Source organism: Gilvimarinus agarilyticus, from assembly GCF_000832015.1.
GTDB classification, from domain to species: Bacteria; Pseudomonadota; Gammaproteobacteria; order Pseudomonadales; family Cellvibrionaceae; genus Gilvimarinus; species Gilvimarinus agarilyticus.
Genome location: NZ_JXCJ01000001.1, coordinates 3,876,460 through 3,934,130 on the forward strand (window position 1 = coordinate 3,876,460; position 57,671 = coordinate 3,934,130).

43 protein-coding genes, 1 tRNA gene and 1 pseudogene (2 of these 45 only partly in view) are annotated in these 57,671 nt (G+C 53.3%); 19 read left to right on the top strand and 26 right to left on the bottom strand.

Features of this window, described 5'->3' with window-relative positions; genetic code table 11:
- On the bottom strand, positions 1-578 hold the 5' portion of the coding sequence (gene trhA / locus SD69_RS16700) for a PAQR family membrane homeostasis protein TrhA (protein WP_041524118.1). It extends 49 nt beyond the left edge of the window; 578 of the gene's 627 nt are visible here — the first part of the coding sequence; the start codon lies at positions 576-578; its stop codon lies beyond the left edge, outside the window.
- 225 nt (positions 579-803) lie between these two features.
- Positions 804-2,783 (bottom strand): TonB-dependent receptor, encoded by a 1,980-nt coding sequence (locus SD69_RS16705; protein ID WP_052481295.1) that lies wholly within the window; start codon positions 2,781-2,783, stop codon positions 804-806.
- 274 nt (positions 2,784-3,057) lie between these two features.
- On the opposite strand from SD69_RS16705, the gene SD69_RS16710 reads away from it, so the two are divergent.
- The 11 genes from SD69_RS16710 (at position 3,058) to SD69_RS16760 (ending at position 19,740) form a co-directional block, all read left to right on the top strand.
- The gene (locus SD69_RS16710) at positions 3,058-3,804 is read left to right on the top strand and encodes a response regulator transcription factor (protein WP_052481296.1); all 747 of its coding nucleotides are present in this window, start codon (positions 3,058-3,060) and stop codon (positions 3,802-3,804) included.
- 78 nt (positions 3,805-3,882) lie between these two features.
- Entirely contained in the window at positions 3,883-4,167 is a 285-nt protein-coding gene (locus SD69_RS16715; protein ID WP_232301256.1) for a DUF2218 domain-containing protein, read from the top strand.
- Positions 4,164-5,510 (top strand): MATE family efflux transporter, encoded by a 1,347-nt coding sequence (locus SD69_RS16720; protein ID WP_052481298.1) that lies wholly within the window; start codon positions 4,164-4,166, stop codon positions 5,508-5,510. Before SD69_RS16715 ends, SD69_RS16720 begins: the two co-directional genes overlap by 4 nt.
- A gap of 108 nt (positions 5,511-5,618) precedes the next feature.
- Positions 5,619-7,427, top strand: coding sequence for an IucA/IucC family protein (locus tag SD69_RS16725; protein ID WP_041524119.1), 1,809 nt, complete (start codon positions 5,619-5,621; stop codon positions 7,425-7,427).
- Complete coding sequence (locus SD69_RS16730) at positions 7,420-9,309, top strand: IucA/IucC family protein (protein WP_052481299.1); 1,890 nt, start codon at positions 7,420-7,422, stop codon at positions 9,307-9,309. Before SD69_RS16725 ends, SD69_RS16730 begins: the two co-directional genes overlap by 8 nt.
- Complete coding sequence (locus SD69_RS16735; RefSeq protein ID WP_052481300.1) at positions 9,290-10,582, top strand: AMP-binding protein; 1,293 nt, start codon at positions 9,290-9,292, stop codon at positions 10,580-10,582. The genes SD69_RS16730 and SD69_RS16735 overlap by 20 nt, the downstream gene beginning before the upstream one ends.
- Entirely contained in the window at positions 10,579-11,838 is a 1,260-nt protein-coding gene (locus tag SD69_RS16740) for a DUF6005 family protein (RefSeq protein WP_052481301.1), read from the top strand. The genes SD69_RS16735 and SD69_RS16740 overlap by 4 nt, the downstream gene beginning before the upstream one ends.
- Complete coding sequence (locus SD69_RS16745; RefSeq protein ID WP_198144121.1) at positions 11,835-12,668, top strand: sugar phosphate isomerase/epimerase family protein; 834 nt, start codon at positions 11,835-11,837, stop codon at positions 12,666-12,668. Before SD69_RS16740 ends, SD69_RS16745 begins: the two co-directional genes overlap by 4 nt.
- Positions 12,656-13,993, top strand: coding sequence for a DUF418 domain-containing protein (locus SD69_RS16750; protein WP_052481302.1), 1,338 nt, complete (start codon positions 12,656-12,658; stop codon positions 13,991-13,993). Before SD69_RS16745 ends, SD69_RS16750 begins: the two co-directional genes overlap by 13 nt.
- A 186-nt stretch (positions 13,994-14,179) precedes the next feature.
- Positions 14,180-15,484, top strand: a complete 1,305-nt coding sequence (locus tag SD69_RS19150) for a methyl-accepting chemotaxis protein (protein ID WP_041524120.1) — start codon at positions 14,180-14,182, stop codon at positions 15,482-15,484.
- 611 nt (positions 15,485-16,095) lie between these two features.
- On the top strand, positions 16,096-19,740 hold the full coding sequence (locus tag SD69_RS16760) for a discoidin domain-containing protein (protein WP_052481303.1): 3,645 nt from the start codon (positions 16,096-16,098) through the stop codon (positions 19,738-19,740).
- 50 nt (positions 19,741-19,790) lie between these two features.
- Here SD69_RS16760 and SD69_RS16765 read toward each other — a convergent pair whose 3' ends face one another.
- Positions 19,791-21,596: a hypothetical protein gene (locus SD69_RS16765; protein WP_041524121.1), complete on the bottom strand. Its 1,806-nt coding sequence runs from the start codon at positions 21,594-21,596 to the stop codon at positions 19,791-19,793.
- A 253-nt stretch (positions 21,597-21,849) separates the two neighbouring features.
- Between SD69_RS16765 and SD69_RS16770 the strand changes: the two genes are divergently transcribed.
- Positions 21,850-23,004 (top strand): MFS transporter, encoded by a 1,155-nt coding sequence (locus SD69_RS16770; protein WP_041524122.1) that lies wholly within the window; start codon positions 21,850-21,852, stop codon positions 23,002-23,004.
- A 14-nt stretch (positions 23,005-23,018) separates the two neighbouring features.
- Here SD69_RS16770 and SD69_RS16775 read toward each other — a convergent pair whose 3' ends face one another.
- Positions 23,019-23,294: a hypothetical protein gene (locus SD69_RS16775; RefSeq protein ID WP_041524123.1), complete on the bottom strand. Its 276-nt coding sequence runs from the start codon at positions 23,292-23,294 to the stop codon at positions 23,019-23,021.
- A 710-nt stretch (positions 23,295-24,004) separates the two neighbouring features.
- Here SD69_RS16775 and SD69_RS18270 point away from each other — a divergent pair.
- A complete protein-coding gene (locus tag SD69_RS18270; protein ID WP_052481304.1) occupies positions 24,005-25,846 on the top strand; it encodes a lytic polysaccharide monooxygenase in 1,842 nt (613 codons plus the stop codon).
- A gap of 58 nt (positions 25,847-25,904) precedes the next feature.
- Here SD69_RS18270 and SD69_RS16785 read toward each other — a convergent pair whose 3' ends face one another.
- The 7 genes from SD69_RS16785 to SD69_RS16815 form a co-directional block, all read right to left on the bottom strand.
- On the bottom strand, positions 25,905-27,278 hold the full coding sequence (locus SD69_RS16785) for an ADP-ribosylglycohydrolase family protein (RefSeq protein WP_041524124.1): 1,374 nt from the start codon (positions 27,276-27,278) through the stop codon (positions 25,905-25,907).
- A gap of 43 nt (positions 27,279-27,321) precedes the next feature.
- Positions 27,322-27,843 (bottom strand): RDD family protein, encoded by a 522-nt coding sequence (locus tag SD69_RS16790; RefSeq protein WP_052481305.1) that lies wholly within the window; start codon positions 27,841-27,843, stop codon positions 27,322-27,324.
- A gap of 227 nt (positions 27,844-28,070) precedes the next feature.
- Entirely contained in the window at positions 28,071-29,603 is a 1,533-nt protein-coding gene (locus SD69_RS16795) for an alpha-N-arabinofuranosidase (RefSeq protein ID WP_041524125.1), read from the bottom strand.
- Between the two features lie 135 nt (positions 29,604-29,738).
- A complete protein-coding gene (locus tag SD69_RS16800; protein WP_041524126.1) occupies positions 29,739-31,526 on the bottom strand; it encodes a family 43 glycosylhydrolase in 1,788 nt (595 codons plus the stop codon).
- A gap of 20 nt (positions 31,527-31,546) precedes the next feature.
- Entirely contained in the window at positions 31,547-33,463 is a 1,917-nt protein-coding gene (locus tag SD69_RS16805; protein ID WP_041524127.1) for a glycoside hydrolase family 97 protein, read from the bottom strand.
- Positions 33,464-33,515: 52 nt separating this feature from the next.
- Positions 33,516-34,586 carry an aldose epimerase family protein gene (locus tag SD69_RS16810; protein ID WP_041524128.1) on the bottom strand — a complete coding sequence of 357 codons (1,071 nt, stop codon included), beginning with the start codon at positions 34,584-34,586 and terminating at the stop codon, positions 33,516-33,518.
- Positions 34,587-34,623: 37 nt separating this feature from the next.
- Positions 34,624-35,628, bottom strand: coding sequence for a glycoside hydrolase family 43 protein (locus tag SD69_RS16815; RefSeq protein WP_041524129.1), 1,005 nt, complete (start codon positions 35,626-35,628; stop codon positions 34,624-34,626).
- 165 nt (positions 35,629-35,793) lie between these two features.
- Here SD69_RS16815 and SD69_RS16820 point away from each other — a divergent pair, with 165 nt between their 5' ends.
- Entirely contained in the window at positions 35,794-36,837 is a 1,044-nt protein-coding gene (locus SD69_RS16820; RefSeq protein ID WP_041524130.1) for an arabinan endo-1,5-alpha-L-arabinosidase, read from the top strand.
- Positions 36,838-36,969: 132 nt separating this feature from the next.
- Positions 36,970-37,254 carry a hypothetical protein gene (locus SD69_RS16825; protein WP_041524131.1) on the top strand — a complete coding sequence of 95 codons (285 nt, stop codon included), beginning with the start codon at positions 36,970-36,972 and terminating at the stop codon, positions 37,252-37,254.
- A 31-nt stretch (positions 37,255-37,285) separates the two neighbouring features.
- On the opposite strand, the gene SD69_RS16830 is transcribed toward SD69_RS16825, so the two are convergent.
- From SD69_RS16830 to SD69_RS16840, 3 genes are all read right to left on the bottom strand, one after another.
- A complete protein-coding gene (locus SD69_RS16830; protein ID WP_041524132.1) occupies positions 37,286-38,017 on the bottom strand; it encodes a MauE/DoxX family redox-associated membrane protein in 732 nt (243 codons plus the stop codon).
- A 152-nt stretch (positions 38,018-38,169) separates the two neighbouring features.
- Positions 38,170-38,304 carry a pectate lyase gene (locus tag SD69_RS19090; RefSeq protein ID WP_232301228.1) on the bottom strand — a complete coding sequence of 45 codons (135 nt, stop codon included), beginning with the start codon at positions 38,302-38,304 and terminating at the stop codon, positions 38,170-38,172.
- A 99-nt stretch (positions 38,305-38,403) separates the two neighbouring features.
- Positions 38,404-38,655: a DUF1244 domain-containing protein gene (locus SD69_RS16840; protein ID WP_041524134.1), complete on the bottom strand. Its 252-nt coding sequence runs from the start codon at positions 38,653-38,655 to the stop codon at positions 38,404-38,406.
- A 438-nt stretch (positions 38,656-39,093) separates the two neighbouring features.
- Between SD69_RS16840 and SD69_RS16845 the strand changes: the two are divergent.
- Positions 39,094-40,158, top strand: a pseudogene (locus tag SD69_RS16845) (glycoside hydrolase family 11 protein); the annotation flags it as partial.
- A gap of 69 nt (positions 40,159-40,227) precedes the next feature.
- On the opposite strand, the gene SD69_RS16850 reads toward SD69_RS16845, so the two are convergent.
- The 6 genes from SD69_RS16850 to SD69_RS16875 all read right to left on the bottom strand — a co-directional run bounded on the left by SD69_RS16850 (position 40,228) and on the right by SD69_RS16875 (position 48,991).
- The gene (locus tag SD69_RS16850; RefSeq protein WP_041524975.1) at positions 40,228-42,588 is read right to left on the bottom strand and encodes a glycoside hydrolase family 127 protein; all 2,361 of its coding nucleotides are present in this window, start codon (positions 42,586-42,588) and stop codon (positions 40,228-40,230) included.
- Between the two features lie 92 nt (positions 42,589-42,680).
- Positions 42,681-43,628 carry a glycoside hydrolase family 43 protein gene (locus SD69_RS16855; RefSeq protein ID WP_041524136.1) on the bottom strand — a complete coding sequence of 316 codons (948 nt, stop codon included), beginning with the start codon at positions 43,626-43,628 and terminating at the stop codon, positions 42,681-42,683.
- 15 nt (positions 43,629-43,643) lie between these two features.
- Positions 43,644-45,017: an MFS transporter gene (locus tag SD69_RS16860; protein ID WP_041524137.1), complete on the bottom strand. Its 1,374-nt coding sequence runs from the start codon at positions 45,015-45,017 to the stop codon at positions 43,644-43,646.
- An 85-nt stretch (positions 45,018-45,102) separates the two neighbouring features.
- Positions 45,103-46,605 (bottom strand): L-arabinose isomerase, encoded by a 1,503-nt coding sequence (gene araA / locus SD69_RS16865; RefSeq protein ID WP_041524138.1) that lies wholly within the window; start codon positions 46,603-46,605, stop codon positions 45,103-45,105.
- A 26-nt stretch (positions 46,606-46,631) separates the two neighbouring features.
- Complete coding sequence (locus SD69_RS16870; RefSeq protein WP_041524139.1) at positions 46,632-47,327, bottom strand: L-ribulose-5-phosphate 4-epimerase; 696 nt, start codon at positions 47,325-47,327, stop codon at positions 46,632-46,634.
- On the bottom strand, positions 47,324-48,991 hold the full coding sequence (locus SD69_RS16875; RefSeq protein WP_041524140.1) for a ribulokinase: 1,668 nt from the start codon (positions 48,989-48,991) through the stop codon (positions 47,324-47,326). The genes SD69_RS16870 and SD69_RS16875 overlap by 4 nt, the downstream gene beginning before the upstream one ends.
- Before the next feature lie 304 nt (positions 48,992-49,295).
- Here SD69_RS16875 and SD69_RS16880 point away from each other — a divergent pair, with 304 nt between their 5' ends.
- Entirely contained in the window at positions 49,296-49,778 is a 483-nt protein-coding gene (locus tag SD69_RS16880) for a CBS domain-containing protein (RefSeq protein WP_041524141.1), read from the top strand.
- 26 nt (positions 49,779-49,804) lie between these two features.
- On the opposite strand, the gene SD69_RS16885 is transcribed toward SD69_RS16880, so the two are convergent.
- Positions 49,805-50,404, bottom strand: a complete 600-nt coding sequence (locus SD69_RS16885; protein ID WP_041524142.1) for an HAD-IA family hydrolase — start codon at positions 50,402-50,404, stop codon at positions 49,805-49,807.
- A gap of 229 nt (positions 50,405-50,633) precedes the next feature.
- Between SD69_RS16885 and SD69_RS16890 the strand changes: the two genes are divergently transcribed.
- Entirely contained in the window at positions 50,634-51,992 is a 1,359-nt protein-coding gene (locus tag SD69_RS16890) for an esterase/lipase family protein (RefSeq protein WP_052481307.1), read from the top strand.
- Positions 51,993-52,090: 98 nt separating this feature from the next.
- On the opposite strand, the gene yjfF is transcribed toward SD69_RS16890, so the two are convergent.
- From yjfF to SD69_RS16910, 4 genes are read right to left on the bottom strand one after another with little or no spacing between them, the layout of a single operon-like run.
- Positions 52,091-53,035: a galactofuranose ABC transporter, permease protein YjfF gene (gene yjfF, locus SD69_RS16895; protein ID WP_041524143.1), complete on the bottom strand. Its 945-nt coding sequence runs from the start codon at positions 53,033-53,035 to the stop codon at positions 52,091-52,093.
- A complete protein-coding gene (locus tag SD69_RS16900) occupies positions 53,025-54,041 on the bottom strand; it encodes an ABC transporter permease (protein WP_041524144.1) in 1,017 nt (338 codons plus the stop codon). Before SD69_RS16900 ends, yjfF begins: the two co-directional genes overlap by 11 nt.
- Positions 54,042-54,054: 13 nt before the next feature.
- On the bottom strand, positions 54,055-55,554 hold the full coding sequence (locus SD69_RS16905; RefSeq protein ID WP_041524145.1) for a sugar ABC transporter ATP-binding protein: 1,500 nt from the start codon (positions 55,552-55,554) through the stop codon (positions 54,055-54,057).
- 49 nt (positions 55,555-55,603) lie between these two features.
- Positions 55,604-56,548, bottom strand: a complete 945-nt coding sequence (locus tag SD69_RS16910) for an ABC transporter substrate-binding protein (protein WP_041524146.1) — start codon at positions 56,546-56,548, stop codon at positions 55,604-55,606.
- A gap of 375 nt (positions 56,549-56,923) precedes the next feature.
- On the opposite strand from SD69_RS16910, the gene SD69_RS16915 reads away from it, so the two are divergent.
- Positions 56,924-57,010: transfer RNA gene (locus SD69_RS16915), tRNA-Leu, on the top strand.
- 376 nt (positions 57,011-57,386) lie between these two features.
- Here the strand turns inward: SD69_RS16915 and azu are convergent.
- Positions 57,387-57,671, bottom strand: the 3' portion of a protein-coding gene (gene azu, locus SD69_RS16920) for an azurin (protein ID WP_041524147.1). The gene runs 168 nt beyond the window's last position; the window shows 285 of its 453 coding nt (coding positions 169-453); its start codon lies beyond the right edge, outside the window — the gene reads right to left on this strand; its stop codon occupies positions 57,387-57,389.

Below are 57,671 nucleotides of genomic sequence, written 5' to 3' on the forward strand. Positions count from 1 at the left end.
AATACAAACAAGTGCCAGATACCGTGGGCGTGACGCAGCTTTTTAAGACCATCGAGCACGTAAAAAATCACCCCCACGGTGTAGGTAATGCCGCCGGCGAGCAACCAGTAAAGCCCGGCGGCGGGAAATCCCTCGGCCAGATCCTGATAAACCGCCACGCACACCCAGCCCATCACCAGATAGATAATAATCTGCAGCCACTTGATGCGCTTTTTAGGCAGAATATCCAGCAGCAAACCCGCTACCGCCAGCGCCCAAATAATGCCGAGCATAAGCCAACCGGTGCGCCCCCCAATGGTAACCAACATAAAAGGCGTGTAGGTGCCGGCAATCAGTAAATAAATGCACACATGGTCGAGCTTGCGAAACACCGCTTTAACCCTGGGTGAGCGAAAGCTGTGATAGAGCGTAGACATGGTGTAGAGCAAGATCAGGGTGACACCAAATACCGCAAAACTTGCGATTAACGCAGCATCCCACTGCTGAATGCTGATGGTTAACAAGGCACCAAAACCAACCAGCGCCAGTACGGCGCCCACCAGATGGGTAATACTGTTGATCCGCTCGCCATCGTACATAATGCCCCCTTACTTTACGGCTCGGGCGTTTGCCCTCATTTCGCAACGCCATAAGATACGACACTTTTCCTGCCAATTGCACGCCACTTTTACCTCTAGCAGGCGTCACCTTATCTCAACACCAACAACCGCAATACACAAAAAAGCGCCACCGCGATACGCGATGGCGCTTTTTACACCAGGGCCAAATGTTTCAGCCCTGAAACCAAATGGCGTTAGCCTGGCTTAAAAACGATACGCCAGGCTCAGGCGAACATCACGCCCCGGCGCCTGATAACCTTTAATACCGGTATAGCCGTCCAGATGGGTAAAGTCCTCAACACTGCCGTGATCCAGGTACTCCTCGTCAAACACATTTTTTACGGTTAAAGTCATGCTAAAGCCGCGCCAGCCGCTGGGCTCCCAATGAGCATAGACATCGTGCACGTTATAGCCCGGCTTGCTGATACTGGCCGCGGCAGACTCAACATACAAATCGTCCAGATCTTGTACCAGCGTCATAATCCAGCCGATATCCATTGTGGAGCTCAACTGATACGAGGTGTCCATGGTTAGAGTATTACCGGTTGAGGTGCCCAAATAACCGTAGGAGTAGCGCGTTAGCGGCTCGCCATCGAGCTCAACATCGGTATCCACGTAAGTCCACTTAGAAAACAGGCGCTCGCCGTTATAGGTAACGCCCAATGAGTATCCGTTGGTTTCCAGCTCACCCAGGTTCTCGTAGTGACGCGACCAGGGCACATCGTTACCAATAGCATCTTCGATGGCGGTGTCATGATAACCGGCACTCAACAGGAAGGAGCCCAGCGTGTAATCCAAGCCCAACTCAAAGTTCTTGGCTTTCTCGGCTTTTAAATCCGGATCATTAGTGGTGCCAAAGAGTTTAAAACCATCGTTGGTTTCTACTCCGCGCAGCGATTCGGCGTAACCACCACTAAAGGTTATATCGCGGGTGATATCGTAAGCAAAACCAACATTGGGGCTAAAGCCATCCGAGCTGAACTCGTTGTTTTCTTTATCTACCGCATTAAAGTCATCCCAGCGGGTGCCAAAGGTTAACAGCAAAGTATCGGTGGCTTGATAACGGTCTTGCACAAAAAAGCCCAGTACATCGCTGGTTTCAACAAACACGTTACCACCCAGCGCGGCTTCACCGGCGGTGACTTCGTCATCGCGATAATCCGAGCCGTAAATAATACTGTGCTCGCCCACCTGGCTGGTGTTGCTCAACACATAACCCTGAGTATTCACCGCACTGGCGTAGTCATCCCAGGGGCGATAAATTTCAAAGTCGGTGTTATACAGGCTGACGTCCAACAGTACCCAGTCGCTATCGGGCTTGTCCCACGAGTATTTTAAGGTTGTGGTTTCGCGATCGAACTCTAAATCGCGCAACGGGTTGCGCGGGCCTTCGCCCCACTCTGGGCGGGTGAGTTTTTCGCCTTCTTCGGTCAGATTTTCGTAGCTAAGGCTGGCTTTGTGGCCACCGCCAAAATCGCCCACTAACTTCACAAACCCTAAATCCTGATTTGAGTTGGTGCCAGGCAAAGCATCACCATTAGGGTCTTGCATGTCGTCCTGATCGGAGCTGACGTAGCTGGCCATTGCGCTAAAGGTATCGCCCAGGCGGCCAAATACGGTACCGCTGCCTTTGTAGCCTTCGGTGTTGGAGAAGTATCCGGCTTTTAATATTGCGCCAAAATCTTTGCTGCCTAAAAGATCTTCCGGGTTTTTGGTTTCAAACTTAATGGCACCACCTAACGCACCGGGGCCGCTGGTCGCATCGCCCGCGCCCACTTGCACATGCACCTGTTTAAGCAGCTCGGGCTCGATGGAGATACGGCCCGTGTGGTGATAGGTCACACCCGACTGAGTCGCACCATCTACGCTGATGTTGAGGGTATCTTCACCTAAGTTACGCACATAGATTTTTTGCGCCGCTCCCACAGAGCCGCCCACCAATACCGTGGGTACGCCCGAGAACACGTCATCCAAATCGTTGGCTTGTTTACGATCCAGATCGGCCGAGGTCAGCAAGCTGTCTACTGGCTCACCAATCACCACCAGCTCTTCAATGGTCTCTTGTTTCTTTTGCTCGTCCGATGAGTCTGCTTCCGACTGAGCCAGGGTGCTGATGGGCAGCGCCAAAAACGGCGCCAGGCAGATGGGCCCGACATAGCGGGCGGGCTTAAACAAGCGTTGCATGATGACTGCGTCCTTTTGAGTTAACCTAAAAAAGAAGCATTATCATTTTCATATAAAGAAAAGTAAACACCTGTTACAGTTGTTACAAACCTTCAACTAATGCCCGGCAGACCGCTAAACCAACGTTTCAGCCCCACCTAGCGCGCCGCGAGTGGCGCCATATCCTGGTCTGGCTTTTACCAACCTGCGCACATCTCCGGTAAATTCATATTGCGCAAAACAAATATAATGAGTATCGTTATCATTAAGGATTGCAACACCAGCAGGAGTTAACGTGAACCCATCCGCTACCGAGCTGCCCATGCCCAACGCGCTATGGGTGGGCCCACAGGACGACTTGTTTAAGGCGCTGCAAGCGCAGTTTCGGGCTGAAGGCTGGCAGTTTAGCCTTTGTCCCGCCAACGATGAAACTTGCCTGAGCGAGCATCTACCCGGCAACGAGTTGTGCGTGTTGCTGTTAGATGCCGATGCGGTGGCTAACCCTTGGGAGCAGCTGGCCCAACTACACCAGTGGCAGCCGGTACCGGTAGTGATGCTTGCGCGCAACCACAACCTATGTGTCAACGCGTTTCGGCGCGGTGCCGACGACTTTTTAACCAAGCCCTTTAATCCACTCGAATTACTCATGCGTTGCAGTGCCTTACTGCGCCGGACCAGTAGCCAAGCTCGCCGCACAGCAGCCAGCCCTACCACCGACAGTGAGCTGGCTATTGGCCCGCTGGTACTGCATCGCCAGCAGCGGTTGGCCTCTTACGATAAGCAGCCTATTCAACTCACCGCGATCCAATTTAAGTTGTTGTTGTGCATGAGTCGCAACCACAACCGCCTCTTGCACAAAGCGGATTTGCACCGCTGGGTTCTCAATAAATCCTACTGCCGCGACGATCGCAGTATCGACATGCACCTCAGCCGAATCCGCAAAAAGCTTGAAGCCGCCGGCATGCCACCGGATGCGATACAAACGGTGCGCGGTCACGGCTATCAGCTATCGCTTGAGCCACAAACCATGTCTGCCTGTTAAGGCCCGCTCACGCGTCATCTTATCAACACCAACACCGCCGCCCGGCGGCGGCCAACCCGTAAGGAAGTCTCTGTGTTAATGTCATCCCGCGCCTCGCTTGTCCTCACCACACCCGCGCGCACCCTGCACCGGCTATGCAAACATTTTAGCCACAAGGTCACCGCCCGTTGGCAAGACAATACAGGGCATGTCGACTTTGCCATCGGTGAATGCACGTTAACGGCCACCACCGAGCAACTGCAACTAACGTGCTGGGCGCGCTCGTACGATGAACTGCGCGAAATAGAGCAGACTTTAGAACGCCACATCGGCCCCATGAGCGGCCAACATCAACAGCCACCCAAACTGATTTGGCACCGATGAGCACCCCAGCTAACGCCGCGCTTGGAGCGCCCGTCCTAGGCACATTTTTGCGTTATGTGGGCGCCTCCGTTGCCGGGCTATTGGCGCTCACGGGCGCCGCCATTATCGATGGTTTTATGGTGGGAAAATGGCTCGGCGCCGAGGCGTTAGCGGCGGTTAACTTACTCATCCCTTTGTGGATTTTGTTATTCGGCCTGGTGTTAATGCTGGCCATTGGCGCCAGCGTAGTTGCCAGCCGCTATTTAGGTGCCGGGCGCTTAAACGCCGCAAGCAAGATATTCTCGGCCACGCTGAGCATGGCAGCCATCGGCGGTTTGGCGCTTACGCTTATTTTTAGTTTTTTAAACAATTATCTATTAGCGCTGCTCGCCGTACCCGAGTCGTTGCAAGCACTAGTGCGCCCCTATTTTTTAATCGTACTGGCCGGGCTGGCACCTCAGTATGTGGCCGTAGTGCTGTACTATTTTTTACGCGTCGCCGGCGAGGCGCAGCGCGCCAGCCGCGCCCTAGTGTTAGGCGCGCTTGTGAATATCATTCTGGATATTCTCCTGCTCGGTGTACTGCACTGGGATATCCGCGCCGCCGCACTGGCCACTCTGACCGCACAGCTAACCCAGTGCGCGCTCTTGCTCGTCACTTACCGGCGCCACGCTGGCGCACTGCACTGGCGCCCGGCTTTTTTAAAAACCAAAAGGCTACTGCAGTTTTGCGCTAACGGTTTCTCCGAGTTTGTCAACGAGGTGTCAGCGGGTATTGTGCTACTGATTATTCACTGGCTGTTAAGCCGCGAGTTTGGCGTGGCCGCCGTGGCAGGCTTTGCGCTTATTCACTACGCTTTACTACTAAATATTATGCTAGCGTGTGCCATCGCCGAAGTGGTGCATGTGTTGGTCAGCCAAAACAACGGCGCCGGGCAAACACAGCGCAGTCAATTATTTTTTCGCTTAGGCCTTGGCCTCGCAGTGGTAACCGGCATTATCTTATGGTGCTTTAGCCACTGGGGCAGCCAAGCGCTTAGTCAGTGGTTTTTTTCCAGCGTAAATGCCGCTCACTTCGCACAACAGTTTTGGCCCGTAATCGCCCCGGTATTTTTACTCACCGGGGCTAACCTGGTGATATCGGCGTGGTTTACCGCGCAACAACGGCCTGGGCGCTCGGCGCTTATCGCACTGTCGCGCAGCTTAGTGTTGCCTTTGTTTTTTTTATGGTTGCTGTACACCTCCTCACTAAGCCTGCCATTTTTATGGGCCTTACCTTTTGCCGAGCTATTCACCTTGCTGCTCGCGGGCTTCTTTACGGCGCAACATTCCTCTCTTTGGCGCGCAAAAGTTGCCTTTAATTAAAATCCGGGCAAAGTTATGTAACAACCGTAAAATAAAATGACAATGAGAATCGCTCTCATATAATCGGCTACACACTCTCCTTAAAGGAATCATAACGGGGACTTTGCTATGGCCGATTGCGCACGACAGCTTGCAGAACACACGACCTTTCAGGCATTTATAAATTGCTACCTGCGCGAGGTTGATCCGGGCCAGTGGGTCAGCCCAGATACCCCATCTATCCAAGCGGCATTAACGCCCAGCGCCCCCTTGTTACAGCTGCGCTTACCGAGGCAAAAGATAACGCTACTACTGGCCGTACCCTACCGTTCGCGCGTAGGCCGCCACCACATCAGCGCGGTATTTTTACCAATGCCAGAGACAGCGGCCGGCTATAAACAGGAAGGATTCTGGAGCACATTGCTCTTATTGGTGAAAGAGTTATTTTACGAGCGGAACCAGAGCCACGGGCTAAAACACCGCCAGCTGGAGTTAACCCACCGCTTAACAGACAGCCTACAAAACACCATCCGCTATTTAGACGCTCGCTGGCAGCTGCCGTACCAAAGCTGCGATGATTTTATCAGTGCCGAGCAAAGTTTACTGCTAGGTCACTGGTTGCACCCTACCCCCAAAAGCCGTCAGGGAATTTTAGATTGGCAACATGAAATGGTCACCCCGGAGTTGCAGGGTGAATTTCAAATGCACTATTTTGTCGCCGACCGAAAACTCGTTGAACAAGATTCCCTGCGATTAAAAAGCGCTGAAGATTTAATTATCGATGCCTTTGGCGGTACCTCTGACACCATAGCACTGACCTACAATGAGGTACTGCTGCCAGCGCACCCGCTGCAAGCACAATGGCTGCTGACTCGCTCGCATGTGCAGCAGTGGATAGCCGCCGATGAGTTACGTTATTTAGGCCCACGGGGGCAAGTGTTTACGGCTACCTCATCGGTGCGCTCGGTGTATCAGCGTCACACCCCCTGGATGTATAAGGTTTCGTTACCGGTCAAAATCACTAACTCATTACGTCAAAATAAAACCCACGAGCTGCGCGCCGGCGTGTTAATGGCGGATCTTATTGAGCGCTTAGGCTTTAGCCAACGGTTTAAACAATTTCAGTTAATTAGTGACCCCGCATATTTAACGTTGCGACACCCGGAGCTTTCCGAAACCGGGTTTGAAACCATATTGCGCGACAACCCCTTTGGCGCACAGTCGGGGCGCCACGTTTACTGTATGGCGGCGTTAGTGCAAGACACCTGGCACCCAGATCAAGCACACACGCTTCTTAGCGAGATTATTTACCGCTGCGCCACGCAAGAGCAGCGCCCTGCCCGCGCGGTAGCAGTAGATTGGTTTGACGCCTATTGGCAATGCGCTATCGAGCCTTGTATTCGACTATACGATCAGTACGGCATCGCGCTTGAAGCACATCAACAAAATAGCTTGCTGCGTTTAGCCGATGGCTACCCCAAAACTTATTATTACCGCGACAATCAGGGCTTTTATCTCGACGAGGCACGAAAGCCGCAGTTGCTAAAATGGCAACCAAAGCTTGACCACGATAGCGAATTATTTTATGCCACCGCAGCCATCAATGATCGCTTTGGATATTATCTGTTAATCAATCAACTATTTGCCGTTATTTATCGTTTAGGTGCCGACGGTATTATCAGTGAAGACGAGCTCATTAATATCCTGCAACAAAAGCTAACCGGGTTATGCAAGGTATTAACCGGCAGCGGAAAATTGTTAGTAGAAACCTGGTTAACTCAACCACTGTTACCGGCAAAAGCCAACCTACTCACACGGGTGGAGGACATTGACGAACTCGAGGCCGATTTAGAGCTGGCCGCCTACAGCGATATTACCAACCCTCTGTGCGCGGCGATGCCGCTCGATGAGACAGTCAGGGAGAGCGCTTATGTTTGAGGCAGCAAAAGCGCAACCCAATAACATCAAGAGTAAAACGCACGAGGCATTAACCACACCTCAAGCTCACAAGGAGCTCAGCTCCCCCCTCAAAGGCGGATTATCAAAAATCCGTGAAAGCAACGCGCAACGTATTGTTCGGCAGGCGCTAGAGGCGGCGCTGTTTGAAGGGCTGGTGGATTACATTTACGTGCCCGGTAAAACTGAACGGTGGGGCACTGTGTATTTTAGTCTGCACAATACCGACTATCGCTGCCGGGGCCGGGTACGTGGTTTCGCACGGGTACGGTTGGACCTTGGCGGCTTAACTCGAGTCCAACGCACAAGTACCTCAACCAGTGCGGAACACTTACTCGAGCAACTATTGGACGCACTGCCGGCGGAGCTCGAGGCCCGCACCCGGTTTGCGCAAGAGCTGAGTCAAACCCGCCGCTGGTGCGACTGGAACTCACAGCATAACCCAACACAGCCTTTGTGCCGGCGAGGTTTAGCGTTTGCTGAGCTCGAAATGGCGATGACCGAAGGCCACCCCTACCACCCGTGCTTTAAAGCGCGTATCGGTTTTAGCGAAGAGGATCACCGCCGCTTTAGTCCAGAGTCCGCATCGCCGATTACTCTTCACTGGCTTGCCATTCCCAACGGTTACGTCGTGTGTTCAGGGGAGGCCGAACGCCGTAACGACTTTTATCACGCCGAGCTGGGCGCTACCGGCTTTGCCACACTGCAAGCGCGCGCCCGAGCGCGAGGGGTAGATCCACACGCGGTTACCTTTGTACCTGTGCATCCCTGGCAGTGGCAACAATGCTTAGTCGAGCCCTTTCGCAAAACCGGCGCGGCCATTGTTGACTTGGGCCAACCCGGTGACGACTACTGGGCCAGCCAGTCTGTGCGAACCCTCATTAACCGGCAGCAGCCCGCTAAAGCTGATATTAAGTTGCCCTTGAATATTATCAACACATCCGCCCCCAGGCACTTGCTGAGCCACGGCATAGAATCAGGCCCGGCGCTGTCGCAATGGCTTGCTGCCACCGTAGAGCAAGATAGTTTTTTTCAGCAGTATCCGCTGGTCATACTGCGCGAATACGCCGGGATTCGGGTTAAAGAAACTGAACTGTTTGCAAACCACGATCCGGCTATCTGTCAGCTTGGGGCACTGTGGCGCGAGAGCATCGCCAGGCACCAAAAACCGAACGAAGCAGCCGTGCCACTGATGGCGCTCGCCCTGATCGAACAAGACGGTAAACCTTTTATTGACCCGTGGGTACAAGGCTACGGTTTAACCCCATGGCTAACCCAGCTACTCGATACGTTAATTTTCCCGGTTTGGCACCTGCTGGCGCACCACGGTATTGGCCTTGAGGCGCACGGGCAAAACACCATCTTATTGCATCAAAACGGTTGGCCTGCGCGCTTAGCCGCGCGCGACTTTCATGAGAGCGTCGAGTATGTCGATGCGTTTTTAGCCAACCCCGACACCGCGCCAGATTTTGCACAACAGGCGCGTTACGCCCACGCCAAACCCGATGAATATTATTGGATGAAAAACATTGAGGCGCTGCGCGAGCTAGCCATGGATACCTTATTTGTTTTTCATTTATCCGAGCTTGCACTGTTATTAGACGAGCATTACGGCTTAAACGAAGCCCGGTTTTGGGCGATGGTGAGCGACTGTCTGGCGCGTTACCGAGAAGCGGGCCATTGCAACACAGAGCGGCTGGATCAACTCGGCTATCAAGCGCCAATGATTAACGTCGAATCACTGCTGCGTAAAAAACTGTGCGCCGACGGACAAGAATATCACCACCGTGTGTTTAACCCCTTATCGCAAGATAACGGCCAATCTATTACCCAAGAGGTGCCCGATGCTGTTTTACCTCGATGATAAACCCTATGATCAAACCGCCGTCCAGCACCGCTGGACAATACTTGACGCTATCGCCGCCCTAAAAACCTGCCGCCGTATTGCTGTGTGTACCCAGGACACCTTCGAGTGGCTGGCTATCGCACTTTATTGTCGCAAGCGAGGTTTATCGGTCGCGCCGATTCACCCCGACACACCTCATACTGTTGCCTTAGAGAAAGCCACTGCTTTTGGATGCGACGCCCTTGTCTGGCAATACGCCGAGCAATTGCAAACGCTCGAGCCAAGCACAATGCCGGGCGGCACCTTGATACAATTTAGCTCCGGCACCACCGGCGCGCCCAAACAAATTGAACGCCGCTGGGCTGATATTGACATCGAGATTGAGCATTACAACCAAACTATTCAGCTGCAACCCGACGTAGTTCCCGTGGTGGCCTGCTCAGTCACTCATTCCTACGGATTTATTTGTGGCCTGCTGGCGAGCATGGCGCGCGGCGCGACACCACACATCATTACCGGCTGGAACCCCAAGCACTTGCTACGCACGCTGCAGCAGTATTCCAAACCCTTGCTGTACAGCTCACCGGTATTTATTAAAACCCTATTAATGCTCTGGCGCGACGCGCAGCCTTTGTACGGCGTAATGACCTCGGGCGCGGTGACGCCCGAGCAAGATTTTGCCGTGTTACAAAATAAAGCCCGGCATGTTTGGCAGCAGTACGGCTGCTCAGAGGCCGGCTGTGTCGCCCTTGCCTACCAGCCCGAAAGTGCCCGCGTTATGGGCCGGGCATTGGGCCACTGCCAATTAGTAACAAGCCGTAATCCCGCCGCCCCCACCGAGGTGATTGTGCGCCAGAACGGACGCGACATTCATACCGGCGACGCCGGTTACGTAGATTCAACCGATAACCCGCACCTGCATTTTTGTGGCCGTATTGACGACACCATCATCACGGCCGGTTTCAACGTTTACCCCCAAGAGGTAGAAAGCGCACTCACGATGCACCCAACCATTGCCGAGGCAGTGGTGTTCAGCATGCCCGACCCACTGGCCGGCGAACGGGTCGCCGCTATTTATACGGCCACTACCGCCCTAACAGACGAGCAACTGCGCGAGCTCTACCGACAACACCTTACCAGTCACCAAAAGCCAAGTTGGATTCAGCGGGTCGATAAAATTCCGCGTCTCGCCAACGGAAAAATTAGCCGCCGGCAACTCACGCAACGTTTTTTTAAGCAGGCCGCGCAGCAACCAGACAGAACCAATAACGACGAGGGAGCGCCCGCATGAGCGATGAATTACAACCCCAGTTTTGGCCCCAGCTTGAACAACTCGTGGCGCAACACTTACCTCGCGTGCCGCAACACGCGCTTACTCGCGAGGCCCACTTAAGTTATGACTTAAACCTGGACTCGGTGGAGTTAATGCAGCTGCTGGTGCTGCTCGAAACCGAAGCGGGTTTTACCATTCCCGATTACGCACTCAACCCAGAGACACTACAGACTCTTGGTGATCTGGAGCGCATCTTAACCACGGATAACGAACAGTCCGTGGGCGAACCCGAGCTCGACGTAAAAGTGCACTGTGTAGTGAGCTGTTTATGCCATCCAATTAAACAGGCAGAGATCGACCACCGACCGCTGTATTTTGGGGTATGGGATGCCGAAGTGTTTATCGATGATGCATCGCGGCTGCGCTATCACGCCGATGATGTCGATCATGATTTTTTCTTTAAGTGGTTTGCCGCACTGTACGGCGCAAATGTCACCCAGTGGTACGACAACACCCTAAGCAAAGCGCACAACATCGCCTGCTTACAGTCATTGATGAGCGAACGCAGCGAACGCGACCACCTGATGGTCATGATCGATATGTATCGTTTACCGGAGCGCGAGAACCGCTTTGAGTTAAATCCGTTTCCCCATTACGTGTTGCTTGAGAACAGCCAGCAGCCCGATAAAGTTTGGATGTGGGATCCAGACTTTCGTTGGGAGGGCGAGCTGGAGCGCCGCAAAGTACTCTACGCCATCGAATCTCCCGCCGTCGCCGGCGGCTACGCACTAGACACACGGGATTTACACGAGCCTGCAGCCGAGCAGGTTACCGCGTACTTTGCCGCCTGCATGCAAAGCACCAACGTCTTAACCCAGGCGGTCGAGCGGGTAATCGACGCCCATCGCCCGGCCACCGGCACCGAGCCGCTCGCACACTTAGGGCAGGCGTTATCCGAGTTACCGGTACTCGCCATCCGTAAATACGCCTACGAGCACGGGCTTGCCTATTTTTACCGCGCCATTGGCCGCCCCATGGATGAGTTTGAGAGTTGGTGTGTAGTCATCGAAGCGCTGGCCAAAGGCTACGAGCAGGTGCTCTACCTGGCAAACAAATGGTCGATGACTGAAAAAGATACCGACTACACCGCCTTAAGCGCTGCGATTGATGAGCAACACCGCCGTGAAAATCGTATCAAAGCGGCCGTGTTAGAGGCCTATAACGACTGGCAAGCTACCCTGACAACCCCACAACGGCAAGAGGCGTTGCCATGATGCACTTATCCCTTTGCACCATTAGTTTTCGTCATCATTTAGTCTCGCTACCCGAGCTTGCTACCTTTGCAGCCCGGGCAGGGTTTGATGGTATAGAACTGTGGGCCGCACACGCGCGCAGCCTCAGCAACCAACCGGCGCTAAACGGTCGCTGGCTGGACGCGATGAACCTGCAAGTATCTATGTTGAGCGATTACCTACCCTTTACCGGCAGCGCCGCTGGCGGGCAAACTAAGTTGGCGCAGTTATGCGAGTTGGCCGATCACTGGGACTCCTACAAACTGCGCACCTTTGCCGGTCACAAAGCCAGTGCCGAGACCAACCCTCTGGAGCTACAGGCATTGATCTCGCGCCTGCGCGATTACTGCCAACAAGCTCACGACCGGGGTTGTGAGTTGCTCATCGAAACTCACCCCAACACTCAGGCCGATACCATTCAATCCACACTGGATCTCATCGAGGCGGTAAATCATCCGGCGCTAAAAGTTAACCTGGATGTACTGCATATCTGGGAGGCCCATGAAGACCCCATCAAGGCCTGGCACGTGATGGCGCCCTACATTCACCACCTACACTTTAAAAACATTAGCCAGCGGCAACAGCTGCCCGTGTTTGCCCCGGCCAATGTTTACTCCGCCGCCGGCAGCCGCGAGGGCATGGTGCCATTATTTGAAGGTGCCTACGATTTTGCCAGCTTTATCAATATGCTGCCGCAAGACCGAATCCACAGTGCCTCGCTCGAGTGGTTTGGGCACGACCCACAAGCCGTTATCGCCGAAGATTGCCAACAAATTCGCCGTGCGCGTGCCGGGCGTTTATGCGAGGCGTAATCAGTGCCGCCGCAGGCAACGCGCCACAGCGCATTCAAGCGATCGACACCCTGCGGGGTATCGCGGTGCTAGGCATACTGCTGCTTAATATCGTCAGTTTTAGTTTGCCGCGCGCCTACATAGACCCCAGTGTTTACGGTGGCTACCAGGGGTGGAACTTAACCGCTTTTGGGATGACGCATTTGTTTTTTGAAGGCACCATGCGCGGGCTGTTTTCACTGCTGTTTGGTGCCAGCGTGCTATTACTGACTGGCGACTGGCGCCGCTCTACGGCGCCGCAGAATATGGCCGACCTTTATTACCGGCGTATGGTCTGGTTATTTTTATTCGGCATTATTCACGCGTGGCTGCTTTTATGGTTTGGCGATGTTTTATATTGGTACGCATTAGCCGGCATGTTTTTGTACCCAGCGCGAAAAATGCGAGCGCGCTGGTTAATGGTTATCGGCGTGCTGTTACTGGCCACACTGATACCCCGCAGCATTATTAAAGTCGTGGATGCCAGCACCACCGAACGCGAGGCCCAGGCCGCCGAGCTGCGCTTAAGCAGCGGGCACGAGCTAAGCCAAAAAGAGCAGGGCGCGCTCGAGCACTGGGCGGACATTCAGCGCTGGCGCAAACCCGACAGGATCGAGGTGCAACGCCAGATCGACGCACTGCGCGGCGATTACCTGTCGGTTTTCGCCGAGCTCAAGCCAACCATAATCGCCTACCAATCGACGATTTTGTACCGTGGCGGCTTCTTCGATGCGCTCGGTATGATGTTGCTCGGGATGGCGCTTCTTAAAGCCGGCGTGCTAACTGGAGAGCGCTCACAGCGCTTTTACGCACGACTCGCAGCCGGCGGCATCGGGCTTGGACTTAGCATAAACGTGCTTGAGCTAGCCGCACTGATTCGTCACGAGTTCAGTATCGTTGCCGTCTTGAAATGGGGATTCCTCGGCCTGTACTACGATCTCGGCCGAGTGCCACTTACTCTGGGTTATGTCGGACTCGCACTTTGGGTTTATCAGCAAGGGTGGCTTCAGAAAACCCAAGGTTACTTAGCCTCTTGCGGCAAAATGGCACTCACGCTGTACGTGAGCCAGTCAATTATTTGTGCATTTATATTTTATGGTTTTGGCCTTGGCTGGTATGGTCAGCTATCGCGCGTCGAAGTCTACAGCGTCGTTTTACTCATTTGGGCCCTACAATTAATCGGTAGCCAATGGTGGCTACGCTACTACCGCTTTGGGCCACTGGAGTGGCTTTGGCGCTCTTTGGTGTACTGGCAGCGCCAGCCAATGCGCAGGCGTCTTGTATCAGCGCCGGGAGCAACCTCTTGAGTCCACCTTAAAAATGCCGCACTCGCCGCTTAGCGTTATTCGGTGTAATCGCCTGGTTTTGCCATCAGCCCCATTACGCTTCTTTACCCAAATAATGGCATCTAAAACATCATTCTTCACGTACGTAAGGGGATACTAGAACAGGCAGCCGGTGTACCGCTGCAGTCTTTCAGGAGACACCCCAATATGTTTAACAATGCTCTTAAACGGCAAGTGAGCGAGCTACAACACAGTGCGAACGCGGCCAACGCTATTGTTAGCTCAATCAGAGATCATATGGCCTACATCGAGTTTTCACCTCAGGGTACAGTACTCGATGCTAACGAGCTCTTTTTAAACACGACCGGTTATGCCTTAAGCGGTATCGTCGGCAAGCACCACCGTCTTTTCTGTAGCTCGAGCTATGCCGACAGCCGCGAGTACCAAGACTTTTGGCGAGACTTAGCGGCAGGAAAAAGCATCAGTGGTACTTTCGCTCGCGTCACAGCAAGCGGCGAGCAAATATGGTTGGAGGCCACTTACTTTCCGATCTCTCGCGATGGTCAGATTCACAAAATCGCAAAAATAGCCACTGACGTCACCCGAGAACACTTACGATTAAATGCTCAGGCCGATATTACCACGGCCTTAAACCGCTCTATGGCGGTCATAGAATTTAGCCCACATGGCACCATCCTTACCGCCAACGATAATTTTTTACGTACCGTCGGCTACCGTTTAGAAGACATACAAGGCAAACACCACAAAATATTTTGCACCAAAGACTTCTACCACGAGCGGCCTAATTTTTGGCGCGAGCTATCCCAGGGCGGCTTCAAATCGGGCCGGTTTGAGCGCCGCAGCGCCTCGGGCAACACACTGTGGCTAGAGGCCACCTACAACCCCATTATGGACGACAAGGGTAACGTTTATAAGGTGGTTAAGTTTGCCGCCGACATCAGTGCCCGGGTTGAGCACGCCAAACAAGTGTCGGCCGCCGCTCACGTCGCACATGATTCAGCTCTGCAAACCGCTGACACAGCCGTTAAAGGCACTAAAATGCTCGAGCAAGCGGTGAATAACTTTGCCTCCATCAATCAGCATGTAGAAGACGCGGTGACGTTAATAGATAAGCTCAACGAGCAGTCGTCGCACATTACCGCTATCGTCTCGACCATTAGTGGTATCGCCGAGCAAACCAACCTACTTGCGCTAAATGCCGCCATTGAGGCGGCCCGCGCGGGGGACTCCGGCCGGGGCTTTGCGGTGGTCGCCGATGAGGTAAGGCAACTGGCCGCGCGCACATCGCAATCAACCCAGGAAATCGCACAAGTCGTGAAACAAAATCAAGGGCTAACGCAAACCATTACCACCCAGATAAACTCAGTGTCGCACTCTGTTGGCGAGGGAAGCGCGCTCAATGTGCAGGTCGCGGAGGTTATCCACGACATTAATGTTAGCGCAAAAAAGGTATCGCACACGGTAGCAAGTTTATCGCTAAACGAGGATTAACACCGCACGCGAGAAAATTAGGCTCGCGTAGAAATTTGTCCCCCCCTTATTTTTATTGGCTTTAAAGAGCAACGTCGCGTGCAGGTCGATGCGAAACCCCATCGACCAGCACGCACAAACGCCTCTCATTGTAAACCTACGGGTTACTATCTAGAAAAAATCAGATAATTAAAATCGTAGTAAAAAATAATCTTGTCATTCCCATCGGTCACAGCTCGAAAACGATTTCATGCTGCGAAAACGTTTTCATGGCCCGACGTCACCAATCGCTATAGACACTCTAAAAACCCTGCTATTAAATCTCGTCATCGTTCTCATTACACATTAAGCACAATAACAACATTGGTTGAACGGCTCATGTAATTCGTCATAACCATTGCGATTTAAGATCGTTGCGCAGAACCCCCAATAAACGCCGAGCCGGTTCAGTATTAAACACAGCATATTTCAAGTCGCACCGACACAGCGAGTCGTACCGGAGTGTCGAACGGCACGGATGGCCGCCATCGAAAAGCAAGTCACTCAGCGCGGCGTAACGTTGCTTATGAGTGTAAAACGACTGCTTTTTTGAAAGTTAGAGCACATATAAAGCTAATAAGAGAGGCTAGATAATGACGACATTTAAACCAAAATGGTTACACCCACTCAGTAAAGCCGGGCTAGTGGCCGGGGTACTAAGCATTCCGTGTATGGTATCGGTACAGGCACTGGCGCAAACCAATTTAGCGCAAGGCAAAAACATCAGCGCCACCAGCATCAACGACGTGTACGGCGCCGCTAATGCTAATGATGGCAACAGCAACAGTTACTGGGAGAGTCAGAACAGCGCTTTTCCACAAAATCTAACGGTCGACTTAGGAAGCAGCAATACGGTTGAACAAATCGTTCTAAAACTACCGGACTTTTGGGGCAGCCGCACGCAAAGTATGGCAGTGTTGGCCAGTAGTGACGGCAGCAACTTCACTCCCGTAGCAAGTAACAGCGATTACCTGTTTGATCCCGCTAACTTAAATCACGTCAGCATTGACTTTCCCGATACTGATGCACGCTTTATTCGCTTGCAAGTGACCGGCAACAGCGAGTGGCCCGCGGCGCAAGTCTCAGAGTTTGAAGTTTTTGGTTCAGTCACCAGTACCGAACCACGCAGCGCCTTCAGCCGCATAGAGGCTGAATCGTTTGACAATATGAGCGGCGTGCAGACTGAAGGGACTAGCGACACTGGTGGCGGCGCCAACGTCGGCTGGATTGATAACGGCGACTGGCTGATGTTTGAAGACGTTGACTTTGGCACTGGCGCCTACCAGGTGAGCGCCCGCCTTGCCAGCGATCACTCAGGCGGCACCATGGCGCTGCACTTAGACAGTCCGACGGGCGAGCTGATCGGCTCCATCAATGCCAGCTACACCGGTGGCTGGCAAAACTGGGTAACCGAAACTGCCAACGTTTACGCCGAGGGCGTTCACGACTTATACCTAGTGTTTAACGGTTCAGACGCAGGCGGCCTATTTAACATCAACTGGCTAGAGTTTGATTCAGGCTCCGACGTAAGTTTGCCAACAACGCCACAAGGGTTAAGTGTTGGTGCCGTTACCAGCTCATCGGTCAGCCTGAGCTGGAACAGCTCGGCCAATGCCGACGGTTACGATATTTTGCGCGGCGGCAGTGTGATTGCATCGACCAGCGATACTTATTACCAAGACACCAACCTGAGCGCTAACACCAGCTACGATTACCAGGTACGCGCCTACAACAACGATGGCACCTCGGCGGCCAGCGTAAGCGTTAGCACCACAACCAGCGACACCGGAACCACGCCCACAGGCAGTAATGTTGCCGACGGCAAGCCCGTTAGCGCCTCATCAGCGGATGCCTATCACACAGATGCCAACGCAGTGGACGGCAACCAAAGCACCTACTGGGAAAGCGCCAGCAATAGTTTTCCGCAGCAGTTAACCGTGGATCTTGGCAGCACCCATTACGTTAACCAAGTCACTCTAAAACTACCCGACGATGCCGCGTGGGAAACCCGCACGCAAACGGTCACGGTACTGGGCAGTGACGACGGCACTAATTTTACGAACATTGCCGGTCAAACGGGGGCGACTTTTAACCCGACCTCAAACAACACCGCTACCATTAGCTTTAACGAGACCACCGCACGTTATGTACGACTGCAGGTAACGGCCAACACCGGATGGCCGGCGGCGCAAATCTCTGAGTTTGAAGTTAATGGCTACCCTGACCCAGTTCCGCCTGGCACACCGGGCAACCTAAATGTGACCGGTGAATCGTCTACCGCTATATTCTTAAGTTGGGAGGCTTCAAGCCAAGCCGATGGTTACGGGTTATTGCGCGATGGTGCGGTGGTCGCGGACATAACTTCCACGTTTTACCAAGACACCGAGCTAACTCCGGAAACCAGCTACAGCTACAGCGTGCGTGCTTACAACGAGTTTGGCGCATCCAACACCAGCGGTGCTATTACCGCCACGACACTTGAGGAAGGCAGTGATACTAACCCCGATCACCCAGAGCCTAACGATGAGCACGGCGCTAATATGCCGTACGATCGCTACGATACCCAAAGTGCTAACTACGGTGGCGGGGCCATTTTAAAAACCGCGCCCATGTTCGATCAGCTAAAAACCGCCTCCGAGGCATCGGGCCAAGCGTATATCGCGCTGCCTAGCAGTGGTTCTTACGCCGAGTGGACAATACGCAACGACGAAGGCGGCGCGGGCGTTACCATGCGCTTTACCATGCCCGACTCAAGCGACGGTATGGGGCTAGATGGCTCACTGGACGTTTACGTTAATGGCACTAAAGCGCAAACTGTGCCGTTAACTTCCTACTATAACTACCAGTACTTCGCCGTGGGTGGTGGTCACCCCTCAGATGCCCCCGGCGGCGGCAACCCGCTGTTCCGCTTTGACGAAACTCACTGGAAGCTGGCAACGCCGCTGCAAGCGGGCGATGTGATTCGCATCGAGAAATCCAACAGCGACAATCTCGAATACGGCGTCGACTTTTTAGAGATAGAAAGTGTGCCCTCGCCGATTTCTCGCCCGGGCAACGCCGTCGCCGTTACCGACTTTGGCGCAATAGCCAACGATGGCATAGACGATTTGGCGGCGTTTAACCAAGCCGTGGATGCCGCGGTTGCCAACGGTCAATCGCTGTACATCCCACCTGGTACGTTTGAATTAGACAACATGTGGGTTATCGGCGATGTCGGCAACGGAATTGACGACTTAACCATTATGGGTTCGGGCATTTGGCACACCAACATTCAGTTTACCAACCCTAACTCGGCCTCGGGCGGCATCTCTTTTCGGGTTGTGGGGCAACTGGATTTTAGCCACGTGTATATGAACTCGATGCTACGTTCGCGCTATAACCAACAGGCAGTTTATAAAGCTTTTATGGATAATTTTGGCACCAACTCTACAGTGCATAACGTTTGGGTCGAGCACTTCGAGTGCGGTTTTTGGGTGGCTGACTACGCTCATACACCGGCCATAACTGCCGACAACCTGTTGATTGAACACAGCCGCGTGCGCAACAACTTAGCCGACGGCATTAACTTTGCCCAAGGCACTAGCAACTCTACCGTGCGCAATAGCAGCATTCGCAACAATGGTGACGATGGCCTCGCGGTTTGGACCAGTAACGTCAATGGTGCACCGGCCGGTGTCAACAACACCTTTACCCACAACACCATCGAGTTTAACTGGCGCGCCGCGGGCATAGCTTTCTTTGGCGGCAGCGGTCACCAAGCCACTTACAATTTAATTGTCGACGGTGTGGGGTCATCGGGTTTCAGGATGAACACGATCTTCCCAGGTTATCACTTTCAAAATAACACTGGCATCGTATTCTCTGACAGCACGATTATCCGCAGTGGTACCAGCTTGGATACCTGGGGCGGCGAGCGCGGTGCGATTGACCTAGAAGCCTCGGTTGATCCGATTCGCAACCTAACCGTATCCAATATCGATATCTACGACACCCAGCGCGACGCCATTCAAATGGGTTACGGCGGCGGTTTTGAAAACGTCGTGTTTAACGATATCACTATCGACGGTACCGGCCTTGACGGCGAGGTTGACTCTCGGTTCTCGGGTAAACACTTAGGGGCGGCGATTTACACCTACACAGGTAACGGTAGCGCCACCTTTAATAATTTAATCACCAGCAATGTGGCTTACCCAGACACCAACTTTATCCAGCAAGGGTTTGATCTGAACATTCAGTAAAACAAAAAAGGGGGAGCAATCGCTCCCCCTTATTAATCCGGGTAAATCCGTTATTCCGCCTGCTCCACACCGCCCTCAAAACCCGAGAACAAATTTAATTCACCCACTTCGGTGGCTGGCCCCATACCGTTAATCACATGATTAATACCGCCATTTAAACCAGCGAAGTTAGCAATATGGCTAATAGAGATTCCCGGGTTATTGGGCACCTCCATCGAATTTTCTAACCGCACATTATTGCTGACCGTGGGTTCACCGCGAAAAAAGCTGTAAATACCAAAGCCCCAACCATTGTGAGTTTGCACATGATCGGCCACTTTGTATGAGGCAAACCCGGCCTTGCCGTTATCGTTCCAGGCATCGATGCTCGGTGGCTTGTAGGGGATCTCGGACTGATAGAAATAGGTGCGGCCGCGCTCACCGTTCCACAGGGTTTGATAGCCCTGAAAGTGCTCGTTAAACAAACCGTAAATGGTCACGTCATCGCCGTTAACCACTAAACCGTTGCGGCTTTTATTCACCTCCCACTCGGCACCGGTGCCGTGGTCGGCGCGCCACAACCATACGTGGTCCACCAATACATCGTCACTGTTAATCCGCAAGCAAATGTCAGCCTGCCCCACGATCGCGCCACCCACCCGGCAGTACACATCGTGCAGGCTGGTGGGGTTAGCCGCATGGTTAACACCTGCGGTTTGCGTCGCACGTTGTCGGCCCACATCAATCAGCACCGGAGAATTAACCGGGCCTGCGTCCACCATAAATCCGGCCAGTTTAATACCATCAACGTCGGCCACCGTCAAAGCGGCATCGCCCTGCTGCGGCACCAAGGTGGGTAAACCAAGCCCCAACACAACCGTGTTTGGCTGAGTGACGTTAAGAGCACGATTCAGCGAGTAAATACCCGGCGTAAGCAGTAGATGTTTACCCGCCGCCAGGGCTTGATTCAGGCTGTCAGCCGTATCGGAATCGGGCCGCGCCACATAAAAGTCCGTTAAGGGAATTAACTCCCCAGCTTCTGACTCGCCGCGCCAGCTAACACCCGCGGTATTGCGGGTAACCGCCGGTACAAACACCGCATACGCACCGCCGTTATCCAGCGTCAAAAACGGCTTTTCACGCACGACAGGGGTTTGTTCGATAATGGTGGTGGGCTCTTCCGGCCACTGATCCACCGGCGCCCCCTTAACCCCAACAAACACCCGGTTCCAGTTGCCCCCGGCCCAGCGGCCGATCTCCGAGTTGCGGGTAAACCACTGCTGCCCGGTGGTAAGCCCGGCCCGGCCTTCAATCACCGAGTTGGCCAACACGCCGCCACTGGCCCAGCTGCCCTTATCAAAGTTAACGCTGCCCTCGACGTGCATACGCCGGTAAGGTGAGGCTTGAGATACCGCCCACAATAAGGTGTTGCCGTGATGCGGCTTTACCTTAAAATTCTCCGCGCCGCGCCAGAACATAGTGGTGACTTTATTGCCTTCGGTCGACGCAATCGACTGCACGGTTCCGTTGATGCTTACATCCCCCGGCACCCGGCCAAGGCCCAGCGCCTGAACGTAGTAATCCACGGTGACGTTTAACTCATACTGGCCCGGTTTAAACAGCAGTGCGTAGCGCTCCGCGCCAAACTCATTGTGCTTTTGTTGGTGATGTAGCGCATCGAGGGTATTTTGAATGGCTCGCTGATCCATGGTGTCGTCAAACACCAAGACATGATCGCCAAACACTGAGCGATAGGGTGACGTATCGAGAGAAGGAGGAGTATCACTGTGATAGCAGCTTAAAATAACCACCGCCGACGCTGCAACAAGCAGCAGTTTTACCCCCAACACAGGGGTCAAGAAACGTTTGCGAAACATAGAGCACGACTCACTGGTTTATTAGTGTTTGAGTATGCTTCATGTGATTGAACGACAGGGCAGCCGTTGATTTTACTGTTGCGTGCTACGGCATCTTTATAGTGTGCCGCTTAACACCTAAAGGTTCTTAGGCCTCTTTAACGGATTGCAGTATACGCTCAAATAGTGGTCATTTACACTATTTGTCGTACCCTTTCGTCATAACGTAAAAACTTTAGGTATGCTGTAAGCCCAGCAACCAGACAGAGTATTTATGTCCCCACACCCAGCCAGCGCTCAGGCACAACACGCCACCCGCGCCGCCTTCTTCATCGCCGGAAGCTCGTTTGCGGCCTGGGCGCCGCTGGTGCCCTACGCGCAGTCTCGCGCCTCACTCAACGAAGCTCAGCTAGGGCTGTTACTGCTATGCCTTGGTATTGGCTCACTGATCGCCATGCCGCTATCGGGTGTCGTTAGTGCGCGGTACGGCTGCCGCGCCGTATTTGGCACGGCAGCGATCGTATTGTGCGCTGCCTTACCGATACTCGCCAGCTCAGAATTGACGTGGGTTCTGGCCGCTACGCTATTCTTTTTTGGCGCCGCACTCGGCACTGCCGACTGCGTTGCCAATATTCAAGCGGTGACGGTGGAAAAGGCCTCTGGCCGACCATTAATGTCAGGATTTCACGGCCTCTTTAGTGCTGGCGGTATCGCTGGCGCTCTTGGGGTGAGCAGTCTATTAAGCCTAAACCTTTCCCCTCTGCACGCCGTATCCATCGTGGTACTGGGCATCCTTTTAGCACTAGCGTTTACCTGGCGCTACTTATTAAACCATACCGACGCTTCACAAGAAGGCCCGTTATTAGCCCTTCCTCGGGGCATCGTACTTGCGCTTGGCGCACTGTGTTTTATTGCTTTTTTAGTCGAAGGAGGAATGCTCGACTGGAGCGCCGTATATTTAACACAACAGCAACAGATGGCAACCGCACAGTCGGGGCTTGGTTACGTGGCCTTTGCCGTTACCATGACGACAGCTCGATTGAGCGGAGATTGGATTATTGGTCGCGCAGGGTTAATAACGGTATTGGTCGGCGGGGCCACTTTGGCCGCCTTGGGACTAACACTGGCGGCCCTAGCGCCAAGCTGGCCGCTCGCACTGCTCGGTTATGCGCTGGTGGGGCTGGGCGGCGCCAATATCGCACCTATTATGTATTCGCTGGTAGGCAAACAGACGACTATGCCTGAGTCCCTAGCCGTGCCCGCGCTTACCACAATCGGCTACGCCGGCATTTTAGTGGGGCCGGCGATGATTGGCTTTGTCGCTTATCTCACCGGGCTGACGTCGGCGTTTTTATTGGTTGCGGGGCTTCTGCTCATAGTGGCCGCTGCGGGGCCGGCACTCGGCCGCTTCTTTGCCAACGGCAACTGAGGCTTGAGGCACTTTTACTCTAAATATCCCGCCCGCATAAGCCGGTAGTAAACATACTCGCCCCCCAAAGCAACGGCTGTGAGCGCGACCAGCATTACCAGGGTGTTTGCTATCGTTGCCACCACCACCGCAACCGATACCAGCGATGTCAGCACAACAAGCACCACTACCGGCAGCAGCTTAACCGGTGTTTTAGCTTTACAGTTAGAACACCTAATGCGGGTCGGATTTACCGACTTGACCACATCGCCAAAACTGAGTGGCGCATGGCAATGGCTGCAGTTTTTCACACTTCCTCTCCGTCGCAAAAATCCACTTAATAGAACCACTTGTTGCGCATAAGGTCAAGGCACATTTTTGATGTGCAAAACCGCCACCAAACGCTGCCAAAAACCGATAACCGCCGCTGGCAACAAACGTTTAAAGCCTATGAATTTTGGCGCTTATTATTCTGTATTTATGGTCGGTTACGTAAAATTTTGTGGCGCAAAAAAATAAATAAAAATAATTAACCTAATTTTTCACGCAATGATTTTGAAGCCAAATTAATCCTATCACGTGCGTCGGTTCTCGTTTCCAACGAGCAGACATTGAATTACAAGGCCAATCACACTAATCAATGGTAGCGATTAAAAACAGCTGGAATTTGTCGGCCGTTTCGATTCATTTTCTTGCAAGTTCATAAAGAAATTTCGGGCACTTATTTTTTACCAAAATAAGTGCCAAGAAAACAATTGTTAGGTAACGGAAAAACAAAAAATGACGCATCTAGCTTTATCGATAACATCGCCATTATTTTTACCCAAAAATGGTAGCGCTGCCATTAGCGCGACTTTAGCGATAAAACTAGGCGACAAGATACCAAGGAGAGCCTATTCAGGCCGGAATAAAATGAAAAGGAGTTCTGATAATTTACCGGCATGATTGCCCGCGTATTAGCCGACACAGAAACGACAAGTCAGCGGTTAATACAACACTAAAAACATTAGAAGGATTTTTTATGCGTAGCAACAAATTACTTCTCAGCTCCTTAATTCTGCTTGCCAGCAGCAACGCGCTAGGCCACGGCTTAATGTCCGACCCTCCGGCGCGCAACTGGTTTTGCGGTGCCAGCACCAAGCCCGACACGGCCGAACCCGGCAGCGCTTGTGCCGAGGCGTTTGCCGATGATTTTACCAGCGGCTACTCGTTTATGAGTGTGCTTACTCACGATGTCGGCCGCGCGGGGGTAACACCGCTACCGGACAACGTCTGCGGCTTTGATAGCGAAACCTGGCAGGGCGGCGCCACCCCGTGGGACAAAGCCATCGATTGGCCCACCAACCCCATGAGCTCCGGCGAACAAACCATCACCTGGGATATATCCTGGGGGCCGCACTTTGATGACACCGAAGAGTTTCGCTACTGGATCACCAAACCCGGTTTTGAATTTCAGGTGGGCCAGCCATTAACCTGGGACGACTTTGAAAGCCAGGCCTTTTGCGTGCTGGAGTACGACGACAGCAACCCCAACGCCAACCCCAATATTGTGCCGGATAAAGGCAACGCACTGTTTCATACCAGTTGCGACGTGCCAGAGCGCACCGGACGCCACGTTATTTACGGCGAGTGGGGCCGCAACGAGTACACCTACGAGCGCTTTCACGGTTGTGTTGACGTAAGTTTTGATGGCGACACAGGCCCCATCCCCGTTGTTGCGGATATTACCGCCACCCCCGATGGCGGCACATTTGCCGGTGCCGGCAGCATTAGTTTTGATGCTTCAGGGTCTCAGGGCGACAATCTAAGCTACAGCTGGAGCCTTAACGCCGATAACGATTCGCTCTACAGTTTAAGTGCCAGCAACGGCAGCAGCACGGTATTAACGTTAACCGAGCCCGACGCGCAGCAAACAGTCACGGTAAACCTGCAAGTCAGTAACGACGACGCCACCAGTACCACCTCAATCGATATTGTTCACCTACCCTCCGCCGGTGCCAACTGGGAGGACTTAGGTCCTCTCAGTAACACCGCACAAACGTTAGCGGTAGGTGATGAAGTCAGCCTGCGCTTGGTTGAAAGCAACGGCACCGATGTGTATTTACCAGAGCAGGCACTGGTGCTGGATGCGACTAACGCCGGTGCCAGCGAGTGGCCTTTTGCCCTGGCGCAAGCGGTTAACGATGAGAACACCGATGTGCAGGTGGGCGTGTTAAATGCCGAAGGCGACGTGGTTGCCAGCCAAAGTGCCACGGCCAACCGTGTGTATGCCGAATCTCCGGCCAATTACACCAGTGCCTTTTTACAAGTCAGCACGGCCAGCTCTTCAAGCAGTTCATCCAGTAGCAGCTCGGACAGCTCGACTCCCTCGGGCACCGCCTGTAACTGGTACGGAACAACTACGCCTCTTTGCAGTAATAGCAATGAAGGCTGGGGCTATGAAGACAACCAAAGCTGTGTCGGCGCCAATACCTGCGCGGCACAACCGGCGCCTTACGGTATTATCGGCGGATCATCCAGCAGCGACGCTAGCACGTCATCCAGCTCATCAAGTGCAGCAGGTGGCGGCGAAGTCAGCTGCGACTATGAAACGCAAAATGCCTGGGGCTCTGGCTTTACCGCGAACATCACCCTCACCAACGAGGGCGATACCGCCGTGAATGGCTGGCAGGTGCAGTGGCAATACAGCAATGCAGTGAGCATCGTAAACAGCTGGGAAGCCGACGTTAGCGGCAGCGGACCATTTACCGCCAGCGATATTGGCCGTAATAGCGTCATCAACCCAGGGCAATCGGTTAGCTTTGGCTTTCAGGGCTCGGGCAGCGCCGAAACTGTTAATGTCACCGGCGATATTTGTCAGTAACTAAACATTAAAGAGGAGTTAAGTCCACCGGGATAACCTCGGTGGGCTTAATATGGGTTTACTCTGAGCGCACAACCGGATTGGAAACAAACCAGTGGCTTTCGTCCGACTCGCTCACCATCAGTTCCGTCACTGCACGATCTACAATACTTACGCCCACTTGCGCCATCGAGTTAAAGTTATCGATGCCGTCAGCGGGAAAGTTACGACGTGTTCTGTGAATATTAAAGCGCTCTGAAAAGGACTGATTAAATGTGCTTTCAATTCCCTCACGCCCCAACATAAAGCCGAGTAATCCGCCCCAGGTAGCGGCGGGGTTGTCTGAGTCCCACCCGGTAAGAGCGGCAATTTTTAGCGTCTTTCTAAAATCCCCCTCGCCGTAAAACCAACTGATTAAGCTCGCCGCAAAATTAATTCCGGCGGCGAAACAACCGTTGCAATACAGCTCTCTTGACGTAATGTCGTAACCATCTGCCTGATCAACTTGATAGCGCCGATAAACAGCATCACGCGTGGCTTCCCAGCTCGCACCACTTTGGTACTGGCGCCAGACAAAATCGTACATGGCGGCCGGATACTCCCCCTCGGTTAACCGTGCGCGGGCCTGCTGCGCTAACCACTGAGTATCTTCAGCCGAGGGCTGGCCAAGGGAGAAACCCGCCGCCAATGAATACATCGTGACATAAAACTCTGCAATTTCAGCGGCGGCACCACTGGCCGTAGTGCGAATCGGCAGGTGCGCCATGGTGAGCGCGACCTCGGGCCGCGCGGGCGCAAACAAACCAAATATCTCGGTAGTTAGCTGCGCATCAATCATGTCGTAGTGTTCATTATTGCTGGGTAAACTGGTATCAGGGGGTAACATTCCTTGCGCCATCAAATCGTAGGCTCGCTGATTAGATACCCACAAAAAGTTCTCGTAGTTTCCGTCAGGGTCTTTGCCAAATGGGGTTGGCTCGGTGCTGGGGTAAATATGGGTAAGCCAACCAGTTCGAATTTGCTCGGCTGTCAATAGACTGGTTTCTTCCTCTGCCAACAAATACTGGTAGATATACTCGATGTCTGTATCATCGTCAGAGCCCCAAATGCCTTCCGGCCCCTCAAACACAAAATCAATGGTCGGCGATAAATCGCTTGGTACACCCTGGCCCCAAATGCTGGGCTGATCAGGCTTACCCCAATCATCGCGAGTATAAAAGTCACCCGTTTTAATATCACCGATATTGCCAACCTTGTCCATCTCGGTAACCAACCCGGTCCAGTTGGCAATGCATTGTCCCAACCAAAAGCCGTAAAGTTGCTGTTGGTAGTCAGCCTTAGAGATGTTTAGAGTTGGTGTTTTTATCTCGACGGTTTCGGCGCCTGCTGAATTAACACAGACAAGCAGCAGGCTGGTAGAGGCTATTAATTTTAACGAGGTTATTATTTTCATAGGCCCTTCAATGTCAACAATAGCAGTGTTATTCGGTAGGTATTTATTCCGACACTCTTGCCACGCTTACCACTCGCGTTCCGGCAATTAAATCGTGCACGCAGCGTTTGTCTGAGCGGAAAATAAACAACACATCAACCAACATCAGAAACCCACCAATAAAAGGAATACCGCCAATTAAAGCGACTAGAAAATAGCGCTTTGCCAGCAGTGGGACAAAGGCTGGCGTTTTACCATCTAGGGTGACAATCGCGATATCGACACAGTGCTTACCAATGGTTTGCCCGCGACTGTACAGCAGCCAGCCGTGGAGCACCAAAAACACCCCCCAACCGAATAAAGCCAGCAGCGCAGTAGTCGTCCATGGCAGTGTCGAGCCCGCCTCGGGGTTCTCCAGCATGTTGTCCCAGACACCAAAATACACCGTAACCGGCACAACCACTAACAGTGATAACGCTGTATCGATAATAACGGCAAGCAATCGTGCTGCGCGAGGGGCGAGAGTGTAAGAAGTATCGGTGGTGGTTATTGTTGGCTCGTTCGTGTGTTCTTGATCGGTTTGCAAGTAGCTACCCTAGCGTTGAAATATGGACGGTTAGGGGGCTAAGCATAACGGTGTGTATTAAACCTCGCAACTTACTCCTCAACACCAGCCCCTCAGCACCAGCCCCTCAACACCAACCCGGCCAAGCCCAAGTCGGCAAAAGGCACATAAAAAAGCCCACACAACTAAGCGCTGTGTGGGCTTTTGTGAGCGCGGGCAATCCAAAGGCTACCCGCAGAGGCCGGTCGTTATTGCAACTCAACCACCACCACAGACTTTGCCGGAATTTCCAGCTCATCTAAGTCGGCAGAGAAGGCCACCGGATGCAAAACATCGGGTTTATCAAACGTATTGCGGGCGTCCATAGCGTCAGCCGTTAGCATTTGCCCAACGGCGCGCTTGGCCTTAACGCCGTCGATATCCAGCTCAATCCCGGCCGCATTTTCCGGATCCATGTTCACCAGCGCGAGATACAGCTTGCCATCTTCGCCGCGCGCGACCGATGCGGTGACCGCTGGGACACTTTCATCGCCTTTTTGGTATTCGGGCGAATCAATGTCGAACGGAATAGAGGTAGCGTTTTGGAACACTTTGTACATGCCGTACGCATGGTAAGTCGGCGTCAGAACCATTTTTTCTTTATCAGTCAGAATCATGGCCTGCAGGACATTAACCATTTGCGCGATATTGGTCATGGTGACCCGCTCGGCGTGCTCGTGGAAAATATTAAAATTCACCGCCGCTACTACGGCATCGCGCAAGGTGTTTTGTTGATACAAAAAGCCCGGGTCGCGCTCGGGCTCCGGGTCGTACCAGGTGCCCCACTCGTCTACGTAAAATTTAATATCACCCTCTGGATCGTTTTCTTCCAGCTTGGCCAAATTAGCGCGAATATAGTCATCGATTTTGTAGGTGCGGGTCATGGTGTTAAACCAGTCGTCTTCACTAAATTTAATCGCGCGACCTTTGTTGTCCCAATCGCTGTTGGGCAAGGTGTAATAGTGGTAGCTGATACCATCGATTTTTTGTTCGATGTTTTTACTCAGCACATCAGTCCAGCTGGTGTCTTCACTGTGACCGCCACTGGCCACCAACTTGGGCATATTACCTTTAGGCGCTTTCAGGAAGGTCGAGTACTGACGGTATAAATCTGAGTAGTACTCGGGACGCATGTTGCCGCCGCACCCCCAGGCTTCGTTACCCACACCAAAGTAAGCAATTTCAAAGGGTTCTTCACGGCCATTTTTACGGCGCTCTTCGGCAAGGGTTGAGCCCTTTTCGCCGGTCATGTACTCCATCCACTCGGCCATGTCCCGCACGCTGCCACTGCCCAGGTTGCCGTTGACATAGGCATCGGCACCGAGCAGCTCGACGAATTCAAAAAACTCGTGGGTGCCAAAGGTGTTGGGCTCTTCTACCCCACCCCAGTGAGTATTGACTTTAACCGGGCGCTCATTGCGCGGGCCGATGCCTTCACGCCAGTGATATTCGTCGGCAAAGCAGCCGCCGGGCCAGCGCACCAATGGTACTTTAATGTCGCGCAGAGCATTTAGCACATCGTTACGAAAACCGCGGGTATTGGGGATGTCGGAATCCTCTCCGACCCAAACGCCTTCGTAGATACCGCGCCCCAAGTGCTCGGCAAATTGGCCGTAAATATCTTTGTGAATCAGCGGGCCGGATTGGTCGACGTCGAATTCGATCTCGACCTTGTGGTCTTTGGCTAACAGAGGATGGCTTGCCAGTAATACGCCGACGGCCAACAAAGGTTTAATCTTCATACTTGGCTCCTTATATTCTTATCGTTTTTCTTCGCCCCCAAGGTGCGAGAGCAAAGCTAATGGTTAATATGACTATTATATGATAAGTCCGCCTCACAAAAAAGCCCGCAGTGAATGTGCGGGCTTTTAGGCGCGTTACTGCGATTCGCGCAGCTGAAATTTCTGACAAGCGGTGTCCAACCAGGGCGCTTGGGCCAGATTCGCACCATTGGCCAGGCCGCAGCTGTCCACGTTCAGCGCCAGGCTGCTATGGCGGTTGCGCAGTTGCACCGAACCGTCACCCAGTGGCTCTACCGCCCACTCGGCCCAGGCCTCGTCGCAGCTGCCGAGGGCCGCATTGGCGCCGGGGACAATGGGATTGCCCTCAAGCGTCAGGCACTGATCGGCATTTTGCGCCAGATGCAGTTGATAGAAGCCCTCTTCGGTATGGCTAAACTGCCACTGCTGGGTATCAAGGCCGGTCCAGGCATCTTGCACCGCGTTATCGCCATCGGCCGCCAGGGCTTTACCACTCTGCACGCTCATAACGGCCACATCGCCCTGCGGCGCTAAACGCCACTGGCTATTCTCGCCGCCTAACGCTCCGCCGGTATCGCGATTGTTAATCGTCAACCAACCACTTTCATCCGTAGTCACACTCCAGCGCTGGGTATCGGTATTCACCCAGGGGCCGGATTTTTCATTTTCGTCCACAAAAGTGCTGGATGCCACGTGCGCCAAACGGTAAGCGCCATCGGCGGTGGAGTCCAGCACCCAGTTGGCACTGCTACCGCTACAAGCTGCCAACGAGGTTCTGCCGCCATTGCTTACCAGACATTGACCGTCGCGGTTCACCAGTTGCTGCTGCACGCCTTGTACCGAGACTTTGATGGGGCCGTTCTCGCCCGAGGGCATTTTCACAGGCTCCCCTTCCGGGATAGGCTCGCCAAAGTTGGGCAGCCCTTCTTCGGTCCAGGTGAACTCTTGCGCACGGACTGAGCGGGTAGAGCCGCAGCCGTGCTCTTCTTTAGAGTTGCCGTGATACACGATCCAGTCTTGCGTACCATCGGGCGAAACAAAGAAGCCGTTGTGGCCTGGCGCGAACACGCCATTGCCGCGCTGGAACACCGGCTCGTCATACTGCTTCCAGTGATCGGGGTTAAGCGGGTCACTGCCAATCAGCTCTTTCATACCCAGCTTGTAATCGGGGGTGTCGCAGTAACTGGCCGAGTAAATCAAGAAGGTGCGATCTTTGTGCTTCAAAATTTCCGCGCCTTCAGTCACTTTGCGACCACTGGTTTCCCAGTCGAGCGTAGGACGGGTAATGACAACCTTGGGCGAGCCCTCTTTCAGGGTCCAGGGGTTTTCCATTTCGGTAATCAGGTTGAGCTGCTCATCGCCCTGCCACTGCGAGTACAACAAATAAAGTTTGTCGTCGTGCTCCAGGTAGGTGCCATCGATGTTCCACTCGTCGGGCATAAAGTGGCCCTTGTATTCGTAGGGGCCCATGGGGTCATCGCCGGCGCTTTCCAGTACCGACAAATGCTGGTGATCCAACGTGCCGTGTACACCCGCGGTGTACATCAAGTACCAGCGCCAGCCGTTGGGGCCGTTTAAGCGGTGAAACTCAAACGCCCAAAAATTCCAGCTGCGCGCGGGGTCGGTATCGGACCACACATTGATGGGCGCCGCCTCGGACAAGCCCGCCAGGGTGGGTGACTTGCGCATAACCAGCTGCGAGGTCCAGGTGGTGGTGGTGAGATAATAATTACCGTCCCAGTACTCCAACCAGGGGTCGGCACCATTGGCAAAAAGCGGGTTGGTAAAGTGGCCATCGGGCAGCGTCTGTTGCGCTGCGTTAGTGGCGCTTTGCTCGGTGTGTGCACAGGCGGCAACAGCGGCCACAAGGGCACAGACACCCGTAAGTTTTTTCCAAAGTTTCATAGTTACCTTTTACCTCATTATTAAAAATTTAGGACAAAACCACCGCGCGGGCGCAAAGTAATATCAAGTGTTTTACCGCCGGCCACCTGCCGCTTAGTAAACGATCGGTTGGTTTCACCGTCCGTTATTAGCTGGCCTTTACTCGCCGTTATAAACGATAAATCAAGCGTCAGAGTTTGCTCTGTATCAGTGCCGTTAATGCCGGCAATAAACCAATCAGTACCACGGCGACGGGCCATTACCGCGTGCTCGCCAGGCATACCACTGAGCAAACGGGTTTCATCCCACAGGGTGGGAATGTCGCTCATATAGGCTTTAACGTACTCGGGCACTTTGGCCATGCCCGCCGGCGTTTCGGCAATATGTTGAATACCACTGGTAAACAGTACCGGCAGCGCTAACTCAAACCCGTTGCTGGTACGGCGCTCGATATTGGGAATTTCATCAAACGTCGTGGGGGTAAAGTCCATCGGGTCGAATACGTTGCGGGTGAAAGGCAACATCGCCATATGCGAGGCCGCCAGATCCGCCGAGTTTTGCATAAAGGTGATCATCTCGAAGCCGTGCACCGACTCCATCGTCATCAAATTAGGATACGTGCGATGTAACCCCCGCGGCAGTGATGAACCGTGATAGTTGAGCAGCAGTCGATGCTTTGCCGCATCGCGGGCCAGCTCCAGGTAGTAGGCCATCACTGATTGACCGTCACCGGGAAAGAAATCGATTTTTACGCCCTTAACACCGACTTCGGCTAAACGGGAAAACTCTCGCTCGCGATCGGCCTGCGTTAACAGTGCGCTTTTAGGTGTGTAGATTGTCTCGTTCCAGGCGCCCGAGGAGTTGTACCAAACTAAAATCCCAACGCCCTTTTCAGCGGCGTAGTCCACTAGCTCGGCCAGTTTTTGCCAGCCAATTTTTTGATCCCAGTCGGCATCAATAAGCGTGTAATTCCAACCCATGGCGGCTGCGTAATCGACAAATTCTTTGCTGGTTGCAAAGTTAACAGAGTCGTCTTTTAACAGCGCCCAACTCCAGGAGGCAATACCGGGTTCCACCCAGTCCATATCCTGTACGGCGGCATCGGCAAGGTCGGTACCTAATGTGGATTCCGTTACGGTGGCCAAATCACCCACCGTGATAACGCGCCACGGGGAGTGAAGCTCGCCTGGGGCATTCGCCAATCGCGCGCCTCCGATCGTCACCTCCGGCTGCATGGGTTGGCCAATGCGGTAAACGCCTTTGTCACTGTGCTGGCGCAACCGCGAACCGTGAAAACGGCCATCCATACCCGCCTCGGTAATCAGCACCCAGGCAGCGGGGGCTTTAAACAGAGCAGGAAATACCCAGCCCGCCTCGGTTGGGCTGGCGGTTCCCGCATCAATACCCATCTGGTAGTGCTCTTCATAAGACGGGTTGGTGTTTTTGTATCCGGTTTGCGCCAGCGCGACGGGCTGCAACCAGGCCTTTGTGCCCTCTGGCATGGCAAAGCCGGTGAGTTCATCGACCATACTGACTTGCGTGGTTTGCTCGCCGGTAAAGCTGTACTGCAGCGCGACGCCATCGTTAGACACCCGAAACACCACCTGCAGTGACTGGCCATCGGCATTGCTAACGGCAAAGCGTTGCTCTTGCGCCTGGTAATCAATAGCGCGTTGTTTGCCCTGCACCATGGTGTAGTGCTCTTTAACCAGCGACGGCTCGCCAACAGCGCTGACCGTAAGCTCGCGGGTAAATTCTGCACTGTTTAAGGTTATGCCCAGGGGCGATGGCTGCAGTACCGGCTGGCCGCGCAAACTAACTTCGTAGACGGCCGTGCCGTCAGAGGTTTGGGTGAGGGTTAATACCAGGGCACCGTCGGGGCTTGTCAATGTGTAATTAGATTGACTACCACAGGCGCCAAGTAAAATACTCAAGGCCACTATTATCCAAATTTTCATTATAGTTCCTTCCGTTAGGCGCCACTAAGAACGACGTTTGACGCCGCCTAGGTTATGTATCGGTTGTAAAACTAAAGCACAATGTTGAGCGATACTCTTGCCCCGGACGCAACGTAATATCAGCAAAATTCGGCTGATTGGGCGCATCGGGAAAATGTTGCGGCTCCAGGCACAAGCCACTGCGATGAGCAAACGCCCGGCCTTTACCGGTCAAGCTGCCATCCAAAAAGTTACCAGAGTAAAATTGCACCCCGGGCTCTGTGGTGTGCAGCGTCATCACCCGGCCACTGCCGGGCTCGTAAACCCGTGCCGCGCGAGTCAGCTCACCGGCCGCGGCCTGATCAATCGCAAAGTTGTGATCGTAACCACCGGCGAGGGTTAACTGCGCATCGTCGGTTGTTATCTCGGCGCCCACGCTTTTTGCCTGACGAAAATCAAACGGGGTACCGGCTACGGAGGCAATCTCTCCGGTCGGGATCAGCTGTTCATTAACCGGGGTATAGGCTTTGGCGTTAAGGGTAAGCTCGTGATTCAGTACGTCACCCTTACCGGCCAAATTAAAATAGCTGTGCTGGGTCAGGTTAACCGGTGTCGGCGCATCGGTTGTGGCGTGATACTCGGCAAACAAGCGGTTGTCTTCGGTCAGACGGTAGACCACCTCAACACTGAGGTTACCCGGATAACCCTGATCACCGTCGACACTCAAATAGCGCAACACAAGTTCCGCGGCATCATCGGTAATACGCGACTCGGCTTGCCACAACACTTTGTCGAAGCCACACTCACCACCGTGCAGATGGCTTACCTTATTTTCATTGCACGCCAGCTGATAGGATTGACCGTCCAGCTCAAAATGCCCGCCGGCCAAACGGTTGCCCACCCGGCCGATCAAAGCGCCAAAATACGGCGAGTCGGTTTCGTAAGGAGCCAGAGCATCAAAACCCAGTACGACGTCTTCACAGCGTCCGTCACGGTCGGGGCATACAAGCGAGGTAATGATGCCGCCAAAGGTAATAATCCCCACGCTCATACCGCGATTGTTTTGCAGGGTATACAGCTCGACCCCGCGGCCATCCTGTAATGTGCCAAAGGGTGATTGGGTAATGTTAAACGTCTCAGTCATGGCGCGAGGAGTTCTCCGTTATCGTATGCTTAGCGAGCTAGTCGGCTTTGTCTTGGTTAAATAGGGGCATCCCCTGATCATCCCACTCCAGCACCCGGGCGCGGGCATCGCGGTTGGGATCCGTCAGCGGGGTGCCTTTTAGGTCGCGATAATCGCGGGCGTGATAAATCAAAACGTCGGTGACGCCGTCTTCGGCCACCGTAAAGCTGTTGTGCCCTGGCCCAAAGCGTTTTAGCGTCTCGTTGGTGTAAAACACGGGCTCGGGCGATTTATGCCAGGATGCCGGATCCATCAGATCGGCATCAGCGTCGGCCCACATCAAGCCCATGGCGTAGTTATGATCCGTGGCGCTGGCTGAATACGTCATAAAAATACGGCCGTGTTTTTTAATAAACGCCGAACCTTCATTGACTTTATAACCCACCACTTCCCAGTCTAAGGTGGGCTCGGTAAGCATAATCACCGGCTCTTTAACTTTTACCGGGGTTTCGAGCTCGGCCATATAAATAGCCGAGTTGTATTTTTTCTCTCGGTCTTTTTGCGCCCACACTAAATAGCGTTTGCCGTTATGCGCGAAGCTGGTGGCGTCCAGAGAGAAGTCATCCCAGGGGGTGTGCATGCGAATGGGTTTGCTCCAGTCGGCCGCGATGGGGTTATCACCCTCGGCGGTAAGCGCGTGCATCCGAATCAACCAGGGCTCATCCACGGGGGCCCCGGCAAAGTAAATTACCCACTGGTTATCAATAAAGTGGAGCTCCGGCGCCCAGATATTAATGCCAATGCTACTGCTGTCCGCTGGCTGCCAAATCGTGTGCTCTTCGGCACTGGACAACTGGTTGATGCTTTTAGCGCGGCGCAGCACCAAACGGTTAAACTCGGGGACAGTACCGATAAAATAGTAATAGCCATCACTGTGACGATGAATCCAGGGGTCGGCGCGCTGCTCAACAATGGGGTTTTGGTAGCCGGTCTCGGCCGCTTGGGCGAGACCGACACAACTTAACAGACCAAGTAAAAACAGTACTGACAACTTAACAGCCATGGAAACCCCTTGTTAGCAACTATTATTGGGTGGCGGTAGATCCGCTTGCATTTGAATACTATTATAATACAATAATTGGTACAAGCACGTGAAAACTTAATTACCCACAGGCAGAGCCACACACTGTCAAGAAGCGTAAACAGCCATAAAACATAAGAGTATCTGATGAATAAAGCGACACTTACCACCGGCCTTATTTTTAGCACCCTGCTGGCCGCCAGCTGCACCAGCGCCAAGCCCGATGTTAACCGGGTCGGCCAGGAAGTTAGCATTCACGACCCGGTAATGGCCGAAGAAGACGGCCACTACTACCTGTTTAGTACCGGCCCCGGCATTACTATTTATCGCTCGGACGACCGCGTGCACTGGCAGCATCAGGGCCGCGCTTTTGCGACTGAGCCCAGCTGGGCTAAAGACGTCGCCCCTGAGTTTGGCGGCCATCTGTGGGCGCCCGATGTCGTGGAGAAAGACGGTAAGTACCTGCTCTACTACTCGGTATCCGCTTTTGGCAAAAACACCTCGGCCATTGGCTTAACCGTTACCGAGACGCTCGACCCAAACTCCCCCGATTACGGTTGGGAGGATCAGGGCATCGTGATTCAGTCCGTCCCCAACCGCGACAACTGGAACGCGATTGATCCGGCGGTCATTGAGGACGAAGACGGCAATGGCTGGATGGCTTTTGGCTCTTTCTGGAGCGGACACAAACTGTTTAAGCTTAACGACGACTGGTCGGCCCCGGCCGAGACCGAGCAGTGGTTCAGCATTGCCGCCGGCACTCGCCCGGCCGGAGTTCCCGCCCACGAGGCCGGTCCGGTGGAGCTGGAGGCCCCCTTTATTTTTAAGCACGGCGAGTACTACTACCAGTTTATCTCGCTGGGTAAATGCTGCCGCGGCGCCGACAGCACTTATCATATCGCCGTGGGCCGCAGTGAATCCGTCACCGGCCCATACCTGGATAAAGACGGCCGCGATCTCGCTCAGGGCGGCGCCACGGTGATTTTAAAAGGCAACAAAGAATGGCCTGGCCTGGGTCACAACAGTGCCTACACTTTTGAGGGCAAAGACTACCTGGTTTTTCACGCCTATGAAGCGGCCGATAACGGTTTGCAAAAACTAAAGATATTACCCATTGAGTGGAACGACGGTTGGCCCGAGGTAGACCCGGCCGGACTGGACAGCTACACCAGTGAAATTATTGCCGATTAACAAAAAGCGCGTAACACGACGTGTAACTGCGTAAATCTTTTTGCGTGACTGTGTAGTCATTTTGGGGGCTTAGCCCCCTTTTTTGTTATTATCGAGAAGGCTAAAGGATCTAATTAAATAACAGGAGCTCGTATGAGAAAGTTTTTACCCTATCGCACCATTACCACCCAGCACTTTACCGGCCTGCTATGGGTTGCCAGAATCTTGCTTTACATCGCGGTTATTTCAGGCTTGGCTGGCATCGTATCTTTTATTGCCGCACTAGGCTCAGACTTCATCATAATCCCTCCCTACATGAGCATCACAATGTTTGCTGCCGTGGCATTAAAGCTGTATTTACTGTCAGCCTTAATCGCCTTTTGCGTGGCCGTGGAGGACAACACCCGCCGCACCGCCGAGAATACGCAGGCCCAGTAGGAGCAAGCCAGGCGGGGTGAACTATCCCGCCTCACTTAACCCACATCCAAATCGCCGCACCGACCATAAACAGGTTTTCGGTCAACGAAATAAAGCCCAGCGGTACATTGCTGTTACCGCCCACGCAGGCGCATTTAAGTTCGCGCTTATCGATGTACACGGCTTTAATCACCGACACCGCACCCAGCGAGCCAATCACCAGCGCTACCGGCGACACCAACCACGCACTAAGCCCGGCCAGCATAGCAATACCCGCATAGGCCTCCGCAAAGGGGTACACATAGGCGTAACGCACAAACCGCATCGAGAGTAAATCGTAGGTAATAAACTGATTGGAAAACGCGGTTAGATCCTGCAGCTTTTGAATCGCCAATACGGTCATACTCAGCGCGACAAAAACCTCTAAGGTACGAGCCGACACTAAACTGATACCGCTGGCCCATACCGCTGCTAACGCCAGTAAAAAACAGCTAGCAAAAATGGCAACTACCGGGGTGTAGCTGGTGCCCTCACTGCCTTCTTGCGGTAAACCAAAGTAGCTTCGCAGATCATCGTAACCACCGATGCGCTCACCATCGATAAATGTTTGTGGCGTGGTCTCGACGTTGTGCTCTTTTTTAAAAGCATCCGTTTGCTCACGGGAGCTGAGTTTATGATCCTCCAGCTTAAAGCCCTTGCGCCTAAGTAGCGCGCGCGACTTTAGCCCAAAAGGACAAATATGTTCGGGGGTAACCATGCGAAAAAGCGTTGCCGTTGGTTTCATGCCAGACTCCTTCTACCGTACGCGCCTAAAATAGAAGTAAAAGCAAAATTTAAACCAGCCTTCTAGCGCCTACACAGCAAGACATTAACGACAAACTGGCCGCGTTTGGGGCGATACCCACAATGGTATTGTCATTGTTACAAAAAAAAGTGTTATTCCGTGAGTGTCGAGCGCCATTGTGGGTAAGCCTCACGGACAAGCCGCGCCGGCCAGGTTCCGTACCAGTCATAACCACTGCGCCGCTCGAGCGACACATCGGCCAGCGCCTCGACGCGCGCGTGGAGCACATATTCATCACACAGCAGCGCGACACAGAACAACAGCCTCGCCATCATTAGTTACCTTGTCTTGTTATTATGGCGAGCAACCTGTGCCAGCCAAAGGCACTAGCGTGGCACTTGGTATTTTTCTTTCCACTGGTCGTAGGGCATCTTGTACACCACCTCGCGGGCGGCGTCTTTATCCATCATTTCCCCCCGCTCTTCAGCGGCCTCTTGATACCAACGACTTAAACAGTTGCGGCAAAAGCCCGCCAAGTTCATTAAGTCGATATTCTGCACGTCTTTGCGTTCGTCCAAGTGCTCTAGCAAGCGGCGAAAAGCAGCCGCTTCAATATCTGTTTGTTTTTGCGAGTCCATAAAGTATCCAATAAAAAATAGTGTTTAGGCAAAGACTTAAAAGATTGCGAGCCAAGCCCAGTATTGCACAAGTGCCGCCCCATCTTAAACGTCCGGAAATTTAAAAAAACAACTAACGTGCAAAACATCTTAATACCGCCAGGAATCCCACGATGAAATCCGCGTTGCGCAACGTCGCCTTGCACCAGCTAACGCTCCCAATGTGACGTAACCACCATTGACAGCGGTGTCATATGGTTATTTTGACTAAATGCTTATAGTCCATTTGACCACCGATATTTATACAACTAAAGTGTCTCTCGCTTGACCCCTTTTAACAATAAACATTGGGGTTAAGTCGTGACGTAAAAGCGCCTGATCGCCCATATCAGGCAAACCTTGAAATGGCCTCCACCTCTATAGGCGGTATTGGCTGAGAGGCGACACTGGAGAATCACTATGACAATAATGAGAGCCACAAAAGTACACGCAAAGAAAAGTCTGACAGCGTTTATCGGCGCAGCGGCCGCACTGTGTATCACCGCCGTTGACGCGCAAACCCTAACCTCCAACCAAACCGGTACCCACAACGGTTACTACTATTCGTTTTGGACCGACGCCCCCGGCACGGTATCCATGACACTAGGCTCCGGCGGGAATTACACCTCGCAGTGGAGCAATACCGGCAACTGGGTAGGCGGTAAAGGCTGGAACCCGGGCGGCCGCCGTACCGTGAGTTACTCGGGTACCTTTAACCCCTCGGGTAACGGCTACCTTACGTTGTACGGCTGGACTACCAGCCCGCTGATCGAATATTACATCGTGGATAACTGGGGCAGTTATCGTCCCGGCGAGAGCGGCACGTATTACGGTACCGTTAATACCGACGGCGGCACCTATGATATCTACCGCACCCAGCGGGTTAACCAGCCCTCAATTCAGGGTACCGCCACCTTCTACCAATACTGGAGCGTGCGTCAGCAAAAGCGCACTGGCGGCACCATTACCACCGGTAATCACTTTGACGCCTGGGCCAGCCACGGCTTAAACCTTGGTAACCACGACTACATGGTCATGGCCACCGAAGGCTACCAGAGCAGCGGTAACTCCAACATTACTCTAGGCACCACCGGCGGCGGTAATAATGGCGGCGGCAGCAATAGTGGCGGTGGCGATATTACCGTACGTGCCCGAGGCGTCAGCGGGAGTGAACACATCAATTTGCGCGTTGGCGGGGTAACGGTAGCCGATTGGACACTCAGCACCAGCAATCAAAGTTACACGTATAGCGGCGGCGCTAACGGCGATGTGAACGTTGAATACGACAACGACGCCTCTGGTCGCGACGTGATTTTAGACTACGTCACCGTCAACGGTGAGAACCGTCAGGCGGAAGATATGGAGTACAACACCGCTACTTACGCCAATGGCGAGTGCGGCGGTGGCTCTTACTCCGAGACCATGCACTGCAGTGGCGTGATTGGCTTTGGTCATACCGACGATTGCTTTAGCGGAAACTGTAATTAATCTGTAGAGCGGTCTTCCAACAGGGGTAGCAACATTGCCCCTGTTGGAACAGCTTTAATAAGCTCGCTAAGGCAGCTTTTTTAGCAACCTTACCCCGTAAATTCCACCGGCCACAGAGCCCTCACCGGCGACAAATTTTAGCGAGTGTTTACCCTCTTGACCTCGTTGCAAAAATTCCTCGGTGATCGGGTAATCGACTGTGTAAAACTCAGCGCCCTGCTCCCCGGTGAGTTCAACCTCGGCTAATGTTTCGCCATTAAACTCAATGTTAAAGTTGCGCCCGGCATCGCCACCAAAATAGGTAATACGCAATATGGTAGCGTCACCCTCCGGGTCGTTTAATTGGTAGCTAAACCAATCGCGCGCATGGCGCCAGTGGCGGCCAAAGTTAACCCCCGCTTCACTTTCGCTCCCTTTAAAAAAATGGTCTGACTCAGGCTGTTGTTCACCAGGGGCGACTTTATCCACGGTGACTTTGTCCAGCGCCAACTGCGTGGCCTCATCAAGGGCGCGCTGCTCGCGAAGCGCATTGATATTTTGCGGCGTACTGTAAGGCCAGTAGAGCATATAACGCGATTCATGCACCCGGTAAAACGGTATTAACTCAAGGTTTTTATAAGATTCTGGCTGAATCACACCCGAGGCCTGAAAACGCAACTCCTCGTCGGAGGTTCGCTCAATCTGATCGGCAAAGTCTGTGTTATTGGCCACCAGCATCGGGGCTTGCTCGATGGGGCAGCGCTCACCGCTGGCAATGTGCCCCATACGGCTGGCATCGCCGTAGTAGTTTAATACCTCATCATTAAAGGGTGAGGTTTTAGCCGACAGCACAATGGGCCCATACATGACGGCAAAATAATCTGAGCTATCGGGTAGGGCTTCGAGGTGCGTTTGCATGGGCAGATTAAGCTCAACCACATCACCTTTTTGCCAATCGCGCTCGAGCGTAATGTACTGCCCCGCCGAGGCGTTAACCGCTACCGATTTACCATTAACGCTTAGCTCGGCATCACCCACCGCCCAGCTCGGGTAGCGCAGCTTTAAGGTGATATCACCGGCAGACTCAAACGTCAGACGTGTGCTGGAGCTGTCAGGAAACCCCGTACTCTGGGTTAACACGACGCCCTGCTCTTGCCAATTAAGGGTGGAGGGAATGTACAAGTTAACCAACAGCTCGTCGTCTTCGTAAGCGTAAATAAATTCGCCATACTTAAAGTGATTTTCGATACCCGAGCCCACACAACACCACATACCCTGGTGCGTTTGCGAGTATTTGCGGTAGTGATTGGGGCGCATGGGGGTAAAATAAACCAGGCCACCGGTATCCGGGTGCTGCGATGACAATATGTGGTTATAAAGCGCGCGCTCGTAGTAGCTAACGTAATCGAGCGAGGTATCGCGGCCATACAACAACTTCGTCAGTTTTAGCATGTTGTAGGTGTTGCAGGTCTCGGGCCCTTCGATCTCTTCAATCATGGTGCCAAAGTCGTTTTTATCGTGAAAGTGCTCACGCACGCTGTTACCGCCGATCGCCACACTGCGCTCGTTAGCCACCGTATCCCAAAAGTATTCGGCCGCTTCATGCCAAGCGTCATCGCCACTCTCTTGCGCGACACGCTCAAAGCCGATGATTTTGGGAATTTGGGTGTTAGCGTGCAAACCGGTCAGCTCATCACGCTCGTGCTGTAAGGGGATCAGCACTTTTTTGTGCGAGAACTGTTTAGCAAGGGTTAGATATTTTTTATCGCCGGTAATCTGATAAACATCGGCAAAGGTTTCGTTCATGCCGCCGTATTCGGTGGTTAGCATCTGCTCGATCTGCTCGTCCGATAAATCGGCCACTAAAGCATCTACCCAGTCCGCCCACTTAATCATCATGCGTTTGGCTTGCTCACTACCGGTATACAGGTAGGCATCGCGCAGCCCGGCAAAGATTTTATGCAGGTTATACCAGGGTACCCAAGAATCATTTAAGGCAAATAAATCGGCCCGGATATCCCCTTTAGCGATCTGTTGCCACAACTTATCGCTGCCGGGCACCCCCCCTAAATAGCCATTGCCATTGGCCTGTTGCGCACGCTCGAGTTCGTCCAACACATACTGCAACCGCGCCTTAACATCCGTGCGTCCGGTGGCGGCATAAGCAAGACTAAGAGAGGTTACATAGTGACCGCCAATGTGGCCGTCTAGTCCGGTGTTTTCCCAGTTTTCATAACTAGCCGTTTTGGGGGTTAGTCCGGCTTCGCGCAAATAGGGCGCCAACAACCGGTCCGGCGACATCGTCATGACATACTCAAGGTTTTTGTGTTGCGCGTGCGCAAAGGGCCCACCGGTAATGCGCACCTGATCCAGAGCAAAGTAATCGACGGCATGAGCACCGGCACTGGCTAGCGCAATGGCGGCGCTTATGGCTATTTTTTTTATCATGGTTTTAGTACCTAACACGCGGCAAACACCGGAGAAACAGTTCAAAAAAAGGCCCGCAAAGCGAGCCTAAGGTCGTTACCACCACATTTCCATCAATCGTCAAGGGCCGCATCACCAAATATCGGCATACCGTCCTCACCCCACTTGAGCTTTTTCACAAACGTGTGGCGGTTAGGGTCCCACAGGGGGTCGCCTTCGATCTCGGTGTAGGTGCGGGCGTGATAAACCAGTAAGTCAGTCACACCGTCTTCGGCTTTAGTAAAGCTGTTGTGGCCGGGGCCAAAAATATTGTACTCGGGGCTCGAGCGAAGCACCGGATCTTTGGATTTTTGCCAGCTGGCAGGGTCTAATAGGTCGGCGTTTTCATCGGCCCACAGCAAACCCATGGCGTAGTTTTCGTCGGTAGCACTGGCGGAGTAAGTCATAAAGATCTTACCGCCATGCCTAACAATTGATGGGCCTTCGTTTACCCAAAAGCCGATGGTTTCCCAGTCGTACTCGGGGATGGTCAAGCGCACCGGCTCGCCTTTTATCTTCGTCGGCGTTTTCATGGGAGCGATATAGAGGTTCGAGTTACCGCGAATGCCCTCTTCTTTTTGCGCCCACACGTAATAAAGTACGTCGTTGTGGGTAAAGGTGGTGGCGTCCAGGCAAAAGGTATCGATCCCCGAATCCACCTGCCCCTCAAAGGTCCACTCGCCAGTCACCGGGTTGTCGTATATGCACGAGATAGCGTACATCCGGTGCTGGAACAAATCGTGTTTGATCTCGCGTGAGGGCGCTGCGGCAAAGTACACGTACCAGGCGCCCTGATTAAAATGAATCTCCGGCGCCCAAATTAAATCGCTGTAGGGGCCGGTATCGGGCTTGTGCCACACCATAACCGTCTCGGCAGTGGCCAGCTCGGCAATGGTTTTGGCGCGGCGCAGCTCGACACCATCGTAGGCAGGCACGCTGGCGGTAAAGTAATAATAGCCATCAGTGTGCTTATAAATATGCGGGTCGGCCCGCTGTTCGATTAACGGTTTTAATACAGTCACGGTTCTCTCCGAACGTTAGGTTAACTCTTCAACAGTGTATTCCGGTGCCTCAGTCGCAATCTCACCACGGGCTTTCATCTCGTTGTAAAAGCGATCGGTGATTTTGTACTTAAACATCACAAAGCCCAAAAAGGCGTGGAATAGACCGGGGATAATAGTCAGCATCAGGGCAATACCGGTAAGCGCAAATTCGCTCTGCTGCTCGCCCGCTTGATAGCCAAAAAACGTCAGCAGCAAGCCGGTGATAAAGCCCGCAAGGCCGGCACCAGCCTTCTGGCAAAATGAAATACCACCAAACGCCAAACCAGACACACGCTTGCCGGTTTTTGCCTGACCATAGTCAACCGCCTCGGCGATGGCCGACCAGAAGATTGGTGCGTGTAAATCCACCACAAACGACAGGATCACATAAAGCACAAACGCCAGCGCAATCTCGCCTGGTGATACGGCAAAAAACATCAGCGCACTGAGTACACCCACCAATATTTGCGACCAGCGAAACAGCTGAACTTTACAGTAGCGCTTGGTAATCCAGGTAGAGGCGACCATCGAGGCAATAGAGGCGGCAATACCGGCGCTGGTAAACATCGCGGCGGTAGACTCTGTGCCACCCAAGTAGTAGATGGCGTAGTAAAACGCCACGCTGCCACGCATAGCGTAACCCAAGGTGCCGAGAATACAGCTGGCGGCCAGAACCAACCACTGATCATTCTTTACGAGTAATTTAACTTGCTCGCAAAACGATTTTTTATCCACCACATGCTCCACCCGCTCGCGGGTTGTGGCAAAACAAAACAGCAGTAACCCTACCCCAACAAACGACATAAAGCCCATCGCCAACTGATAGCCTTTGGCGGGGCTGCCATCGCCCCACATAGAGGCCAGCGCCGGCACCGAGGCGACAATAATAACGTTGGCAATTTTGGCAAAAAACATCCGGTAGCCGTTAGCGGACAACCGCTCTTGCGGGTCGCTGGTTAGCACCCCGATATAAGAGATATAGGGGATCGCCACACCGGTAAACATTAAGGTGGCAAACAAATAGGTTAAGTACGCCCACACCAGCTTGCCGTTGTAGCTTAAATCTGGCGTGGTAAACAGCAAAAAAACGGCAAAGCCGTAGGGTATCGATAGGTATAAAAAATACTGGCGAAAGCGCCCCCAGCGACTTTTTACTTTGTCGGTTAGCATCCCCATTAGCGGGTCGCTTAAGGCATCGATAAAACGTGCCGCCAGAAACAAGGTGCCCACGTGGGCAGGCTTAAGGCCAAAAATGTCCGTATAAAAGTACTGCATAAAGTAGAACATGGCCGCGATCATCACATTCACGGACATATCGCCGGCACCGAAGCCTACTTTCTCCAATACGGATAACTTTTCTGTCTTCATGGTTGTCACTGACTCTTGTTATTTTTCCCCAACAGGGGCAGATAAAATAAAGGGCGCCGCAGCGCCCTTTATTGATAGCGCAAGCTTAGATTCCCTGGCTTAAGTGATAAAACACTGCGTTATGGCGTAGCTCTTGTTTGAACTCGCGAACATTAGTGTCTTCATCAATCACAACCGTTTCTACACCCGCCATCTCGGCAAAATCCACCACTTGATCGGTCGTGATACCTTGAGTGTAGACGCTATGGTGAGCACCACCGGCGTGAATCCAGGCAGCACCGGCCACTTCCAAGCTGGGCTTAGGTTCCCACAGTGCTTTGGCCACTGGTAGGTTTGGTAAATCGGCCGGCGGCGATACGGTGTCTACTTCGTTAACGATAATACGAAAGCGCGTGCCCATATCGATGGTCGAGATATTCAGTGCCGGGCCAGTCGCGCCGGTAAACAATAGGCGCGCGATGTCTTTTTTAATACCAATGGTGTGCGGCGCTACAACCACTTCGGGCTTATCACCAGCAATAGAGGGGCAGATCTCTAGCATGTGCGCACCCAGCACCTGATCTTTGGCTCCAAAGTGATACGTGTAATCTTCCATAAAAGAAGTACCGCCTTTGCGGCCTTTGCTCATCACTTTAACGATGCGTCCCATCGCGGCGGTTTTCCAGTCGCCTTCGCCGCCGTAACCATAGCCTTTGCTCATTAAGCGCTGAGTCGCTAAGCCTGGCAAACCGGACAAGCCGGTCAGGTTTTCAAAGCAGTTGGTAAACGCCTTACAGCCGCGTTTTTCCAAAAAGCGCTCCATACCCAGCTCGAGGCGAGCTTCGTTTTGCAGCATTTCCAGCTGGTGAGCATCGTCAAACACGTCAGAGGCGATGTTGTAATCGGTCTTGTACAGTTCCAGCTGTGCCGCAATATCCTCGTCGCTCACAGCGTCGCAATCTTTGGCCAGATCGCCCAGGCCATAGGCGTGAACTTCATAGCCAAACTGGATTTGTGCCGATACTTTATCGCCTTCGGTAACTGCCACCTGACGCATGTTGTCGCCAAAGCGAGCCACACGCAGATTTTGCGCTTCGTTCCAGCCCATGGCAGCACGCACCCAGTTATCGATTTGCACCTGAACAGTTTCGCGCTCCCAGTGACCCACTACGACTTTACGCTCCTGGCGCAAGCGCGTACCTATGTAACCAAACTCACGGTCACCGTGCGCACTTTGGTTCAGGTTCATGTAGTGCATGTCGATTTTGTCCCAGGGCAACTCGGCGCCAAACTGGGTATGCAGGTGCATGTAGGGCTTATTCAGCGCCGACAGACCGCCAATCCACATCTTGGCGGGCGAGAAAGTGTGCATCCACAAAATCAAGCCAACGCAATCTTTATCGCTGTTAGCGGCCTGGCAAACATCCAGAATCTCTTCCGGAGTGGTCACCACGCCTTTCGATTCAATCTCCGCCGAGACATTTTCAGACGCGGTAAGACCGGCGGCAATTTTAGCGCTGTTATCGGCCACTTCTTTTAGCAGTGCCGGGCCGTACAAGTGCTGCGAGCCGGTCACAAACCATATTTTCTTTTCACCAAAAACTTTCATAACTACCTCACTTTATTAGGGCCGGCTCAGTTCTGGCCGTAGTAAGCATTTTTACCGTGTTTGCGTAAATAATGTTTGTCGATAATGCCTTGTTTTAAAGGCTGCACGCCTTGTTGTAACGTGCGGGTTAAGTAGGCCATTTTGGCAATTTCTTCCAGAATAACGGCATGGGCAACCGACTGGGCGGCATCTTTGCCCCAGGTAAAAGGCGCGTGCCCGGCGATAATCACCATCGGTGACTCAACGGGGTTGCGGTCTTTATAGCAGTCGGTAATTTGCACGCCGGTTTCTTCTTCGTAATCGCGCGCGATTTGCGCGTCGGTCATAACCGCCGTGCAAGGAATCGAGCCGTAGGCGTAATCGGCGTGAGTCGTGCCCAAGCAGGGGATTGACTCCTGCGCCTGTGCCCACGCTGTGGCGTAAGTCGAGTGGGTGTGAGTAACTCCACCAATGCTGTCAAAGTGACGGTACAGGTGGGTGTGAGTGCGGGTGTCCGATGACGGACGCATAGCCCCTTCGACCACGGTGTTTTCCAAATCGACCACCACAATGTCATCGACTTTCATATCGGCATAAGAGACACCGCTGGGTTTGATCGCGATCACGCCCTCAGCGCGATCAATTTGCGATACGTTGCCCCAGGTGTACACCACCAGGCCGCGAGCGTTTAGCTCCATATTGGCCTCAAAGGCCTGACGTTTTAGCTCGAGATACTTACTCACGATTTGCCTGCCTCCACATAGTGACCCAGCGCCTGATACTGTTGGTACAGCTCGTCAAAAATAGCCGCCGCTTGCGCGTTGGGCTGATAGGTTTGAGTGACGCTGGAGCCCATCGCCTTTTGCGCGCTGGCCACATCCGGGTGAGCACCACCGACGGTGGCGGCAAAAATCGCGGCACCGAGAGCACAGCTTTGTTCGCTTTCCAGCACATCAATTGGGCAGTTCCAAACGTCGGCACAGGTTTGCATCACAAAGTCAGACTTTTTTGAGATACCGCCAATCGCCACAACGCTGTTTACCGCAACGCCCTCGGCGCGAAAGCGCTCGATAATCGCGCGGGCACCAAAGGCCGTTGCCTCAACCAGGGCGCGGAATACTTCGGCACTGGTGCTACCCATTTTTAATCCGGTAATCGCGCCCGATACGGTTTGATCGGCGTCGGGGGTGCGACGGCCATTGACCCAGTCGAGTGCGGTAACGCCACTTTTGCCCGGCTCCAGCTTGGCCGCCGCCGCGCTCATGGCCAGCAAACTTTTATCTTCGAGCTCCGCCAGCAAACGCTCGCGGGTAGCGGCGTCTAAGTGCTCGGATTGCTCAATAACCTGAATCGCCGGGCCGTTAACTAAGCGCTTAAACCAGGCGTACAAATCGCCAAACGCCGATTGCCCAGCCTCCAGGCCAACCATGCCGGGAATCACCGAGCCATCGACCTGGCCGCAAATACCGCGCACGCAGTTATCGCCAATCGCCTCGTGGCTGGCGATGGTGATATCGCAGGTAGACGTACCCATAATTTTGGTCAAAACACCCGGCTGTACATTGGCGGCAACCGCGCCCATGTGACAATCGAAGGCGCTAAAGCCTACAGCGATGCCCTCGGGCAGGCCTAAGCGTTCAGCCCATTCGGCGCTCAAGCCACCCACACGCTCGTCAGAGCAAAAGGTCTCGGCGGGCAGGCGCTGGCTAAAGCCATCCAGCAGCGGGTCAACACCGGTAAAAAACTCGTTAGGTGGGTACCCGCCCCAGCTTTCGTGCCACATCACTTTGTGGCCCGCCGCGCAGCGGCCCATGCGGAATACGTCCGGGTGAGTCGTGCCGGTTAACATGGCCGACATCCAGTCGCAGTGCTCAACCCACATATACGCGGCCTCGGCCACGGCTTTATCCGCGCGCATAACGTGCAGCGCCTTTGACCAGTACCACTCGGACGAGTAAATACCGCCCTCGTATTTAAGGTAGTTCTCGGGCGCCTGCTCGGCGGCAGCGGTAAACTCGGCCGCCTCGCGCACGGCGGTGTGGTCTTTCCACAGGACAAACATGGCGTTGGGGTTTTCGGCAAACTCCGGCTTAAGCGCCAACGCGGTCCCCTCGGCATCAACCGCAATCGGGGTCGAGCCGGTAGTATCAAAACTCAGGCCCACCACCGACTGCGCGGCGCCTTGCGGAGCCTGCTGCCAAAGCCCGGCCAACACCTGCTCCAGGCTCTCTAAATAGTCCAGCGGGTGCTGACGAAACTGATCCGCCGCAGGCTCGCAGTACAGACCTTTGGCCCAGCGGGGGTAATAAACAACATGTGAGGCCACCTCTGCACCGGTGACGGTATCCACTAAAAGTGCTCTAACTGAATCTGAGCCGTAATCCAGGCCCAAGGCATAAGAATTCATAAGACGTCATCCCAAGCGCACGGATTCCGAGCGCATCTTTATTTTGTATTATAATATTATCCTAACCACCAAGGCACTTGTCAAACATTTTTCTCTCGGTCTAACCGGGACTTTCTGGCAATTGCCATAGCATGCGCACCCCCGCTCAGGGCTTAGGCCAAGCACCACAGAGAGAGTACGTCAGCCTTTGCCGATCGGTTCATAGTTTTATATTACAATAAAAGATAGCGCTGACATAGTTCGTTTACGGCAGGAATTGGGATAAGATTCGGGAGATGACAATAACAACGACGGCAGATTAACTATGCCCAATCCAGCACTAGCCGCTCCCGCCAGAACCATTATGAGCACTCAGGTCGCCTGTATTTACGAGGGCTGGTCGGTCGACCGCGCCCGGCATTTTTTGGCGCGCCACAACCTCAGCCAGGCCCCTGTTATTGCCTCGGACCACCAACTGGTCGGGGTATTAAACAGCGCCCAGATCGCCGGCTTTTTAAACAGCGACGAGACCTACCGCGCCCAGGCGGTTAACGACAGCTTCCGGCGAGCGACAGGCACCGAGATAGAGAATCTCGACGAGCTCACCCAGTGGGTCAGGCGCGCCCAAGTTTACTGTACGGCGCACCAGATTATGCGTACCAACCCCGTCAGTGCCGAGGCCGGCACCAGCATCGAGGCTTTGCGCGCGCTTGCCCTGCAGGAGCAAACACACGCTATTTATCTGACAGAGGCAGGCGTGCTAGTGGGAGTGGTGACAGCGCTGGATATTCTCGCGACCACCACCTAACAGGCCGCCGCGCCAACGCCTTAAAACTAAAGAAAGTAGTCGTTCTCGATACCTAACACATCCAACACATCCACCGCTGCCATACCGGCGCGGCGAGCCGCCTCTAACCCCAGTTTGGCATCTTCAAACACCACACAGTGCTCGGGTGCCACGCCCATCAACCCGGCGCAACGCAAAAAGGTATCGGGCGCGGGCTTAGGCGCGGCCACCAAATCAGCTCCCACCACATGATCAATAAAGTGACTAATACCACACTGCTCAAGAATGCTGCTGGCTTCATCGGTATAGGCACCGGTGCCCACACTCATGGGCTTTTTACCGTAATAGCGCTCGGCCAACTCGACCAAGGCGGTGGGCTTAACGTAATCGCTAATCTTTTCCCGTACCACGGCCTCTTTAAAGTCATTCATCACGTCCAGCGACGCCTCGACCTTACAGTCAAAATGCTTAAGCAGTAGCTCGATGGTGCCTTTGGTGGGTACACCGGCCAGCGAACGCATTAGCGGCCGATCAATTGGGATGGCGAACTTATTTAGGGTTTCGGTCCAGGCCACTTCGTGCAACTGGCCACTATCTACCAAGGTGCCATCCATATCAAAGATGATGGCTTCATACTGATCGTACAAAGGAGTGCCTATTTAGGTTAGAGGTACGTGATTGGAAAACGCGGTAAGTCGTGCGACAAACCAAAAGAATATCACCCGCCTCTCTTTGGTTAAACCTAAAGCCGTGCGCTTTACCTTCCTTTAATAGCCGCGACCACCAGAGACTTGCATATCAAGCGAGCTGACTTACTATTAACAACACCCCTCTGCACAAGGATTTACACCGGGCACTCGCCCAGGAGCTAAGGATATGAAACCACTGGTTATCATTCACGGCTGGAACGATGAGGCAAAATCATTTACTGCCCTCGCCGACGCGCTGCGACAACACACCGGGCGCAAGGTCAAGCACATTTGGCTGGGCAATTACACCTCGCTGGATGACGACGTGCACATCAGTGATTTGGGCGCAGCACTCACTCGCGCCTGGGCGGCCAGCCAGCTGCCCGACAAGCCAAAGTCAGTGGACGTTATCGTCCACTCCACCGGCGGCCTGATATTGCGCTACTGGATGGCCCAACACTACACAGCCGCTGGGCTCGCATCGCCTGTTAACAACCTAGTTATGTTGGCGCCTGCTAATTTTGGCTCGCCTCTGGCGCACAAAGGGCGCGCCTTTTACGGCCGGGTACTGAAAGGGTTTGGCTCTGACAAACCCCTTGAAACCGGCGAGCACATACTAAAAGCTCTGGAGGTAGCCAGCCCTTTTAGCTGGCAACTGGCCGAGGCCGACTTGCTCGGGCAAAGCGTTTTTACCCCCACCCGGGTGCGCACCACCGTTATTATTGGCAACAGCGGCTACGACGGCATTAGCTCAATTGCCAACGAGCGCGGCTCCGATGGCACTATTTATCTCGCAGCGGCCAATTTAAACTGCGCAAAAATCGAGGCAGACTTTGCCAGCGACCCACAAAAGCCCACATTGCATTCCAGCCAAACGCCTGAGCGCGAATGTGCTTTTTTAGCGCTGGACAAGCACGACCACAGCTCGATCGCACTTAAAGACTTCCACCACAAAGGCAATGCCGAGCTTATCGATGCAATCGCCCAAGCTCTGGCCATTAGCAACGGCAACGATTACCAGAGCTGGGTTGATCAATGCAGAGCGCGCACCAAGGCATTAATGCAAAGCTACGCGAAACGCCGCGACGATTACAAACATGGCTATCAAAACACGGTGTTTCGGGTGCGGGATGATCAGGGCAACGAAGTGTGCGATTACGTTATCGAGTTTTACCAAAAAAGCCAGCGTGGTGTACTTAACAAAAAAACCCGTGAACTTAACGCTAAGGCCATCGCCAAGGTGCACGCCTACAAAGATAACCCGTCCTACCGAAGCTTTATGATTAACTGCACTCTATTGCACACACTGATTGACGAGAAGGGCGAGAACCTGCGCATTAGCTTATCGGCTATTCCAGATTTACATCACGAGAAAACCCTGGCCGGCTACTGGAGCTTTCAGGATAAAGATATTGGTCATTTGGAGTTAAACCACGAAACAATTAAAACACTGTTTGTGGCCAACCGAACCCTGCTGATCAACATCACCTTAAAGCGCGAAAACAAGCAGGAGCTACTGATGCTGCACGGCGCTGATCACTGGTAAATCAATACACCAGATGCACCAAAGGCGCCGGGTGGCGCCTTTGGTGTTCGCTATTTAATACTTGCTTAGATAACAGCCGCCACAGAGCATGCACCGAGTTAACGGCGCACCAAGAAGCGCTGCATAGCGATAAAAATAAACAACAACAAACCAATCACAATTTTGGTCCACCAACTGCTTAAGGTGCCATCAAACGAGATATAAGTTTGCACCACGCCCATGATCAGCACACCAAACAACGTGCCCACCACATAGCCGTAACCGCCGGTCAGCAAAGTGCCGCCAATCACCACCGCGGCAATGGCATCCAGCTCGACACCAACGGCGGCCAGTGAATAACCCGAAAAGGTATAAAAGCTAAACACAATACCTGCCAGAGCGGCCAAGAATGAGCTTAAGGCGTATACCGCAATGGTGGTACGGGCAATAGGCACACCCATCAGCGCCGCCGAATGGGTATCGCCACCAAGGCCATACACCCGGCCACCAAAACGGGTAAAGTTAGCCAGCATCACCGCCAGCACGAGCACCGTTAAGGCAATAATGGTCGAGCTTCCCAACCAGGCACCACCGGGCAACTCAAAGCCAAACATAGCCACATCGTCGTAAAACTCGTGCATGATGGGAATGGACTCTTCACTGATCACCGAACTTAAGCCACGCGCAAAAAACATCCCCGCCAAGGTAACGATAAAGGGCTGCAACTGATAGTAGTGAATAATAGCCCCCATCACCGCACCAAACAGCGTGCCTAACACCAGTACAACCGCAAAGGCCGGTAACGGGTGCCAGCCGGCCTCCAGCAACACACCGATAATAACGCCACTTAACGCAATGGTTGAGCCTACCGACAAATCAATACCGCCGGACAAGATAACAAAGGTCATACCGATGGCGACGATTATCAAAAACGCGTTATCGGTAAATAGGTTCATAAATACGCGCAGCGTACCGAAGTTTTCAAACTGAATAGAGCCCGCTAAAAACAGCAGCGCAAACAATAAACTGGTAACGTACAGAGGCAAAAACTTTTTATGAAGCATGCTTAGGCCCCCGCTTTTTTTTCAGGCGCGCCACTTGACGATGAAACTCAGGGGACTGCAACAACAGGATAATAACAATCGCGGCCGCCTTGATCAGCAAGTTAAACTTAGGCGGTACACCACTTAAAATAATAGTAATGGTCAGCGTTTGGATAATCAGCGCACCGATAATCGACAAAAATACCGAAAAGCGCCCACCCATTAACGACGCACCGCCAATCACCACCGCCAAAATTGCATCCAACTCTAACCACAGACCGGCGTTGTTGGCGTCACTGCCACCGATGTCGGCCGCCGCAATCATGCCCGCCAACGCGGCACACAGGCCCGAGACGCAATAGACCATCAATTTAATTAACTTGTCATTGATGCCAATGTGGTGACTGGCGCTAGCGTTGGCACCCACACCCTCCACAAACATACCTAACGCCGTGCGGCGCATTAACAGCTGCACTAACACAAAAGCAATAACCACCAAAACAATGGGAAAAGGTAAACCGAAGAAATAGCCAACACCGAGAAACTCAAACGCATCGTGGTGGAAGGTCACAATTTGTCCCGAGTTAATCAGCTGCGCAATACCCCTGCCTGCCACCATAAGAATCAAAGTGGCGACGATAGGCTGAATGCCAAAGTACCCCACCAAAAAGCCGTTGACGAAACCGGCCGCAACGCCGGCGAGCAGGCCACCACCGACAACCAGGGCAATATTATCCACGCCACTGACAATCAAGCCCGCACTCACCGCACCGGCAATAGCCATCACCGAGCCGACCGACAAATCAATGCCACCGGTGGCAATCACCAGAGTCATACCGATTGCCAGCAAAGCCACAGGCGCGGCGCGATTCATCACATCAATTAAGCTGCCGTAAAGGCGACCGTCTTTGATCTCGACGCTGAAAAACTCTGGTGCGATAAGCACGTTTGCCAACAGCAGTACTGCAAGGCCCAGTAACGGCCATATGCTGCGCCGCACCAGCGGCGATAAATCTTTATAACCCATGAGAAAACCTAACTTATTGGCCCGCGATGGCCTGCATAATGTTTTGCTGAGAGATGTCGCTACCGCTCACCTCAGCCACCTTGCGCCGATCGCGCATCACCACAACCTTATCGGCAAATTCAACCAGCTCTTCGAGCTCCGAGCTGGCCACCAACAAACCCAACCCGTCTTCACACAACTTGCGAATCAGCTGAATAATCTCGGCGTGAGCGCCGACATCAATACCCCGGGTAGGCTCATCGAGCAATAACAAGTGTGGCTCGGACGCCAACCAGCGCGCCAGAATCACTTTTTGTTGGTTGCCGCCGCTCAATTGGTTAATTGGCTTTTCGATATCGCTGGTGGCAATTCTTAACGCTTTAACGTAGTGCTCGGCCAACTCGCGTTGCTTTTTCATGGGAATATAACGCCACCAGCCACGCTTGTTTTGCAGCGCCATAATCATGTTTTCACGAATCGACATGGGGCCAAAAATGCCATCGCGTTTACGGTCTTCCGGGCACAACCCCATACCGGCCAAAACGGCCTGCCGGGTATTGGTAAACTTGATCGGGTTACCCGACAATTTCACCTCACCCTCTTTGACCGCGTCCAGGCCAAACACCAAGCGACACAGCTCGGTTCGCCCAGAACCCAGCAAACCCGCCAAGCCAACCACCTGGCCGGCGCAGACCGAAACGTTCAGCGGTTGTAGAACATCGCTTGAGGCCGAGTGAACCTCCAACAACTTTTCGCGGTTTTGCTCTTCGGCGTGATCAACTTTTTCGTGCACGGCTTTCTCTAACTCTTTACCCAGCATATGGCTAACCAACTGCTGTTGAGTCAAGGTGGCGGCATCGTACTCGCCCACCAAAGTGCCGTTACGCAAAATCGTAATCCGGTCGCACACGGCGTACACCTGATCGAGAAAGTGCGTCACAAAAACAATACCGATGCCTTTATCGCGCAGCTCGCGCATAATATTAAACAGCGAGGCCACTTCATCGGCATCCAGGCTCGCCGTGGGCTCATCCAGAATCAGCACTTTGGCTGACATCGCCACGCCCCGGGCAATCGCAATAAGTTGCTGAATCGCTACCGAGTAAGTGGTTAACGGGGCTGTAACATCGATATCCAGGTCGTACCCGGCCAACAGTTCGCGGGCATCGCGGTTCATTTTGCGCCAGTGAATTAAGCCAAAGCGCATAGGCTCGCGCCCCAGATACAGGTTTTGCGCGACACTCAGGTTAGGCAGCAAATTTACCTCTTGGTAAACCGTGCTGATGCCCAGGTTTTGCGCCTCGCCCGTATTAGCGGGTGAGATCTCGTCGTCGGCCAGAACAATTTGGCCACCGTCACGGCGATAGACACCAGTCATGACTTTAATCAGGGTGGATTTCCCCGCGCCGTTCTCACCCAAAAGCGCGTGAATCTCGCCTTTGCGCAGGGTAAAATCCACCCCATTCAGCGCCTTAACACCGGGGAAGACTTTGTCCACGCCCCGCAGCGCCAGAAGGGTATTATCAGTAGTCATAGAATCATCCGCGAAACCGGCGCCGTGGAGGCGCCGGTGCTGTTTTTTATTAATTAGATTTACGTACTTCGTACTCGGCCTGGTAGTTTTCTTGAGTAAAAATGCGGCCGTCCATCACCATCCATTTTTCAAAATCCCGTTTTCCATCCAGGTAAGATTCAATCACATCAAACGCCGGGCCACCCATATGAGGACTCATCTCGATAGTGGCATTAACCTCGCCGGCCGCCAGCGCCGGGAACATATCATCAACGGCGTCAACCGACACCACCAGAATATCTTCCCCAGGTTTTAGGCCCGCCTCTTTGATAGCCTGAATCGCGCCCAGAGCCATCTCGTCATTGTGCGACCACAACGCGCAGACCTGCTTGCCACCACCCTCAGCTTTAAGAATACTCTCCATCACCTCTTTGCCTTTGGCACGGGTAAACTCGGCGGTTTGCGAGCGAATGATTTTGGCTTCCGGGTGCTCGCCAATCACCTCATTAAAGCCTTCCATACGGCCGATCGCCGCGCTTGAACCCACAGTCCCCTGCAGCTCCACGATATCGCAGTCACCGTCGGTGGCACCCATTAACCAGTTGGCCGCCTTGCGGCCCTCGTCGGTAAAGTCCGGGGCTATGCGGGTAACGTACAAACGGCCATCTTCAACCGCTACGTTACGGTCGACGATAACCACCGGGATACGCGCGCGACGCGCCTCCATCAACACGGGACGCCAACCGGTTTCCACCACAGGGGCGATCACAATGGCATCGACGCCCTGAGCAATAAAGCTGCGCACTGCTTTGATTTGGTTTTCCTGCTTTTGTTGAGCATCGGAGAACTTCAGATCGATACCGCGTTTTTCCGCCTCAGCTTTTACCGACTCCGAGAAGGTAGTACGCCATCCGCTCTCCGAGCCCACCTGAGAAAAGCCCACGGTTAACGCCGAGGCCACTTGAGAAGCACCCAGCAAAGACGCGAACGCCAGGCCTATTAATTTCTTATTCATATCTGCCTCTTCTGTCTATTGTATTTATTGAGCAAAGTATCGCATTGAGATAATTGTATTATAATACGTCATTACCTGCAATCCCGACCAATAACCAAGAAAAATGCTCACGAAATCATCAACTTGGAGAATTACACTATTTTTTTACATTTTTCTCAGATCAAACATTGACAAGCATTTAGGCGAACCGTATAGTGCGCCTCCTTAGCTTTTGACCCGCTTCAAAAGCACTGCCCAGGTGGTGAAATTGGTAGACGATGTACAGGATGTACGAGTGTCACGAAAAGCAGGACGCAGTAAGTGACCACGCGTAGCGTGTCGGCAAGACCGCTCACAGCGCGAAACCAATCGGGCTTAAAACACCGCTAACCATCTGCCCAGGTGGTGAAATTGGTAGACACGCTAGCTTCAGGTGCTAGTGGCCTCACGGCCGTGGAGGTTCAAGTCCTCTCCTGGGCACCATACATTAAAAGCCTCGATCTTTGATCGGGGCTTTTTTGTATGTGCCCTAACCGCAGCGAACCAGCATAGCTGGCACGCGCTTGGCCGCACACAAAACAGCGCCTTGTAAACGCTTACCTCACCCTCCCCTTGGCACCATATCCAAAAAGGCTGAATTCTCAGGTTCGGCCTTTTTTATTACTCAGAGGCCAGCCTTACGCGCCGTCATGGGCTATCGTCCTTGATCACTGCCTGGCGCCCACTGAGCCTCCCGGCCCTCGCGTTAAGCTTGTGTGCATTTACCTTGTATCAACCCAACCAGGTGTTAAGCATTAATCCACAAAAAAGCCCCAACCAAATGGCCGGGGCTTTGCGCTAACGATAGCAATGTACCGAATTATTCCACAGTAACGGTGCCCTTCATCAAGGCATAGTGGCCGGCGAAAGAACAGAAGAAGCTGTAATCACCGCCCACCTCAAGCACAGATGGGTCGAAGGTGACTGAGGTGGTCTCACCCGCACCGATAATTTTGGTGTGGGCAATCACTCGCTCGTCACCGGGCTTGATGTAGTCGTTGTCCAGGCCTGCGCTCATGCCGTCCATCGCGACGCCTTGCAGATCGGATGTTTTTGACAGCACCCAGTTGTGACCCATGACATTTTTAGCCATGTTGCCGGAGTG

What these genes read in the sequence shown, in the direction of transcription:
- SD69_RS16705 (WP_052481295.1), bottom strand. Translation starts at nt 2,783, where the DNA reads ATGCAACGCTTGTTTAAGCCCGCCCGCTATGTCGGGCCCATCTGCCTG.
- SD69_RS16715 (WP_232301256.1), top strand. Translation starts at nt 3,883, where the DNA reads ATGTCATCCCGCGCCTCGCTTGTCCTCACCACACCCGCGCGCACCCTG.
- SD69_RS16720 (WP_052481298.1), top strand. Translation starts at nt 4,164, where the DNA reads ATGAGCACCCCAGCTAACGCCGCGCTTGGAGCGCCCGTCCTAGGCACA.
- SD69_RS16725 (WP_041524119.1), top strand. Translation starts at nt 5,619, where the DNA reads ATGGCCGATTGCGCACGACAGCTTGCAGAACACACGACCTTTCAGGCA.
- SD69_RS16730 (WP_052481299.1), top strand. Translation starts at nt 7,420, where the DNA reads ATGTTTGAGGCAGCAAAAGCGCAACCCAATAACATCAAGAGTAAAACG.
- SD69_RS16735 (WP_052481300.1), top strand. Translation starts at nt 9,290, where the DNA reads ATGCTGTTTTACCTCGATGATAAACCCTATGATCAAACCGCCGTCCAG.
- SD69_RS16740 (WP_052481301.1), top strand. Translation starts at nt 10,579, where the DNA reads ATGAGCGATGAATTACAACCCCAGTTTTGGCCCCAGCTTGAACAACTC.
- SD69_RS16745 (WP_198144121.1), top strand. Translation starts at nt 11,835, where the DNA reads ATGATGCACTTATCCCTTTGCACCATTAGTTTTCGTCATCATTTAGTC.
- SD69_RS16750 (WP_052481302.1), top strand. Translation starts at nt 12,656, where the DNA reads ATGCGAGGCGTAATCAGTGCCGCCGCAGGCAACGCGCCACAGCGCATT.
- SD69_RS19150 (WP_041524120.1), top strand. Translation starts at nt 14,180, where the DNA reads ATGTTTAACAATGCTCTTAAACGGCAAGTGAGCGAGCTACAACACAGT.
- SD69_RS16760 (WP_052481303.1), top strand. Translation starts at nt 16,096, where the DNA reads ATGACGACATTTAAACCAAAATGGTTACACCCACTCAGTAAAGCCGGG.
- SD69_RS16765 (WP_041524121.1), bottom strand. Translation starts at nt 21,596, where the DNA reads ATGTTTCGCAAACGTTTCTTGACCCCTGTGTTGGGGGTAAAACTGCTG.
- SD69_RS16770 (WP_041524122.1), top strand. Translation starts at nt 21,850, where the DNA reads ATGTCCCCACACCCAGCCAGCGCTCAGGCACAACACGCCACCCGCGCC.
- SD69_RS18270 (WP_052481304.1), top strand. Translation starts at nt 24,005, where the DNA reads ATGCGTAGCAACAAATTACTTCTCAGCTCCTTAATTCTGCTTGCCAGC.
- SD69_RS16785 (WP_041524124.1), bottom strand. Translation starts at nt 27,278, where the DNA reads ATGAAAATAATAACCTCGTTAAAATTAATAGCCTCTACCAGCCTGCTG.
- SD69_RS16795 (WP_041524125.1), bottom strand. Translation starts at nt 29,603, where the DNA reads ATGAAGATTAAACCTTTGTTGGCCGTCGGCGTATTACTGGCAAGCCAT.
- SD69_RS16800 (WP_041524126.1), bottom strand. Translation starts at nt 31,526, where the DNA reads ATGAAACTTTGGAAAAAACTTACGGGTGTCTGTGCCCTTGTGGCCGCT.
- SD69_RS16805 (WP_041524127.1), bottom strand. Translation starts at nt 33,463, where the DNA reads ATGAAAATTTGGATAATAGTGGCCTTGAGTATTTTACTTGGCGCCTGT.
- SD69_RS16810 (WP_041524128.1), bottom strand. Translation starts at nt 34,586, where the DNA reads ATGACTGAGACGTTTAACATTACCCAATCACCCTTTGGCACATTACAG.
- SD69_RS16815 (WP_041524129.1), bottom strand. Translation starts at nt 35,628, where the DNA reads ATGGCTGTTAAGTTGTCAGTACTGTTTTTACTTGGTCTGTTAAGTTGT.
- SD69_RS16820 (WP_041524130.1), top strand. Translation starts at nt 35,794, where the DNA reads ATGAATAAAGCGACACTTACCACCGGCCTTATTTTTAGCACCCTGCTG.
- SD69_RS16825 (WP_041524131.1), top strand. Translation starts at nt 36,970, where the DNA reads ATGAGAAAGTTTTTACCCTATCGCACCATTACCACCCAGCACTTTACC.
- SD69_RS16830 (WP_041524132.1), bottom strand. Translation starts at nt 38,017, where the DNA reads ATGAAACCAACGGCAACGCTTTTTCGCATGGTTACCCCCGAACATATT.
- SD69_RS16840 (WP_041524134.1), bottom strand. Translation starts at nt 38,655, where the DNA reads ATGGACTCGCAAAAACAAACAGATATTGAAGCGGCTGCTTTTCGCCGC.
- SD69_RS16850 (WP_041524975.1), bottom strand. Translation starts at nt 42,588, where the DNA reads ATGATAAAAAAAATAGCCATAAGCGCCGCCATTGCGCTAGCCAGTGCC.
- SD69_RS16860 (WP_041524137.1), bottom strand. Translation starts at nt 45,017, where the DNA reads ATGAAGACAGAAAAGTTATCCGTATTGGAGAAAGTAGGCTTCGGTGCC.
- araA (WP_041524138.1), bottom strand. Translation starts at nt 46,605, where the DNA reads ATGAAAGTTTTTGGTGAAAAGAAAATATGGTTTGTGACCGGCTCGCAG.
- SD69_RS16875 (WP_041524140.1), bottom strand. Translation starts at nt 48,991, where the DNA reads ATGAATTCTTATGCCTTGGGCCTGGATTACGGCTCAGATTCAGTTAGA.
- SD69_RS16880 (WP_041524141.1), top strand. Translation starts at nt 49,296, where the DNA reads ATGCCCAATCCAGCACTAGCCGCTCCCGCCAGAACCATTATGAGCACT.
- SD69_RS16890 (WP_052481307.1), top strand. Translation starts at nt 50,634, where the DNA reads ATGAAACCACTGGTTATCATTCACGGCTGGAACGATGAGGCAAAATCA.
- yjfF (WP_041524143.1), bottom strand. Translation starts at nt 53,035, where the DNA reads ATGCTTCATAAAAAGTTTTTGCCTCTGTACGTTACCAGTTTATTGTTT.
- SD69_RS16900 (WP_041524144.1), bottom strand. Translation starts at nt 54,041, where the DNA reads ATGGGTTATAAAGATTTATCGCCGCTGGTGCGGCGCAGCATATGGCCG.
- SD69_RS16905 (WP_041524145.1), bottom strand. Translation starts at nt 55,554, where the DNA reads ATGACTACTGATAATACCCTTCTGGCGCTGCGGGGCGTGGACAAAGTC.
- SD69_RS16910 (WP_041524146.1), bottom strand. Translation starts at nt 56,548, where the DNA reads ATGAATAAGAAATTAATAGGCCTGGCGTTCGCGTCTTTGCTGGGTGCT.